Origin of the sequence: Photorhabdus khanii NC19 (genome assembly GCF_000517265.1) — a bacterium.
GTDB classification, from domain to species: Bacteria; Pseudomonadota; Gammaproteobacteria; order Enterobacterales; family Enterobacteriaceae; genus Photorhabdus; species Photorhabdus khanii.
In genome coordinates this window covers 596,080-642,837 of record NZ_AYSJ01000013.1, presented here as the reverse complement: position 1 = coordinate 642,837, position 46,758 = coordinate 596,080, and the positions used below count along the sequence as shown (strand labels likewise).

Here is a 46,758-nt window from a genome sequence, read left to right as displayed (position 1 = left end):
GTGTGGTGTTTTTTTATGGAAATTTTGTCGGTATGATAGGATTTGAACCTATGATCCGACACTCCATGACAATATTTCGATACGGAATATAAGAACCTCTCAGATATAATTATTCAATCAAAGCTTAATGATGGTGCTCTCTATCTTGTATCAGCATTGCGTTGGTAATCTGAAAATATAGTCATCATAAGCTATTCTATTGATTTATTAGTATTTAGGGTGAAATAGACTCGGAGATTATCTCTAAAATTGAGAGCAAGATCACAGCATATACACAGTCTTAGTAAAATACTTACTCATTGAATTTGTTACACTGTACCCTGTTTCATGAAAAATCAAGGGGGGTAATATATGAGATTTGGAAAGAATTTGGTATTTATCTTATCTTTATCAGGTTTATTATACTCTTTTTCCGCAAACGCTGATATTTCGGAATATACAGAGAGAACTGAATGCCATGATAGTCATGATTCTTTTACCATCAAGAAACTTGACCATTCTCGCGATATATATGATTTGGTTTGTTATCAATTGAAAGATATAACTTCTTAGGCTGCCGATGATGGAATGAAAATTACAACATACGTTATCCCGAATACTGCAGAATCAGTTGCTATAATTACATTGGAAGAAGATAAACCAAAAAATAATGAGCCTAAAAGTAGCATTAGAGCAATTTATGCTGACGAGGATGGAGCTATCATTAAAAAAAATATTATCACACAGCGTTACACGAAAGACCCCAAAATGACTTTATTTAATATGAAAATTGTAGATTACGAACACTATAATAAAATTGTCTATTTTGAAGTTCCTGCTTGGAATGAAAATAATGCTATATATGCTTTTTCTATCCCACCTGATAACAATTACGAGAATGTGAGTGAAAAATATATTACAGATGGAAGCTTGACGTTTATAACTATGACTCATTTTTTATACAATAGTAACCGCGACGGTGAGATAATTGTTAAAAGAGGGGTTATCAAAGAGGATGGAGAACTTTTCTACGGTGAGTATCGGGTTTCGTCAAAAGGTAAAACTATTTGTGAATTGAATACAGATGTAGAAGACTGGAAAGTTTATATGCCATGTAAGAGTTAGTGTCTAGCGGTATAAAAATGATTGATACAGCCTCAATATGGAGCTTTCTGATTACCCTAATAATTTACTTTTTTGGATCTGAAACATGAATAACTTGAGTAGGAGCATAATTAAGCAGCGGGAGTTTCAGGAAAGGATGGAAGGAATAAAAGAAAAATAGTTTTCAGATGTTAAATATAAATTTTGTTTGGATATGTTTTCGATTCCAGAATATTGAACTGCTTATTGCTGCAAATTATACAAAAACAGTTAACCTTATAAATAATAAGTATGCCTAATTATTTTTTTCTGAACTAGAATTTGATTGATGAGAATTACAGGGGGATTATTTTTGCAATAATTCAATATATTGATTATAACATCATTTAATTTAAGGAAAGTATATGAGTTACAAGAATGATTTTAAGGCTTTTTCTATTGATAATAATGCTAATGTGGTGAGTCAGGGAATATATGAGGAAGAACAAAGTTTAAAAACTGGGTTTCCCCCAGATAATGTTCCCACTCATGTGTTAAATAAGACACTACGTCAATCATCAATCATATCATCTGTCTTGGCTGATTTCATCTCGACACAATCTGGCGAGGATGTTCTCGATGATGGGGATATAGCTAAACTCACCGCACAATTAAATAGAGCTTTAGAACAAAAAACCACAACAAAAGTTCCAGATGCCTCGTTAACCCAAAAAGGTGTTGTTCAGCTTACCAATGTGATTGGTAATAGCGACACATTGGCGGTTACACAAAAGATTGTTCAGGAAATAATAAATTCATTGCGTGAAGATATTAATAATAGAGTATTTAATAGCCGGAAGGTGAATGGGAAAGCGTTAAGTACAGATATTAGTCTGAATGCAGTGGATATAGGGGCATTGCCTTCCAATGGCACTGCTATAGCAGCTAACAAATTGGTTACAGCCAGAACGATTGCTGGAGTTGCCTTTGATGGTACGGCAAATATTAATATCCCTGCGGGTAATGTAGGTGCATATACCAAGGCAGAAGTTAATAATTTGATTAATACAGTCAATAATATTCCTGTAGGTGTTCCTGTTCCCTGGCCAACTGCCATACCGCCAACTGGATGGCTGCAATGTAACGGTGCGGCCTTTAATAAGTCGAAATTTCCGAAATTAGTGGCAGCATACCCATCAGGCGTATTACCTGATTTGCGCGGTGAGTTTATCCGTGGTTGGGATAGTAGTCGTGGAGCTGATAGTGGGAGAGTATTATTGTCTTGGCAAGAAGGTTCTGCATTAGCGCAATATGTCGAGTACTACACAGGTGGTTTAGGGCACGACATATTATATGGAGACGGCATTGTATATAACGGTCCAAAGACTCGCAGATACAATTCATCAATATTGGGAATCATTGGTCATGGAACCAATTACTTGCGGCTCAGACCTCGCAACATCGCATTTAACTACATAGTGAGAGCGGCATAATGACAGAACAAAAATACTTTTTAGAACATGAAACAGCCGTATTGGGTAAAGATGGTTTATCTACTCAAGCGGGCTGGATAAAGGTTTACCACACTAATCAGGCAACAAGGGAATTCACAGTTTCAGATATCGAATATGTCATGTTGGGTGTCAGTCTATCAGCCGGTGCTTATCCCGATGCGCCTGAGCTGCTGAAGTCTGATGATTTGGCCGTTTGTCGCAGTGAAGACGGTAAGTGTTGGGAAACTGTCCCTGACTATCGCGGAAAAACTGCTTACAACACTCAAACGGGAGCACAACAAGAAGTGACTGAACTGGGTGAATTACCCGATATACTGACATTCAAAAAGCCCGACACGGATTATGACAAGTGGAACGGTAAAGAGTGGGTAGTTGATAAAGACCTTCTGAAGTCTCATCAGATTGATGAAGCCAAGCAGAAGCAAGCAGCACTGTTACAACAAGCAAATGAAACACTCTCATTGCTACAAGATTCTGTTGACTTAGAAGTCGCTACCGACTCAGAGAAAGCCGCATTACTCGAATGGAAGAAGTACAGAGTATTACTCACTCGTGTAGATACTTCACAGGCTCCTGATGTTGAGTGGCCGGAGGTGCCGAAGTAAAGGAAAGGGGCCAGCAATGGCCCTTATTGCTCTTTTCATGAAATGGCCATAGCCGGAAACAGTTATCACTGATTTACAATACGTCACTGTCTACTGTTTATAAGTATTTGCCGGTAAATAAAACGAAACACACTCTCATATTAATTAGATTATTTTATGTTTTTAGGTAAGAAAGGCTAGCTTGTCAGTGTCTATCAATGCCAGATATGGAGTTGGGGTTTTTCCCCCAAGCAAATCCTAGGCATAAAAAAATCAACCATAACTGGTTGGTTTTTCTAGGGAAATTTGGTCGGAATGATAGGATTTGAACCTACGACCCCCGACACCCCATGACGACAGTATTATTTGGCTCAAAGCCTTATGTGGTGCGGATTTGGAGGGTTTTGACTGTACAAGTAAGGCTATGTTCGCAGTCTCCGTTGGCAGGAAAACCGTACACTGTATATACTACTGTATAAGCGTGTTTCTGCACGGAGGTTGTCGTGAAAAAGCAAGACCTTATACAGCTCAAAAATACCCTCTCATCCCTTTCCGTTAATACAAGGCTGGACCTCATCTCCTGGCTGGATAACAGCCTTCAGATGGATGCTGCCTCAGTGATTAACTCCTGCCTGCCTGAGTTATGTTGCCCTCACTGTCACAGTGAGAAGGCGATACGCTGGGGACACGATTCAGACATACAATGATACCGTTGCAAAGACTGCGGAAAGACCTTTAACAGCCTCACTGGGAGTCCGCTGGCCCGACTCCATCACCATGAAAAATGGTTCGATTATCTGCGGTGTATGCAGGACGGGCTGACATTACGTGAATCAGTAAAACGTACAGGAATCGATCTGACAACAGCGTTCAGATGGCGTCATCGCTTTCTGGCGTCAGCCGCTGCGAATAATATCAATATTCCTGAGCGTTCATTTTTGCGTTCTACGTTTAATGAAAACAAAGGCAAGTATGCCAATAAATTAGCGAAAAGTATCAAGTCTGAGTTGAAAAATAACGGTGATCCGCAGCAAGCGCTAGAAAAGCTAGGGGAGATAGTCGCCAGAGATGTCAAAAGGAAAATTCAGGCAGGTATTGATCCCCCATTAAGCCAGGCAACTATCAAGAGGAAGAAATCAAGTAAGCCACTCATTGAGACCGGCCAATTGCTCCAATCTATTACTTATGAGGTACGAGGTGATTGATGATTTTGTTGATGAAATTTTCGATGATGATTTTTTCCGGCAAGAGCTGGAGTTTAAGACATCGGACGGTCAAAGCCGGGTGCTTGTTTGTATCGTTCAGCCAGCCGGAGCGGAAGATCTTCAAATTTTGCCAGAAGGGGATAGGTATAACCCAACAGTCAAAGTGATGACTCAGGAAGAAGTAAAAAAATAAGGACTTGTTCTTCTGGAATGGCTATCGATGGCGCATCATCAGTAATGCACAATGGAATGACTATGGGATACTACGACTCTCTCGCAACTCGATATGAAGGCAGTCAGACAGACGATAGCGACGGTTTTGAAATTACCTGAAACTCAGGTGCTTGATGCTGACGGTGAAACTGATCTATCTGATATTGCATCGTTTATTACTGTGAATCGGGTAACATCGGAATTAATGGGCGAAGAATATAAATTCAACGCTAAGAAAGAAGTCGAAATTATCACTCTCACGCGCGAGACACTTATCTCTGTCAATGCCTTTGGCAAAAACTCATATCTGATAATCGAAAAACTGGCTAGCGTTCTGAGCACCAGTTACGCGCAATCCCTGCTAACACGTATCGGTGCAGGGCTGGTCAGAAAGTCCCAAATCCGTAACCTGCCGACTGCTATTGCTGGTGGTAAGGAGCAACGGGCACAAATTGATTTAACTCTCTCTCATATTCATCGTATTGAAACGCCGTTGTATCAGGCGAAAACGGTTGATATTACTGTACATAAGGATTAGCAAATGAGCTTATCTATTAATCAGGTAGTCAATGCTCAGATCATGCCGCAGGCTGTGGCTGCGCAGCGTCGTGATTTGAGTATGATAACGGCAATACTGTTTTACTACAGAAGCCAGACACGTTTAATCAGCATTTTAATACTTATCCAATGATTTTATCTATCAACTCATTGCTGATGAAGACTGCTGGAAGTACTAACCCCCAAGCCAAGGATGGCAAATTTAAAATATACCCACATGATATATAATGCTTTATATGCGCCATTGACTTATGCCGCCAAAGCGTATATTATCACCTAAAATATACACCAGTGGCGCACTGAGACATGATATTTATTGAGACCCATATTTTCACTGAAGATTGTAAAGAGTTGTTAAGTGACGATGAATATCGTGAGTTTCAGCAATATCTTGCAGACAACCCTATTGCTGGTGATGTTATCCAACACACCAGTGGCTTACGTAAAGTCAGGTGGGCATCTAGGGGTAAAGGCAAGCGTGGCGGTGTGCGCATTATTTATTACTATAAAGTAGATGTCTCACATATCAGGCTGTTGTTGATTTACAAAAAAGGTATCAAGGACGACCTGAGTGAATCAGAAAAGAAAGTCCTGAGAGCGCTAAATGAGGGGTGGTAACAATGGATAGTAAATTATTTTCCAGGCTAACTGAAAGCATGACACAGATGAACGAAATTATTAATGGCGAACGTGCTGCCTCTCGTGAAACTCACGTTGAAGCAGTAAAAGTAAAGAATATTCGTCAGGCAACCGGTTTAAGTCAGACCGGTTTTGCTAAGTTAATTTCTGTTAATGTTGGAACCCTGCGGAACTGGGAACAGGGACGGCGTGAACCGACCGGACCTGCAAAAGCCTTGTTGAAAGCAATAGAGAAAGACCCGGTTCATGTTTTAAAGGCGTTATCTATGTAAGTAAAACGCATAAAAATTCCTAAGCCTCGTTTCTGCGAGGCTTTTCTTTTACTTAAAACCTTCTTATGCCGCTTAACTGCGGTTTTTTTTCGTTGTAGAGAAAAGTTATGGACATAATCAGCGATTTCTTAACTGCCAGAGCCTCTATTATCACTCGTTCAATCGGTGAGTTTCAGTTAGATGCCGTAACTGTTGAAAGCCACTCATCTATGCTCAGATTGACAGAAAACCCGATTGAATCGGGTGCAGCAATAGCAGATTACGCCATTCTGGAACCTAAAGAGATTACAGTAATTGGGATTATGGTTGGTTATGGAAAGCATAAAAATCTGTGGGGCAATTATGTGAGAGCAAGAAGCGGTAGTCTTGCAAATCACGTTCTGATGAAGTGCTGACCGGATAACCAATAGCTCTACTCGCTCAGATTCCCTGATAAGTATGACTTTATATCCAACTAAATAAAGTGCCCCACACTTTTTTATGCTCTCAAACCAGTACCATAGGCAAATACTGTTAAAATTTTACGTCGATCTTCGTCTTGTAACTTTCCTTGATGCCCACTCAACGGGCCAAAATGTTTACCCCACCCAATCCATTGCATGGTATCGGTCAGTACATCCAGAAGTGAAAGGCCCAAGTTATCGAGCTTACGTCGCAATGCGTCGTCGAACTGCTTAAATCCAGGCGGTTTTTCTTTTTTATCTTGGCGACTCAACTTTGGTCTGCCATCAATGATCTTGAAATAAGGATTATCCAAGTAGGATTTGTCCGTTTGCTGCGCTACCCCTGTCAACATGGCGCGAATATGCTTGATAAATTCAACACTCTCGACCGGCAAGCCCACTTTTTCGCCGTAGTCGGAGCGTGTATGTTCACATTCGCTCATGGGCACCAGTTCGTCCCTGTAGTCTGAATAGTCATCGCTACCCATCGCACAGAGGTCGCCGGACTTCAATTCCCGAACCATTTGCAAACATACACATGCTTCGAATTGGCGGTGGTTGATTCGGGTTAGAGCAATATCGCGCTTGGCTTCTCCTGTGACCAGTTTCCACCATTTTTCAGGGATCCAGACTAGATCGTCTGAAGTTAATATTGTTTCGCCTTTGCCCTTGAGTGTCATCCACTCGCCTTGTCGTTGACTGTTTTCCAGCATAAAATCTAGCGATCGCTCAAAACTAACATCCTGACTGGTAGATTTGAGCGTTAACTTCCTCAAAATCCGCAGCATCTCTGATCGTCGTGGTTTGAAGAATTTCAAAATAAAACGACACTCGTTTTTACCACCATATTCTACATGCAAGCGAGAGAACTCGCATAAATCTGGGCGTGCCGTGACAGTTTGGCGTACTCCCTTTAACTGTTCGTCTGCTGACTGACTCGATTTTAAGAGTGCCTCCAGCGCCGCGAAACGGCGCAAGATTTCATCTGTTTTTTCTTGATTGTCTGACAGATATTTTTCCAGAGCTTCTTCTGCGCTCCGTAAAGTTCGGCCCATCTGCTTGCAAAAGATGTTACAGAGATCATCGGTCACAATTGCCAAGCGTTGTCGAATCAAGGCTAAAGTAACTGAGTAGCGTTTGGGCGCGGCCATATCGACCATGCTGGCGGCATCAAGGCTGTTACCTTCGAGTGCCCATTGTTTAATTTTGACGACGGGTAGGGGTTTTAGCAAATGAGTATGATAGGCCAACTCGGTTAGTTGGTCATAACGCTCAAGTAAAATACGCATGCCATTTACTGTCGGCTTGGCAGTATCCTGCTTAACATCGTTCCAAGGACTTACGCGTCGGGGATCGTCACCAACGATAAATAGCTTGTCGAGAAATAGTCGACCTGTATCGCCAAGCGCATCATGAATAGACATATGTAGCGCCAGATTAGCGGCAACACGTTCAGCACGTGCTCCGCGTACCAAGGTGTCAAACGCCGGTAATTCGTAACGATGGCGTACCAACGTTTCAATGCCGATATTGATAATGTCGATGACATCTTCCCTGATCAATGCCGCTTCAGCAAAAGTTTGCCGCATCAAAACTTTACCATCATCTCCGAATGGCTTGACCTCAAGAAATTGTCGCACCACCGATAAGTGCTTACGTCTGGCTTGCGAAACGTCATACTGCTGTAAATTTTCTCGATCATGGGTTTCGCCGATACTGATGGCAACATGTTCGACAATGGCATTGGGTACTTGCTCTGAAGTGACGAAATAGCCCAACCGTTGGTAGGTTTTTAACAGCAAAGCAAATCCTAAGCGCGTGGTACTTGAACGAGTTGTACTGTCGCAACAGCCTCGTTCAGCATCAGTCACCGTGTAAAAATGCTCCAATTCTGTTTGGGCCAATCGGCTTTTGAATCGGGGATAAGCTGTATCATTTGGTTGCAATTTGGAAAACCAAAACGGAATATGGCACAAGAAAAACGACCGTTTATCTTGTATTCAAGAAAACGCCCAAATAAAGTAAAAAAATCACAAGAAAACTCATTGAGAAAATCAACGCAAGGTTACACCCTATCATTATTCTTTTCTTACTCTACAGATTGCTTTGATTTCGGTTTTGATGCAAGATATCATCAAAATATGAATCACATGAGGTAATGCTATGCGAACTACGGTCACGATTGATGATGTGTTGTATGCACAGGCGCTGGAAATGGCCGAGCCTGGCATGGATAAGGCTGATATCTTCCGGGAAGCGATAAAAACGTTCGTTCGGGTTCAGGCAGCAAAAAGACTGGCCTCGCTCGGCGGTTCATCGCCTGAAATGCAGATGATCCCCCGCCGCCATGAGGAGCCATCCGCATAATGACTATTCTGGTTGATACGTCCGTCTGGATTGACCATTTCAAAAACAGGAATGACGGGTTGATCCAGCTGTTGAGTCGGGATCTGATCCTGACTCATCCGATGATACTGGCAGAGATAGCCTGCGGTACCCCTCCGGCACCAAGACTGCGAACGCTTGGAGATCTGGGGCTGTTACCACAGAGTCATCAGGCCACTATCATCGAGGTGATGGCATTCATTGAAAACGAAAAGCTGTACGGCCTCGGATGTGGTCTGGTTGATATTACATTGCTGGCATCGACCCTGATAACACCGGGGGCAAGACTTTGGACACTGGATAAGCGACTTGAGAAGCTGGCTAAACGTCTTAATGTGAGTTATCAGCCGATTCATTGACAGAATTTAAACTGCTCTGTAAGCCACCAGAAAACCGGCCGGTTTTCTGGTGGCTTACTCATTCTCAGGGAAGGTGCGCGGAAGAATCAGTAATGTGGTTTCATTCTCACGCAATGTGGTTTGAAAAGGGGCATTTATTGCGCGTCACTACAACTATCGGAAAAAATGTCCAATCCCGGAATATGGTGATCGGATTTATTATGATCGGACACCTTCGGGCTTTACGTCATAATAAGCTACCACTACCTGATACTGCTGACGGTGTTGAAATGGCCGTATGTTTTTCAGGCGATGGAGATTAAAAAATTGGGTGACTTACCCCGCGAACTTTTACAGATTTCACGTAGCGACGCCAGTTTTTTAGCCTTTTCAGGTGGTCTATCGCTAGGTGCTGCTCGCGCTATGCGCGATTATGGGGGGTCTACTCAACCCAAACCCCTATTTCCTCCATCTTTGTTCCCCACACGCGATCATGATAACCACCCCTGCATTTTTTGGCCGGGGTGTAGTGTTGCCAAACATGCACCATCTCATGAACCAGCGTGGATAACGTATCAGCAAGAGAACGGCCACCGAAATAATCCGGGTTCACAACATATTTTATATAATATTATATAGCATTGTGCGCTACGTTTGATTTGAGAAGAGGGAAGGGCAGAAAAGGGAGCGGAAATTTATTAAAGAGAGCGGGGGGTTAGCCCGCCCTCTTAGTTACGTTTTCACCGGCATCAATCGATAAACTGGCGAATCAGTTCCAGCAGCGCGACAAGCGCCTTTAGAACGATGAGAACTTTATCTAAAAAAGCTTTCACCCGTTTCTCCCGTATGGGAGTGAGGCCACCGTTGCTTACTCTTACACTACCTGTCACAACGGCTTGCTCTCGGTTTGTTAGCTGAGTGCTGTCTCACTCCGATCAGAGCACCAGAACCAGCACCACCTGTGATCCGGCCAGGACTTGAAATGTTCATCCCGCGCTGCGGAAAAGTAGAGTGAGACAGACAACCAAACTAACCCGTTGATTATACCTGCTATATGGCGGTTTGAACATACCGCCATTCTGGCGTATACTGTCTTTGTTAGCTGAGTGCTGTCTCATCCGGTCAGAGCTACCAACTCAGTACCGGAACGTAAAGAACCCGATCACCAGTCGGGTTTTTTTACATCCTTAGATGGGGTCCCAGTGGAGGAACCCACGAAAATGACGAGTGCCCATAACGAAGAAAATCCATAACGTAATCAACATTATGATTTTATTATACTTATTAAGTATATGTCATCGTTGTACCAATTTTAACAATCGAACATATTTCAGAGAGCAGCCACATTCTGAAAGTGCAAAAAGTATGCTTTCTTCACCCGTGTGATTTTGATGAGAACAGCGCGATAAACGGTTTTTTTAAGTGCAAAAATCGTTGCCATAATCATGGTGCATTTATTATGCAATCTGTATGGTTTTTGCGCTTCCCGCGGACAACTCGTCATTTTCGTGGGTTCCTCCACTGGACCCCTAAGTGCAATTGCCAGGGAATTCAGAACCACACGGCAAACAATTCTGAGAGTTAAAGCAAAACAGCAAATACCTACTGTTTAAAAAACGGTCTTAACGTGGGATATTTTGTGCGCCGTGCAAAGGCACGGTCTTCCAGCGGGTGCGAATCCCGCCCGGCAACTTTCGTTCCAGCCGGAAGTAATCAGAGCAGTCGTGGCGGTAACAAAGCGGCTGAAGCCTCTGGTGTATAGGATCATTTTAGTGATTCAGCGAGTATGCAGGCCGTAACGTGAGTGAACGCTGAGCAGGCCTCGAAAAACGCAATGTGGAGGCTGACCCACCAAATTATTGGGGAAAGCTGCCAGTTACAGGGGAAGTGAACGAAAAGCGCACCCTGCAACCTCCACCGGGGTAGTAGCGACAGCATGTATACAAGAGGAAGACCGGGGCAACACGGGAAGTCCTGCGTGTGGTGAACGCTAACACCAACCGGAAGCCGGTGACGGCCAGACCGGGCACGACAGGATGACGGAGAGGCTCGTAGTACCGGGGAAGCCGGGTAATGCCGGTGGAGGAAAGGAGCCTTGGTTCAGAAACAACGCCGAAAGTGATGAGGAACTGGAGATTGGGAAACCTAAGAACTCCGAAATACGTTCAGGAATTACAGACGACGTTACATGCGAAAGCGAAGGAAAGATCCGAGCTTCGATTCCATGCGTTGTACGACAAAATATACCACCGCAGTGTGCTGACTCATGCGTACCAGTGCTGTCGCCGGAATAAAGGTGCAGCGGGGACGGATGGGCAAACCTTCGATGATATTGAGTCATATGGTGTGGAGCAATGGCTCGGAGAACTGGCGCAACAGCTTCGGGAAGGCACATATGTTCCGAAGCCGGTCAGGCGGGTACATATCCCTAAGCCAAACGGGAAAACCCGACCGCTGGGCATCGCGTGTCTGAGGGACAGAGTTTGCCAGATAGCAGCAATGTTGGTGCTCGAACCTATATTCGAAGCCGATCTTCCCCCAGAACAGCATGCCTACCGGCGAAACCAAAATGCAAAAAGCGCGGTACAGGAAGTACACAGTCTACTGACCAGCGGATATAGAGATATTGTAGATGCGGATCTGTCAGGCTACTTCGACACCATACCCCATCCTGAATTGATGAAGTCAGTTGCACGCCGGATCGTGGACGGTAACGTTCTGCGCTTGATTAAGCAGTGGCTGGCAGCACCAGTAGAAGAAAAGATGCGGGACGGGAAAGTACTGCGAACAACCGCAAACCGGGATAACCAGTGCGGAATACCACAGGGTTCTCCAATATCCCCACTCTTATCTAATCTGTACATGAGACGTTTCATTATGGGCTGGAAAAGTCTGAGGATCGAACAGCGCCTGGGTGCGCGTATTGTTAACTATGCTGACGATCTGGTGATCTGCTGTAAAGGCAGTAACGCCAGCCATGCAATGGCAGCAATGCGCGGACTGATGGCAAAGCTGAAGCTAACGGTAAATGAAGAAAAGACCCGCTTATGTCGAATGCCGGAAGGTGAATTTGACTTTCTGGGATACACGTTTAAGCGCTTATATTCAGCCCGGACGAGGAAACCGTATAGAGGAACTCGCCCCTCGAAGAAAAGCATTAAGCGAATGATTGAGTCCGTGAGGCTCCAGACCAGCAGGAACATGGAGTGGATGGATGCCGGTGAGATGGTCATGCGGTTGAACCAGAAACTGGGTGGCTGGACTAACTACTTCAGGTTAGGCCCTGTCACGCAGTCGTACCGGTTTATAGATCGCTACACCACAACCCGGCTGCGTCGGTGGCTCTGCAAGAAACATAAGCAACGAAGCAAAGGGTTAAAGCGATACCCTGATGAATACTTCTACAATCAGTTAGGACTCATCCAGTTGCCGAAACTCCCGCAGAGGCTTCCGTGGGCGAAGGCATGATTCTGTCCGAGAGCCGGATGCGTTAGAAGCGCACGTCCGGTTCGATGAGCGGGGTGTGGAAACGGGATTTATGGTCAGAACAGTAAGGCGCCGTCAATCGAAAGAGGCGGAAACAGATATGCCTGACCTACAGAAATTACCGCGCCACATCTCGACTCTACCCGTTTTCCAAGCGGACCCCAATAAAGGCGAATACCGACATAAGTTGCCTCGATGGATTTTTTTTGCAAACCAGGGCGAATTCACGACTGGTGATTACGAAGAGATCATGAATAAGGCCAGCGTCCTGAGTCTGGTATCCAATGCAATCCTGTACTGGAACACATCAAGAATAAGCAACATTGTTAAAGGGTTACGTGAAAATGGTGAAGTTATAGATGATGATGTATTAGCCCATATATCTTTACTACCCTATAAACACGTATTACCCCATGGCACTTATTTTGTTGATGGGGAACCTTACGGTACAGAGCCTACCGACAGGGCAAAACCGTAAGTTTCTGTTCAAATGTCCCCGCTGGTCCACGAAGTCACTTTAAGGTTGCTTAGAGACGACAAAAATTCTTTTATATTTCCAAATAAATTGCCATCACCATTGAAGCATTCTATGCATAGGGAATGGGTTAAGGAAAATTTAGGCGTTCCGATTAAGTCAATACCACCAAGGCAAATTTTAAAACGGCAGTTTGGTTGGAAAGACTTATATTGTTTCACAGACGAAATTAGTATGCAGATTTCTTATAATTTACGTGAACAGGTTAGCTCAGTGACTTTTTTGCCCACATCAGAAGTGCGTTGGTAGTTATATAGAAAGGAGGGAGTTTTCTTTAAAAGCTTTTTTCCAGTTTTCTACTTTCATTGGATAGTGGCTAGCAAACCACTATCCATGTTTAGCATGTTTTTTCACTGTATGGCATATCTTGAGTATGAATAATGATAGTTAATGTAGAAGCACTAATAAATAGTTTGGGGAAGTCCTATCAAGAAATTTTTGATGAAAGGTTGATTCCTTATAAGAGCAAACCAAGTGGTTTTTCCGGTGATATGGTTATATGTCTGGATATGGCTAAAGAAGGCGTTTTCCTGTCTTTTTATAGGGAAGAAAAGCGTTTGAAAGAAATTATACTGATCCTGCTCGATGAGAAGAAATCTTTATATAAGTTTCCTAATGAATTGCCTTCACCATTAATTCCATTGATGTTCCGGCAATGAGTTCATGAGCAATTTGGCAAACCAGAAAAGTTTCTTCCACCAAGGAAAAGACTAAAAAGAGATATTGGTTGGACTGAGCTATATACACTATTGGGTTTTCGTATTCCAGTTAGCATGAAGTTTGATTACGATTTGTTGGAGCGTGTGAAATCAATTACCTTTTTACCTACATCGGAAGTGCGTTGGTAGTTGAATAATAAATTGTTAGGTTATTTATTTGTGCTGATTATATAAAAATAGTTACTCTTCTAAGTCATAAGAGTATTTCATTATTATTGCCTAGGGCTAGACTGTGATTGACGTAAGTTTCGGGGGATTATTTTTACAATAATTCAATATATTGATTATAAAATAGTATTATTTAATTTGAGGAAAGTATATGAGTCTCAAGAATGATTTTAAAGCTTTTTCTATGAGTAATAATGCTAATGTAGTGAGTCAAGAAAGATATGAAGAAAGCCCGTTTTTAAAAACGGGTTTTCCACCAGAAAATATTACCACTCATTTGCTCAATAAGGTGTTACGTCAGTCGTCAACGATATCATCTGTACTGGCTAATTTTATTGCTACCCAGTGTGGCGATGATGTTCTGGATGATGGGGACGTAGCCAAGCTCATCACACAATTAAACCGAGCTTTAGAACAAAAAATCATAACAACAGTTCCAAATGCCTCATTAACCCAAAAAGGAATAGTTCAACTCACAGATAAAACAGGCGATAGTTATTCACTTGCAGCAACTCAGAAACTTGTTTCTGATATCAATAATAATGCTAATAATAGATTAGCAAAAAACCAAAATGGTGCAGATATTGCTGATAAAAATGCGTTTGTGAAAAATCTCGGTTTGTCAGAAACAGTCAATTTGGCTAAAGATGCAGTGCCGAACAGCAGGAAAATTAATGGGAAGTTGTTGAACGGAGATGTCGTTCTGAATGCCGGGGATATAAGAGCATTTAGGCTCGGATTGACAGGAAAATATTCTGTTGATAATCAAGTCCCTTGGAACGCAGATACAGGGTTATATGATTTGTTGAACCCTGGGGTAGATTCTGCACATGTTGCTCATTTCAATAATGGCGTTGGAAGCTGCCCAGCTTTTCAGCTGAAAGTGCAGTACAAAAATAGAGGGATTGCTTATCGTTCAGCCCGTGATGGTTATGGCTTTGAGGAGGGGTGGGTTGATATTTATACAACAAAAAATAAACCGACTGCGGCGGATATTGGTGTATATGCAAAATCCGAAGGATCTGAATTTATCCAGGCAAAGTATGTTACTCAAGCAAATATAAGTGATTTTACCGCCTGGATAAGATTATTGCCGCAGGGCGGTCATGCATTCAGATTTAGTGAAAATCATGGTGGTATTGGATATCCATGGTCAGGCGGCTATGTAACAAGAATGCATGATATATGGGCTGGATTTATCGCACATTATGACAATGCGGGTATCAGCTTTATCCACGGAAATGATGGGGGTGGAGATACAAAAGTTAGCCGACTTTGGACAGATAAAAATGCGCGTCCTGATGCTAATGGTAATCTTAGAGTATCCAGCCCGGTTGTAGATATTCATCCAGACGGAACTTATGAGCTAACTAGCGAAGCTGAAGGTGTTACTGTTAAACGCGTAGATACAGGAAAATATCGTATCAGTGGCTGCAATGGTTTTGCTAAAGATGGTGCGTGGGGAATTCGCCGAGGTACTATCGTTCCGGCAGACAGCAACGGGTTAAATCTTATTTGGGTTTATGAATCGGTGAACACATCCAGCGGTGATATAACAATTGAATGTTACCATCGTCAAAATGCAGAGGCTCCGAAATTTGCTCAAAATAAGCGTGTCAAAAGCGTAACGGCAATAGGGGAAGCAGTTTATTACAATGATGGTGACCCATGCGATATTCCAGACGGAAGAGTAATCAATGTTCGCGTGCAACTATCTGAAAAAGAATAATAAATAATGTAATCAGGGCTATGTAGCCCTGTATTACTACAACTCGTTATGAATAATGGTAACTGATGTTAAAGTGCTAATTATAATAGCTTGTTTATCACAGGGAGTTTGATACTAAAATCTGCGAAAAAATATACATTTGGATATTTAAATGTTAACTATTACGATGAATCTAATATACGCTTAGTAAAACACGATGGTTTATACATTATGAATGATATTTGTTGATGTGAAATTATTTTAGAAAATTTACATTCATCTCCTTAGCTAATTAGATTAATTAAATAAAGCAGAGAAAAAAATACATAATGATAAAATCGATTGTTTATAATAAAAAGTGACTTGTAGGTTGAAAATATCTTGATGGAATATATATATCATAGCCATTTTCTTTGCAAAATAATCTTAATTCAATTGATGATCCGATTGATAGTTTATCATAGATACTTTCAAAATATTTTTCCACGGTATGGCATGAGATTCTCATTTCATCAGCAATACATTTATTGCTGATGCCGCGACAGAATAAAAATATTATTATCCATTCTTTCTGCGTTAATATATTGTTAGGTGGTCTAAATCTAATGGATATAGATGTATTATTCATTATGTAATGAGATACTGCGAAATGATCTATTTCTTTGGCGTGAGAAATGATGCCAATACATTGATTATTTTCATCCATTAATGGATATTTATTACAAAAATAGGATTTAGGCTGTTGACCATTGCCTTGAGGGTAAGTGCCTATAGATGATATTCGTTGCATACATTCTAAGACCTTGCGGTCATGTTCTTCAAAAAGGTCAGCAAAATGATTGAATGGTGTAGGTAATTCTTTATCAGTATATCCAATAATATTAAAGTTTTTAGGTAACTTATTGGCTTTAATAGAAGCTGTATTTGCATAAATAAAATGGAATTCCTTATCTTTTACGAACCATGATTCTGTGCTTCTATCCCATGTATTTGTTAACTGGGTGGTAATGAAAGGAACTTTTTTACATCCAAATTTTTTCATAAATAACCTTTAAAAAATTATTGAATATAATTATGATATTTGCAAATAAAAATATATTTCAGAAAAATTGGCTATTTTTTCCATTAATTATGGACAAGGGCAGCATATAGAAACCGGTAGTAAATACGTAATTTAAGATAATAAAAATCTTTCCGGTATATAGTGATTAAAGTTATTAACCTGACAATATTCTTCCAGTTGTTGACTGGAGTGAATACCTATTTTTTTATATATCCGGGTCATATAAGATTCAACAGTACGGTAGGCAATATTCAATATCCGTCCAATTTGTCTTCTGGTATTTCTTTGTAGAAAGAGGAAAATGATATCCCATTCACGTTGAGTAAAAAGATCAATTGGTGGTTGGAGCATAATGGAGGCGGGGAGTTTATTATGATATTGATGCAGATGAGTTAATGAATAACTTTGGGCTTCCCAACCATGATATATAACGCCTATGCAACTTTCATCTTCATGATAAAAAGGAAATTTTTCGAAAAAGTAAGAGGACAGAACTTTTTCTCTGCCAAACATATGTGTTTCAACTGAGCATATTCTTTGCTGTTTTTCTATCACTTTTTTATCATTTTTAATAAATTCTTCTGCAAATTTAGCACTATCCCAAGGAAGTTCATTCTCATAAAACCCCTCAAATTCAAATGAATTTGAAAAATTCTGAAGAGATTTTAATGCCGGATTGCCGTAAATAAAGCATGAATTTTTATCTTTGATTCCCCAAGGTTCATTACTTGCTGCGAGTGTGTTGATAATTTGAGGTGATATTGTGATGTGATGAGTCATATCATAATTCCTTTTTCCACAGTTTTCGGACATCAATCTTGGTATGTTTGAGTTGTGTTAGTCAGTTTAATACTTTATTACCAGCAAAGACAAATTTTTTGAGAAAATAATAATTATGGCTATCTTTGTTACGAGAATTGTTTAATTATATATGCCATTGTAGATTGGATTTATATTAAAATTAGTTTCTGAGTGATATTTTTTTGGTCTTTTTTTATATTCCATATAGTAAATCCTCGGTTATTACTTAAGTCATTATCTAAATGATTTATTTAATACATAAACTTTAAATGAAAATCAATATAACTATCATCATCAACCCTTTACAACCGTTCACTGCCGCACAGGTAGTCATTTTACGTCCAATACATAGGATCGAGTCAGTACCCTCAGATAAACAGCGTAGGGAAACTAGCGAGCCGGAGATGTTTACCGAATTTACGTATATTGACAAATGTTACATAAAGCGCTTACATTGATTACATAAATATAACAATAGTTTCACAGGTTAACTAAAACGCTTACGTTTAAGTCAGATTATCCTGAGAAAGGTTAATCTCGTGGTTAACTGTTTTTCCATGCCATGCAGCATGGATGTTTATTTTGCACTGGTTTGTGGCGGAGCCAAATCGACTTGGCGTCTCAAGATGGATCCTGAAAAAGGAAATTTTTTCATAAACGGTTTCCAGGCTGGTTTTGTAAAGAAAAGATCAATGAAATTAAGCTCACAGAGGAAAGTAAGTAATGGACGTATCCGCGCGTAACAAGTTAGTGTCTGAATACCTGTGCAAACTTGCTGGTAAGCAGGATTTAGACGATTCAGTCAACATCTTCGAAACCGGCTTGGTTAACTCCCTGGCCGCTATTCAGTTAATCTCCTTTCTTGAAAAAAACTTTAAAATTAAGGTTGAAATCGATGACCTTGATAATGCCAATTTTTCCAGCATTCAGGCGGTCTGCAACTTCTTAGACAGAAAGGTGGCAGTAAATGCTTAATCGCTTTTTGTCACCTTCGCAAAATGCATGGTTACAGGCATTTGAGCAATTTTCAGTTACTGAAGTCGCTCCTTATGCCGATGAATGGGATTTGGAGGAAGCGACGCCAGTAACTGTTGTGCAAAAACTTGCGCATAACGGTTGGCTGGGTGGTTTAGCGAAAACTGAGAGCGGCGGTCTGGGGTTTGACGTCACGACTTTTGGATTGCTGAACATGGCCATCGGTGCTGGGAGTGGCTCGCTCACCGGTTTGCTGAATGTTCACTCAATGGTGCTGAAAACCATTGAGGATTGGGGTTCTCAAGATCAGAAACAGCGCTTTCTGGTGCCGCTGGTGAAGGGCGAAATCATTGGCGCATTTGCACAAACTGAAGTTTCCGCTGGTGGAGACTCTAAAAATCTGTCGACAAAGTTTGAAGAAGACGGGAATTATCTGAGCGTTAATGGGCAAAAAACCTGGATTACTTTCGCCCAGATCGCGGATCTGTTTCTGGTATTCGGTAAATATCAGGGGTTGGATACCGCGGTGTTGGTCCCCAAAAATACCCCAGGATTAAAAGTGACCGCCAAGAAAAATATGCTGGGCTTCAAGAGCGCATATCTGGCTGTGTTGGATTTCACCGATTGCCGGGTTCCTAAGACGAATATCGTAGGAAAGCCTGGATTTGGACAAAATCTTATCTCTAACAACGCGTTGGACTATGGCCGCATCAGCGTGGCCTGGGCGGCACTGGGAATACAACAGGCGGCATTGGCAGCATCCGCACGCAGGGCCAACTCCCGCGCCACCTTTGGTTCGTTACTTGCGGACCAAGGCATCATTCGCGGTTACCTGGCGGAAATGTCCGGTAGTCTGCTAGCCTCTCAACTCGTTTGTTTATCAGCGACAAAAGCGAAAGAAGCAAGGGAGGAAGAGGCTCTTGAGCAGATTCTTCAAGCCAAGCTTTTCGCCTCGCAGGAAGCCGGCGTTGCCGCAGCGAAAGCCGTGCAGATTCACGGTGGTCACGGTTGCGATGAGAGCAATGGCGTCAGCCGGCTCTATCGGGATGCGAAAATATTGCAAGTTGTCGAAGGTAGCAATGAGCTGCAAAAAATGTTGATCGGCAAGGAGGTATGTAATCGGTACAACTGCAACCTTGCACAGACTATCTCATAAACCGCGCCTTAAATTTATGCACCCTGAAAAGACAGACTACTTAGTCTGGCTGACGGGTTTCTATTTCCTGGCGTTCGTCTGTAACGCCGGATTGTAATGAAGTTTGGGAGCAACAAAGCCAGCAATCAGAGGACTTAGGCATCATGGAAACTGGTCAACTTATTACTGATTATTTCGAAAACACGGCGAGAGATAACCAGAACCCGGCGATACGGTGGGGAAAAGGCAACTCTTTATCCTGGAGCGAGTTATACGAAAGAGCGCAACGGCTGGCGCATTATCTGGTTAATGATCGCGGCGTATGCCAGGGCGATTGCGTCGCCATTGGTCTTGAGCGTAGCCCGGAATTTCTGGTGGCGGCATATGCGGTACTGCTTGCTGGCGGCGTTTATTTTCCTGTTGATGTAAAAACCCCTGTTGCCCGGTTGGCATCCATGCTTGCGACGGCTCGATGTCGTATCGCTTTTTGCAATGTGGCGCAGGAGAGTCTGTTTATTGAGGCTAATTCCGAATTGGAGTTGATCAGGCGTGAACTTCTGACAGAAATATCCACTTTTCATCGTTTAGAAAGCGCGGGCAAAAAAGTACCTCAACTGCGGGCCACCGATCCCGCCTACTTAATCTTTACTTCCGGTACGACTGGCACGCCAAAAGGCGTTCTGGTAAATCATAGCGCTTTCATAAACCGGCTGGAGTGGCATCAGGCTCATAGTGAAATGACGGATTCGGACATTATCCTACAGAGAACTGCGCTGACTTTTGACGTCTCTTTATGGGAGCTATTTTTACCCGCCTTGAACGGTGCGAGCAATTATCTGCTGCAACCGGGATTGGAGTCATTTCCCAGAGGCATAGTGGCTGCGCTGGAAAACGAGAATATTACCGTTGTCCACTTTGTTCCCAGTTTGTTGAAACCGGTTCTGCTAGAGCTTCAGGAAGGCAATGTGGATACCTTGCCGTTGCCGGCGCTGCGCAGGGTATATGTGAGCGGGGAGTCGCTGTCTGCCTCTCTGGTTGATCAATTTCAGAAAGTGTTTGCTTCGCGCTGCCTGTTGACTAATTTATACGGCCCCACGGAAGCGGCCATTGATGTCAGTTTTTATGATTGTGTGGAAACCTTGTCGGGCGTTATCCCCATTGGGCAGGCTCTCACCGGGTGTCAGTTGTACGTACTGAACCCGGATAATCTGGCGTTAAAAGCAGACTCAGAAGAAGGTGAGATAGCCATTGGCGGGATATGTCTGGCCGAAGGTTACTACAACCGGCAGGATTTAACTGATAAAGCATTTATCTTCCATCCGGAACTTCAACAACGGATATACCTGACCGGTGATCTTGGATGGTATGAGGAAGGAAGCGGCTTTTTCTGCCAGGGCCGGAAGGATACGCAAGTTAAGCTACGCGGACTGCGCATTGAGCTGGGGGAGATAGAGCATCACCTGCTCAATCATCCTGCTATTACCGAGGCCGTCGTCTGTATGGTTGAGGACGAAGAGCAGGAACAATGGCTTGTCGCGGCGATCGCGGTAGGGGAAGAGGAGTTTGACTCGCAGGATATTCGTCAATTTCTTTCTGCGCAAGTGCCGGCCTACATGTTGCCCACCCGTTATTGGCAGACCCTAAGTTTGCCGAGGTCCAGCTCAGGGAAACTTGATAGAAAAGCGATTGCTAGGAATATACGGGATCTGTTTTTCACCAAAGTGGTAGCTTAAGCCATGAATCAGTCGACTTTTGAGCTATCCCGGTCACAACAGACCGTTTTTAAAATGGAAGCGTTTCATCTGTCCGGCCATCGGTTTTATCTGGGTGGCGTTGCACGCCTGAGTGGAGACATTTCTCTGGATCGGCTTGCGCGGGCGGCTGAAATTGTCCGGGATTCTCAGGATGTATTCCATATTGGATTTGTCACCGATCATTTAGAAACCGGACAGTTGGAAATACAGTGGCGTGGAGTCCGGCGCGATGCACCTCAGGTTGAAGTGGAGAAGGTGGATTTCAGCAGGCATCCGGAGCCTGGGCAGGCTTTCGAGAGCTGGGCAGAGCGTCAACTGTTGGTGGAGGAGGCGTTGTCACTCACGCCGATACGAATTTTCGCTGTGCGTTTCCGACAAGAACAGTCGGGATGGTTTGTGAAGGCGCATCATGCAGCGGCAGACAGTGCAGCGTTGGCGATACTGATGGAACATTTGGCGGAGGCGTTGGAGCAGGAAGCGCCGGCCATGGGAAAGATGGCGTCCCCCTTGTTTTCTGTTATTGCCGAGGGAGAGCGGGACTACGATGGCTCCCGGCGTATGGAAAGGGACGCTGCGTATTGGCGGAGTGTCTTTGGCGACACGGAGTCAGCAAGTGCCACCAAAATATCCTGTCGCTATCCGATTGGCGACTATCGCGGATTGGAGCCTCGCTCTGTGCGTGTACGGGTCACTTTGAGCGAAGTGCAAAACGACATGCTACGCAGATTCAAGAGCGGCGGCGGTTCTGTTTTCAGGCTGTTTTTCGCCGCTGTTGCGTACACGCAAATGGTGATTGAAGACGGCAATGGTGCTTTATTGCAGGCGCCTATGCTGAATCGCTGGAGCGAGGATGAAAAGCGATCAGTTGTTATGGCGGTGGCACCAGTCTTGGTTCCGGTGTTTCGTGAGGCGGGGGAGACGGTGGCGGATTGTTACCGCATCCTTAAAAACCGTCTGCAAAAAGCTATTGTGCATTCACGCTATGCCCCAGGCGCCCGTTGGGGGGATTTTGTATCGCAAGACTGGAAGCGGATTATTCCGGCCTTCGGCGTTTCCTATCAAACAGGGGTGTTTCAGCATACTGTCTCAGGCGCTGAAGTAGAGATTAATCACATTCAGGCGGTGGAGGCGCTGTTTGCCACTGTTCATATTCACGACCGCTTCGAGGGCGGCTGCTTCAAGCTTGAAGCGGACTTTCGCAAGGTGTGGTCATCCGACCAATGTCGTGCGTTCCTGCAAACTGTCATTGACTATGCAATGGAAGCGGCCGCTGAAGTTATGGGGCAAACAGAAGAAGTCAACGCTCGTTTAGATTGTTGCGCAGAACCGATAGGTGTTCATTTACGCGACGCTTTTGAACGCTATACCGACAATGTGTTGTTCAGACAAGGTACGGACGTAGCGTTGGGCGACCTGACTTACCGGCAGGGCTTGCAATGGGTTAGCAAGTTCAGCGTGCAGTTGCGGGGCCAGCATTTCGGGCGCAGTCCGGTGTTGATCCTGGGAAGACGCTCCCCTGAAACGATACTCGCCTATCTGACCTGTCTTATTGAGAATGTGACGGTGGTTCCTGTTTGTCCCACTACGCCTTTGGTCAGGTTATCGACTATTGTCCGTAACTCGGGGGCTTCTCTTTGCATTTACACAGTTGCTGATCAGGACCTGGCGGAGGCGTTGGATTTGCCACGGTTGCGCGTTTCGCTGGATAAGACGTTATGTGACGCAATGTCGCATCCAGAAGAACGACCGGGAGCAACGTGGTCAAAACAGGCAGACAGCAACCCTGCTTATATCCTGTATACCTCCGGGTCGACCGGAGAGCCTAAAGGCGTTGCGATTTCTTCCATTGCGCTGGCGAACTATGCGCTGGCGGCCAAAGAGGCTTACGCTGCCGGGGTGCCGTTTAATACGCCTTTGTTCACCTCCTTTGGATTCGATTTGACGCAGACTGCTATTTTGGTCCCTGTTTTATCGGGCGGTTTTATACAAGCTTACGAACAGGACATTCGTGATAATCCGGCACTGTTGCGGACTCTTCTCGCCGATGAGTCATTGACGGGCGTTAAATGTACGCCGTCCCATTTTTCATTACTGATTGAACATAGCCCCAAAAGACGCAATCCGTTGACTTTTGTCGTCGGTGGAGAAAATTTGCCCGCTGCGTTAGTGAACAAAGCGTTTGATTTCTATCCTCCGGGCAGCAAGGTAATCAATGAATATGGGCCGACGGAGGCTACAGTAGGGTGTTGCATCTATTCGGTGAGCGGGTTTGATGGGAACAGCAAGACGAACGCCGCGATTACGACGCCTATCGGCAAAGCGCTAGGCAAAGCAGAAATATCGATAAGAGATGCTTGGGGCCAAAATATGCCCCGTGGATTTAGAGGCGAAATATGGATCGGCGGTCCGGTGCTGGCGGATGGGTATCTTAACAACAGCACTCAGACGGAAGCAAAATTTGTGCATAGTGTTGACGGGCGACGCCGTTGGTATCGCACGGGCGATCTGGGCTTGCAGGATGAACAGGGGATATTTCATTGTTTCGGTCGCATCGACGATGAATTTAAAGTGCGTGGTCACCGGATTCATCCTGCGGAAATTGAAAAAGCTGTGAAAGACGCACTGGCGTACCTTGGGCGAGACGACGATCACCATTGGCAGTTGAAGGCGCTGAAACTGATTGTTGATGATGTTGATGGAATTGATAGATATGAAACGGTCGTTTTGTGCAGCAGTAAGCCTGTCCCGTATGACAGCCATGACTTCCAGAGAAGCCTGAAAGACAAAATTCCTGACACTTGGCTGCCGGGGCTGTATTGCACAGTGCAGCCCTGGCCGGTTAATGCCAATGGCAAGGTCGATATGGCGGCGCTCACCGCCGAAGCCAGACGGGTGGCGGCAGATTCTTCTCATATCTGTTTAGTTGATGAGAAAGGCCTGAGAGCACCGAAAGCTTACAAACTCCCTTCATGGCTGGATGTAGAATTTTTAAGGCCGATTTGGCCGCAAACAGTGGACCTGACGGCCCCCTTTTTGGCGCAGGGTGGTGACTCGATCAAAGCGATCCGGCTTGTCGCGTTGTTAGCCAGAGAAGGCGTTCGGATCGGCGCAAGTGAGCTATTAACTTCGACAGCTTTAGGCTCTGTGCTTGAAAAAGCTTGTGCGGAGAAGCCGGAGGACACTGTAACCGATGCGGCCGTATTGGAAGCATTCGAAGCAAACTGGGTGAAGTATTTACCAAGCGTGCGTTGGTTCCGTGAGCACCGCTTTAAACACGGTAATCGACTACAACAGGGCGTGGTGCTTGAACTGCCGCGGTCTATTTCCGCCGGGCGTATAAACGTTGGTGTCGCAACGGTAAAAGTAAGGCATAAAATCTTCTCCCTGAGAGCGAATCGGGATTTGAACGAGTTCTATTTTTCGTCTTCAGAGCCGGAACGGCATGGCGGCCATGTGTTGGAGCAAAGAGAGGCGTTGGCGCAAGGAGAGCACCTTGAAGACAGACTGAATAAATTGCAAGGCGAGGTCTGTCTGGAGAATCAACCCAGCGTTCATGAAGTGGTGTTCGATCCGGTTTCGAACAAAAACTATCTGATTTGGGTTTGCCATCACCTTATTTGCGATGTGCACTCATGGATTTTCTTGTTGGATGAGCTGGATCAGGCGCTGAATGAATCGGTGGCTCAGGCCAACGCTGATGTGGAGCAGGGGGCGTTCCTTTGGGGGAAATGGTTGTGGGATCACGCCTCTTATGCGGAACCTGCGTTACATGACGACGCTTTTTATCAGCCGGCGATTGCTCCCGTCACTTTGGCGCTGTCAATTTCCGGCGATAGCTTAGGGTTTATGGCGCAATGCTGCAAAGCTGAACGTTCGCAATTGATCGCGGCCGCTTTGATGGAGGTTATGCAGGATAACGGAATGCTGCCGGAGCGGCCCGCTGTGCTGTTTGAAAATCACGGACGCTTATTCTCCGAGGCGGAAATGCCCGCTGTCTGGAATGTGGCAATGGCGAACGCTGTGGGTTGGTTTACCGGCTTCAATCAACTGAATCTTCATGTTTCCTTAGGTCGTCCGAGGAACTTTTTGCGTGTTTTAAAGTCGCGCTTGTATGAAAGCAGTCTGAACTGGCAAGACCAACTGGGGCTGAATGGCACGGGTGTGCGGCCACTAATCTGCGTCAACGACATTGGTTTAGGACTGGGTAGCCGCGGAACATGGGGTCATTTCAATCTGGTCTACTCCCTATCAGGCGGTTTTCGACATCCCGACGAAAAGAGCGTGGCCGATTTTGACATGCTTATTCGTGACTGTCGCGAGTCTGGTTCTGTTTTCGTTGAGTTGAGATTAGGTATTCCCGGCGCTGACGGCAATGATGCCCGGCGCTACCTGACGCAATTGAATGAAAGGTTATCGGCCTGGAACGATGTCTGGAACAAGGCATTTCATGACGGACAGTATGACGGACAGGCTGATCATCGTCCGGAACGGGCGTTGATCCCTTCGGATTTTCCTCTTTGTCAGCTCTCGCAATCGGAGCTCGATCTCATTATTAATGGAGCCTCAGCATGAGAACTGCTATCGACTCAGCGAAGACAGTATTTTTATTTCCCGGTGTGGGGGCGCAGAAACCGGACATGTTTGCCGAATTCAGAAAGTATCCCGAGTATCGGGCCTGTCTGGAAGAAGTGTCGGAGCTGTCTCAGGTCGATCTATACGATGTTATCCACGGCGACCAGCGCGATACCTTAAAACAAGTGCGTATCGCCCAACTGGCACTCACGGCGACGACGGTCGCCATTGCCGACATATTACGAAAGTATTGCGGACTGGTTCCCGAATTTGTGATGGGACACAGTCTGGGGCAGTATCCAGCACTGTGCTCCGCCGGATATCTTGATCTGGCGACGCTGACCAAAGTGGTGAACATCCGTTCGGAAGTGGTGGAGACCTGCGCCCGCAATTACGATCAGGGCGAAATGTGTTGGGTATTGCACATCCCTGCCGAAGTTGTAGTTCAGGAAGTTGAGAAAGCCAGAAAAGACGACGGCGTGGCGGTGTACATATCCGCCATCGATGCGTTTGATCAGGCGACAGTTTCCGGTGTGATGGCTGACATTAGACGCTTTGCGCCTCGTATGGAGGCGTTGGGAGGGTTGCTTTATCCGTTGAAAATCGGTGGCCCGTTTCATTCGCCTTTAATGGCGGAGGCGAAAGCGGAATTAGAGGCGCTGCTTGACTTTTTGCCTGATACAGGCAAGCCAGATGCGCGTATTTCCAGACTTGTTTGCAACGTCAGTGGCGCTGAATTGTCTGCGGAGAACCTGAAATCATCAATTTTGCAGCACCTGACTTCCCCGGTGCAATGGCTGCAAAGTTTGCAGTATGTCGCGCAGAACGGCGTCACCCGCTATTTGGAAATTTCACCGAAAACCGTATTGAGTTATCTGTCTGAACGCGCCGGATTGCCTATGCTGCCTCTGTGTGAACCGGATGAAATTTTCACTTTTGCCGAGAAATTAAGCTCCACGGAGAGTCGGTTAGAGCAGTTTTTCAGGTGTTGCTATTTCCATCTTTACAGCTCAAAACTGCCTGACATAGCGGATTTGGTGGCGATAGAACGACTGCGTCGAATCAGGGATGAGGTAAAACAAAGGATAAAAGGAATATATCTGAACCCTGAGGAATGCGACTTTCTTCACCAGCGCACACAGCAGTGGTTGGGGATTATTGAACAGAGTGGAGATCTCCCTTTGTCTATGGAGAAGATGAAGTTGCAAAGCCTGTTTGATGCGGTGGGGCGTTGAGTATGATGCGGTCCAGCTATACCAACTATATTGAAGAATTGCTGCAAATGACGCCGCAAGCGAACGGGTTGCTGTTTCATGCATTAAAAGATGGAAATAGCGCCTATCACATCGGCGTGGCATTCAGCCTGAAAGCTGACGCCGGTGAAGAAGAGGTTCTCGATGTATGGCGTCAGATACAGCAGTCACAGCCTGCTCTGCGGTCGGTTTTTGTCTGGAAAGGAATTCGTGTTCCCCATCAGGTCATATACGCATTGCCGCGGATCTCGCTTGAATATGTCCGCGTGGATCCGGCTGACCCGCAGCCGTCGATAAAGCAACGCTGCCTCGATTGGCTGGCGCAGTCGAGAGCGACGCCGTTTGAGTTGGACACTGCGGTATTCCGGATCGTTTGTTTCCACGATGTTCATGCGGGAACCTTAAGCATCACCTTCTCCTTTCACCATATTCTGATGGATGGCTGGAGTAGTTCGCTGCTGATTTCCCTTTGGCTACAGGGATTGCGTAAACAAAAGATCGTCTCTCTAACCTCACGACTGTATGCGCAACAACTCTGGAAAGGGTTAAGTAAAGAAGATCTGGGGCTCAGTCGCGAACACTGGCGAAGCGTTTTCCAACGCCTGCCTGACGGAGAAGCCTCTGCGACGACAAAACTGCTGGTTGAGCCACTGTTCCGTTCCTCCGATCATTCCGCGACCAAGCGAAAAACAGGCGAAAAAGTGGTGGTGAACAGCATGTGGGACGAAGAGCGTAAAGCAGCGATAGAGTTGCTTTGTCGCCACGCTGGCGTTACTCCGGCAAGCTTCGTTTATTTGTGTTGGGCGTTGGTGCTGACCAAGTTTACCTTCCAAAAAACAGTCGCTTTCGGCTGCACATTTTCCGGAAGGGGAGCGGCTTTAACGCAAAACGCCGACTGCCAACCTCTGGGGCTGTTCATTAATACTGTGCCGCTGATTCTTACGCTCGACGGCAAATGGAACCTGGATACGGCGTTGCGTGCCGTTTTTCAGGCACTGCAACAGGCGCAGAAACATGAAAAAACACCGCCCCTGGCGATAAGAGAAGAGTCGGGGATACGTGACGAACTCTATGACTCTATCGTCGTCTTCGATAACTATCCCATCGATGCCACGTTGCAGGACGCCGGTTATGGTGCGTTTCTGACGGATTTACATAGCGAAGAGACGACGCATTTTGGCCTAACTCTGACGGTTTCCGGTGTGGATCGATGGCAAGTCGGGTTAAGCACGGGGGAGGCTTTTGAAGGTGATCCTGCCGCGATAAAAACGGCGTTTAACGCTTTTGAATCTTTGGCGGCGGATTTGGTTAAGCGTTCCTCGGATGTGTTGGTTGAAGATCTGGCTTTAAAACTCAGTCCGAACGGCGCAGAGGCGCGCGCTCTGGTGATGGGGGAGCAAAATGCGCAAACGCTGGATATCAATGCATTGCTGCTAGGTATTTATCAGCGCCTTAGTGAGTCTCCCCAAGAGATAAGTTTGATCGACGGACAGCATCGTATCAGCAATCGCGAGCTGTTGCGGGGCGTTTGTGCCTTGCAGGAACGGCTACGGGTGTCGGGTTTCGTCCCTGGCGACAGAGTGGCCGTCCACCTTGAAAAGGGGCTGTTATCCACCCAGGCGATACTGGCGATATTGTTCAGTGGCGGTAGTTACTTCTACGTAAATCCGAAAGATCCGCTGCAACGTAAAAAAAACATGTTAGCTTTGGCGAATTGCAGCATTGTCTTATGTGGCGCTTCTCTGAACAGGGAGATCGGTGCCGATATTGGGCATCACTTGTTGTTAGATGTTGAGTCGGAAATGACGTCGTCGCCGTCCTCTGACGAACCGACGCTATGGCGCAACCGGCGGCCTGAAGGCGAGTTTTACTTCATTTTCACCTCAGGAACCACCGGCACGCCTAAAGGCATCTCCATCCGTAATGAATCGGTGGCGAACTTGCTGGACTGGTTTGTCAGGGAAACCGGCCTTGCGCCTGCTGACCGGGTGCTCGGGCTAACCGATTTGAATTTTGACCCCAGCGTGGAAGATCTGTTTGCCAGCTTCGTCGTTGGCGCCACGCTGATATATCCATCGCCCAATGTATTGCTGGAGCGACAGATGTTCATCGATCTGCTGCGGGATGAATCAATCACGCTAATCAACTTTATTCCAGGGGCTATCGCGCAGCTCATTCACGGTGCGCCATTCTTCCCTGCCATGCGATTGTGGATATTCGGGGGCGAAGAGTTACCTAAACGGCTTAGGGATGACCTGTTGAAACAGGGCTACGCCGTCAGCAACCACTATGGTCCCAGTGAGACGACTGTGGATTGCCTCAGCGCCAAACAATCTCTTACCACGGAAATATCCTTAGGCTGGCCAATTCAAAACGTCACTGCCTACTGCGCGGACGTATTCGGCAAGCCGCTGCCCGCAGGTGTCCGCGGTGAGCTTTGGGTGGGAGGCACGGCGGTTGCTCACGGCTACGCTACCAATCCGCTTGAATCCGATAAATATTTCATCAAATACAATGAGCAATCTTTTTATCGCACTGGTGACGCGGTCACTTTTTCTCGTGAGTCAGGTTTTAAGTACTTGGGACGGATTGACGATCAGGTGAAAGTGAACGGCGTTCGCATTGAACCCCGTGAACTGGAGCGCACCGTTGAAGTGTTAGAGGCGGTTAAAGCCTGTTGTTTGCTGCCGGCGACGATACGGGAAGGGAAGCGACAATGGCATCTTTTCGTCGATAGCGGCGAACAGCCTGCGATGCTGGAATTCCGTGTGCGAGAACACATCCGCCAGCATTTTCCGGAGTCGTGGATACCCGCGCTCATTGTGGTTGCAGACGGTTTTGAACGCACCATTACCGGCAAGGTCGATCGTAAACGACTACAGGAGTACGCGGTTCAACGACTGCAAACGCAGGCCTCCGTGAATCATGTGCCGTTGACAGATGCGGTAGAAGCGAAAGTGCAGGCTATCTGGAGCGCGGTTCTGGAAAACCAGGTCGTTGCTGCAAACATTAATTTCTTCGATGCAGGCGGCGACTCGATAAAGATAATCGCGCTGCAATCTCAGATGCAGCAGGCGTTCAAGCAGGAAATCGGCGTTGCCGTCTTATTTGAATACCCGACCATTGCCTCCTTCGCAGACTGGATCAAGCAGAGCAATTTGTCTGCCGAAAATGCGGACGACGAAGTCGTTCGATCAGATTCCGGCAAGCAGCTATCCCAAGAATATACTCTCTCGTCGGCCCGGTCAGGTAAAAGCAGACTGGCGGACAGGCGGCGTAAAGTAAAAGGAAGTTTAGTATCATGAAGCGTGAATATACCGGTAATGAAGTCGCTATTATTGGCATTGCTTGCAGATTTCCCAAAAGTCCAGACTGGCGAAGCTTTTGGAACAATCTGTTGGCGGGGCGGGAATTGGTGTCGTTTTTCTCTCGGGAAGAACTTTTGGCTGTTGGCGCGCCGCCTGAGAGCATCGACCTTCCCAATTACGTCCCTGCGAAAGCTTCCCTTGAGGACGCAGAATGTTTTGATTATGAATTTTTCGGCTACTCGCAACGGGAAGCGCGGAAAATGGACCCGCAACTCCGGGTGCTGCACGAAGTCAGTTTCAACGCCTTTCTTGACGCGGGATTGTCCCCTGGTGAGTTGATGTTAAACGCCGGCGTTTTTATCGGCTCTACGTTGAATCTGGAGCGGCTGGGTCAATTCGCGGGAGCCAGTCAGGATATCTCGGAAATGTTTGATGTCGGTAACTATAACGACCCGGCTGCGTTCGCGGCACAAATTGCTTATCGCATGAAATTGAACGGGCCTGCGGTGCATGTGCAGACTGCCTGCTCGACCTCATTGTCAGCGGTGCATCTGGCCTGCAAAGCGCTTCTGGCCGGCGAGTGCGAAATGGCGCTGGCTGGTGGGGCATGCATCACTGACCCGGTGGCGGGAGGCTATTTGTATCAGGATGGTATGATCCTATCGCCTGACGGGCACTGTAAGACGTTCGCCTATGATGGTAAAGGTACGGTGAATGGCAACGGTGTGGGGATAGTGCTGTTAAAGCTTTTGGAAGACGCACTCGCGGACGGCGACCCTATTCATGCCGTTATCGTCGAATCCGGCATGAACAATGACGGTGATAGAAAAGTGAGCTTTGAGGCTCCCAGCATTCAGGGACAGGCGGAGGTCATCTCGCAGGTATATCGGGTGGCGGACATGCCATTTTCGAGCCTGGGCATGATCGAGGCGCACGGTACCGCCACCGTACTTGGCGACCCTATCGAAATTCAGGCGCTGAATAAGGTCGCCCGGGAACTGCTCTCTCCAGACGAACTCAGTCAATTCCGCTGCGCGGTGGGCAGTGTCAAGTCCAACATGGGGCATTTGGATTCTGCCGCCGGTATCGCCGGACTGATAAAGGCGGCCTTGAGTGTCCGTTTTGGTAAAATGCCGCCTTCGTTGCACTTCAATAAACCGAATCCGCATTTGGCGCTGGACAAGACGCCGTTTTGGGTGCCGACTCAAGCCGCCGACTGGCCGGCGCAGCAGGCGATTCGGCGCGCTGGCGTCAGCTCATTCGGCATAGGTGGAACTAATGTTCATATGTTGCTTGAACAGCCGCCGGAAACAGCCGGTAAAGACAAAGTTCTTTACTCGGAAAGCAATACTGGCTCTGTAGAGAGTAAGGAACCCGCGCAAATACTGCCGCTCTCGGCCAAATCTCCTTGGGCGCTGGCGCGATTGGTGGAGGCTTATTCGACTCACCTTAGCGTAGTCAAAGAGGGATCTTCAAACCTTGAAGTCATTGCCCGGCAGTTGCAGGAAAACCGGACCGAATACCCAAGGCGTGCCGCCTTTGTCGCTAACAATAACGACGATTGGAAACGACAGCTTGATAACTGGGCTCTAATGGATGGTGCTTATAAAGCAATGGAAGGGCTCGTTTGGCTGTTTCCAGGGCAGGGTTCGCAATCGCCGGAAATGGGCTTGCGCCTTGCGGCAGAATATCCGGCGTTCGGTGAAATCTATCTGGAGCTGTTGGATAAAGCCGCGGCACTATTATCTGTTGATAAAGAAACCTTAATCGAATGCGTTAAGCGGCCTGAACAACTATCAACCTATTACCTCCAGCCCATTTTATATGCGGCTCAGGTGTCGTTGGGCGTTTGGTTACAGAGGCTTGGCTGCAAGCCCACAGCTTTGTCCGGGTTTAGCCTGGGAGAATTCGCGGCGGCGGCTATTGCCGGCGTATTCAGCCCTGAAAAGGGGATGGAGTTGGTGGTTGCCCGGGCGGGGCTGATGGATTCCATGCCAAAAGGTGCCGTCTTTGCCGTTAGCTGTAAGAAAGGTTTTGACGGCGATTTTCCGGCGACGCTTTGGCGCATATCGGAACTCAGCCCGGGAACTTGGACGTTGGCTACGGAAGAGAGAATGGCCGCAGACGCGGAGAATTGGTTAACGCAGCAAGGCATGACTTTTAAGAGGGTGGCGGTATCCCACGCCTTCCATACACCTTTGATTGAACCGGCGGCGAAAGCGTTTGGCGACTTGCTGAAAAACTATAATCTGCAACCGGCACAGTGTGCTGTCTATTCAACCGCTTTGGGCCGGAAAATCGAAGCGGACGAGATGTGTGACTCGCAATATTGGGTCAATCAAATGCTGGCCCCTGTGCAATGGGGAGCTGCTTTAAAGCAAATGGAGCAGGATCATCCTGTGTCACTCTTCGCTCAAATAGGGGCCGGTATGGATCTGTTGCAGCACGCGCGTAAATGGTTGCGCCTGGATGTGGAAAGGTTGGTTCCGACCTTAGGCACCGGCGGAGCGGATCACGAGGTGAATGCGACGTTACAGTTTATTGCCAAAGTCTGGACGCATGGTGGCGGCATTGAGTGGGCCAGGATTCACCCGCACGCATCTGCCGAATGTTCCATAACCCTCCCCATAAAGAAAATGCACTTGCCCGGCCATGCTTTTGAACGCCATATCTGTTTCCAGCAAGAGCGCACTCCGCAACCGGGCGTGAAGGCCGCTCAGACCATCTCATCCCTGTTTTTCGGCTCGCATTATTACGGATTGGAGTGGGAAAAGGTTAATGCAGCCGTTCCGGAGGGAGCAGCCAAGTCGGAGGACGTGCCGACAACCTGGATAATTTGCCAACAGATTACGGAAAGAGAACGCAGTCTGTCTGGGGCTCTGGGACTGAATAACGGTGAACTGAAATTTATCGAGTGTGCATCTTGGCGGGGCGATTTCGCCAACATCTACGCAGAGTTGGAAGACTGGTTATCGCAACAAGGATTACAGGCGTCTGCCGCTATGGACGTCATTATCACCGGATTACTGGATGATCTAGACGCACGGCAGGCGCAGTTCTGGGCGTTCTGGCTGCCCACCGTCCTGGCGAGATGGAGCGCAGCCCAAAACCCTGCACCGAAAATGCGGCTGTTTTTCCCCGCGACGGAAATGGCGGCATGGAGTGGCGCGCAGACGCTGAATGCAGAAAAAAACCAGCTTCTTGGCCCGCTGCTGATCCTGCCGGAAGAGTATCCCAACATGACTGTCCTCTGCGTGGATCTGGCGAATTCGGAAGCGGAGAACGTTGCACGTGGATTACAACCCTGGATAGGTCAGGATTGGTGCGGCGGCCAGTTTTACTGTTACCGCCGGGATGGCTTTTGGCAGCGGCGAGTCACTGCGCGCGTGCAAAAACAGGCTTTGACACATGCGCTACCGGATATCAGTCGCAACAGTTGGGTGCTTATCACCGGTGCCAATGGTGGTATGGGCGTGGCTATCGCTGAATATTTAGCGCAGGTTTATCACTGTAATCTCTTACTGTTGGTGCGCAAGTCTCTGCCGAAAAGACGGGATTGGATGGCGGAGATTGAAAGCAATGGCCCCCACGCGGGGCTGCTGCAATGGGCTCTGAGTCTTGAAGACAGGGGAAGCCGGGTAGAGTTGTTGCATGCGGATCTGGGCGACGATGAATCGCTGGCGAAGGCTTTTGCGCCGGTATTCCAATTGGTGGCGCAAGGCGTGGGAATTGATTACGTGTTCCATACTGCTGGCCGGGGAGAGGGAGCGATGTTGCAGATGCGCTCTGAGGCAGAATCTGTTGCAACATTGGCACCCAAGGTGACAGGAACCCGTTTCCTCTGCGATAACCTGAATAGACTTGGCAACCCGGCACTGTTGTTGTTCTCCAGTTTGGGCAATTTACTGCCTAAGGAAAAGGTCGGGCAGATCGCCTATGTTGCAGCCAACGCCTGTCTGGAAGCTTATGCGGATCAGGTCCGTGCCAAAGGCGGCAAAGCGCTGGCTATTGCCTGGGATGACTGGTCGGAATCAGGCATGGCGACACGCTCCGCGCAACAATGGGATCGTGCGCTCAAGAATCCGGCAAAGGCTGTGACGTCCGGTACCTCAATCTGGCGACAACCGTTGCGTGCCAGGGATGATTGGTGGCTGGACGAGCATCGTATTGATGCGTCAACTGCCGTGATGCCGGCGATGGGAATGGTGGTTCTGGCCCATCGTGCATTGACCGAATTGCGAACTCCGGTAGTGGAAGCGTTCTCATTAGAGGAATTTGTCATTGAGAGGCCGTTGGTGGTAGCTGACGACGCGGAGCTTGATATTGCCGTGGTCTTTGCGGACGACTTGGGCACCGTTGAGATATTCTCGGGCAACGGCGAGTTCTCCCATGAGACCTGGCTTAAACATGCTGGCGGTAAAATTAAACCCCGCAGCGGTCATGTTTCGCTTTCCTATGAAACCATCTCTTCCCAGTCTGTCTTGAACTTGTTTAGCACCAGTGACAACGTCGGCGTTAGTCCAAAAGGCGTGCTGACATTCGGCCCCCGCTGGCGAAACGTGATCTCGGTTGACCAGACTGCAACCAATGAAGTGGTGAATCTGTTACAGCTTCCAACCGCATATCAGGGCGAAGCAGAGGCATCTGGTCTTCATGTTGCACTGTTAGATACCGCGACGTTGATCGCTTCTCCGGAGGATGAAGATGTGCAGTTTGCGCCCGTCTCAATCGGCGCTTTCACCCAATTCGCTCCCATGTGTGACAGAGTGAAAAGCCGTGTCCAGATGCAGAGTCTGGGCACCAATAAGTTGTTGCAGGTGAATATTTATTCGGAAGAGAACGCGCTGCTGGTGGCGATTAGCGATCTGCTATTGGTTAACGTTTCCGCTGCGTTACAGGATGACAAGACAGCGCCGGTTCAAGTTGCTGATGATGATCGCGCGGACGCAGCACAGCACACCGTCATGCGCCTGTGTGGAGGCGAAGAAGGAGGAGTGGGTTTTTCTTTTACCTCGCAACTTGAAGCACGTAAAGAACCTGGTCCACTGGACGTGGAAATTCAGGTTAAGGCGGTGGGACTTAACTTTAAGGACGTGTTGATCGCTCTCGGCGTGTTGCCGGCTCCCGCCGACCCGACAATGACCTTTGGTCAGGAGGCTGCGGGTGTTATCACCCGTGTCGGGCGGGAAGTTAAAGGCATTCGCGTCGGTGATCGCGTGATGTGTGCGGGACATAGCTGTCTGGCTGAACATGTTGTTATGCCGCAGAGCGTTGTCGCGCCTATTCCACAGATGCTTGGTTTTCAACAAGCCGCAGGGGTTCCGGTCGCTTTTACCACCGCCTGGATCGCCTTAAAGCACGCCGCTAATGTGAAAAAGGGCGAACGCATCTTGATCCATTCCGCTGCTAGCGGTGTTGGCATGGCAGCAATGCAGATCGCTCTGTATTTGGGGGCAGAGGTTTGGGTGACTGCGGGCAGCGAAGAAAAGCGCTGGTTGCTCAAAGACATGGGTGCTCAAGGGGCGGCGAACTCCAGAACACGGGAGTTCGGAGAAGCCTTCCGCAGCGAGCTGGGCGACCGGCCTTTCGATGTGATTCTCAACGCTTTGGCGGGGGAAATGCTGGAAGAAAGTATCTCTTTATTGGCACCACAGGGCCGATTCCTGGAGCTTGGCTTACGGGACATTCTGCAAAACTGGAAATTGGGACTGTCGATTTTTGCGGAGGGCGGCAGTTTCCACGCTGTGCAGGCGGGCGCTGAGCATCCCGCCTATCAGGAAGCCTGGGCTGAGGTGGCGGTGCTGTTGGAAGACGAAACACTTAAGCCTTTGCCGACAAAAGCTTATCCCGCCAAAGAGATTGCCGACGCATTTCAGTTTATGGCTCAGGGGCGACATATCGGCAAGATTGTTATCGCGATGGAAGAGCGCAACAAAGCGGTCAGCTTTGTTGAAAAATTGCAGGAGGAAGGATTATCTAACCTGGAAGGAACGCAAATAGCCATGGCTATGGCAGCGCTTGTTCATCAAACCAGGTTGCCCTATATCGCTGTTTCTAAACTTCCCATCGGCTCCGTTTTGGAAAAGCAACGGCATACCCAGCAGATGCTGTTTAGTTCTGCCTCAACTCTGGATGTACAGGGAACCGTCGGTGTATCTGCTTGCGAGTCACTTAAAGGCGCGAATGCGGACGACTTACTACCGGCGATGCGCACCATGTTGGAAGGATTTCTGGGAATCGACGGTCTGGACGTGGATGCCAGCTTCTTCACTCTGGGTGCTACCTCACTGGACCTTATCCAGTTCGCCAAAAGACTGGAGCAACGACTGGAGCGGGAGATACCGGTGACATTGCTGTTTAAGGCTGCCTCCTTGCGGGAGTTGAGTAAAGAGCTGGCGCCGTCGCAATCCGAGGAAGGAGAGCCACAGACGCCGCAACAAGGGTCGGGAGATAAACGCCGCACATTGCAGGCCCGCCGCAAATTGCGCGGTGCAGCGTCCAGGCAGGAGAGCGAAGTCAATGAGTAACGCTGGATTGATCCGCTTAGGCGTTTTTTTAGTTGCAATCTACCTCGCGCTGGTGGGGCGTGTTTTCGCTGATACCACCAACCCGAAGCAAAGCGCTGACCTGGAGCAGATAGTCGGCGAACTGAGTCGTCGTTGGGACGTCGATCAGGTTCCCACGGGGGGGATGAGCGTCGTAGTCGGCGATAAAGTGCGTACGCTGCGACTGGGCAAAGCAGAAACCGGCGCGTTCGAACTTGCCTCCTGCTCCAAAGCCTTTACCGGCCTGTTGATTGCGGTGCTGGAACAGGAAGGCGTGCTCAACCCGCAGGACGTTATTACGCAGTGGATACCGGAATTTGCGGAGCGTCCGGAAATGGGGTACTCCGCAATTCAGATTAAAAACCTGTTGTTCCATACCAGCGGTATCGCAGGAAATACGCTCGATCTCCTGCAACCTAACAGTGCTCCCGATGCTTTATCGCAACTGCCGGCATCGCTGAAAGAAATCCCGCTGGCTTATCCGGTTGGTGCCAGGGAAGAGTACGCCACGCTGAATTACAGTCTGTTGGGTTTGGTGGCTGAACGGGCTACGGGGAAATCGTTTGCGACGTTGTTGCGGGAAAAGATCTTTCTGCCTTTGGGAATGAAGGATACGACGGTGGAGGGAGCCGCTGCTGCGTCTACGCGTGTTCCGGGGTATAAAATCAGCTTTACCGCTGCCCAGCCGTATGACGCGCCCCGTTATTGGCAAAATACGCCGGCGGGTTATGTGCTCAGTACTCCGCAGGATATGGCTATTTGGTTACAGTTCTTGCTGCACCGGCTGCCGTTGATTAACGGCGATGGTGATAGCGATAAAAAGTTGTCTGCGTTATACGCGGCGTTGGAACAGGCGAAGCGTCCTTATGGCGGTGAGGGTGACGCGGGGTATGCCTATGGCTGGGATGTGGAAACCGACGCAACCACCAACTGGAGCCACTTGGGGCAGAATCCCAATGCCACAGCTTATATCGCATTTGACCCGAAGGCCGGCGTGGGCGTTTCCTTATTAGGTAATAGCAACAGCCCCCAAGTGATCCAACTGGGGCAGGCGATATTCGAACACCTGCGCAGTGTCTTGCCGGAAAGCTTGCCGGCGAGCTTCTCCGCTGACATGGGAGACAGGGCTTCCACGGTAGCGGCAGGTATTTTCTGGCTGGGTGGAACGCTGATTTTACTGGCGGTAATGTATAAAAGAGGGAAAAAGGATAAAGGCGGGAGTGATGAGACTGACGCCGACAACGCAAGTGTCCTCGCGAGCCGTGTGGAGAGCGCGATAATACAGGAAAGCTTCGTGCAGTCCGCTGAAAACAGAGGTTGGCGATCTTTCCTCTGCCGGCTCATCGTGCAGAACATGGCTCTTGTGTCCGTGCTTGCGATTACCCCTCCGCTGTTGTTGGGATTGGGCTGGTCAAATCTGCTTGTTTGGGGGCCCTTAAGTTTGCCTGTTGCTGCCATAGGGCTGATCTTCTTCGTCAACGCTGTCATGCTGTTCTTTTTCCTGGTGGCGCAATCCAGCGATGGATACACAAGCAAGACATTTTCCTCTCTGATGATCGCTAAAGTTGTTGGTCTGACAGTCATTTCCGGACTGCTCAATTCCGCGCTGGTCTTATGCATCATTCAGGCTATCGAAAGTCCGTCGGCGAATTTGTTGTACAGCGCCGTCCTGCTGTTCAACTGCATCTACTTCTATATTTCCGCACGTCGAGCCGCAGAACAACAGATTATGCGCTTTGGGCATTCCTTCGTGCAGGGCTGGAGAATGGAGATCATTCGAAAATTGCTGGCGTCGGATTATAAAAACATTGAGCGGTTATCGCCGGGGAAAATACAGTCTGTCATCGGGGAGGATTCGCAAGAGCTGGCTAAAAGCGTCCTGGCTTTCGTTCCTTTCTTCGCCAATTTGTTAACCATCGTCTTTTTGTTCTCTTATCTGATGGTGTTCAAGTCGCCCCTGGCTACCTCTGTGCTATTGGCCTGCGCATTGCCCATGATCGGGCTCTATTACTACGTTTCCGAACGCGCCAATCGCATCATGCCTCAGGCGTTAAGCACCCGTAGCGAGTTTATGGACACCGTGGAGGATTTGCAGAAAGGCTACAAAGGACTGCGGCGTGCAGCGGTAAAACGCAGTTTCTATCGTCATGCACAGGTCGTGTCGGATCGTTTTAAGGCTTTGAGAATTCAGTACGACCGCGGCTTTTTAAATGCGTTCTTTATCGGCGAGTCATTGCTCACGGCGTTACTGGTTGCGGTGGCTTTGGTGTTTCCGCTGCTGATCCCCCGTTTTGACGGCGACGCGTCGAAAGAGTACCTGATCATTCTGCTATACCTCATTGGGCCGCTTAACGCGGTGATGGCAGCCATGCCGGAGCTGATCAGGCTGAAGAGTCTCATGAATAATATGGTGGCGTTCAGTCAGTCGATGCAGGCAGATTCCCCATCGGGGACGCCGCCGCAGATTCAGGATGTGAAGACGCTTGAACTGTCTGCTGTATGTTTTCACTACCCGGCCACAGCAGGAGAAGGAGAGTGCTTTGGCGTAGGGCCCGTCTCATTGAAAGCGGAAAGGGGGAAAAGCTATTTTCTGACCGGCGGCAATGGCTCCGGCAAGAGTACGCTGGCTATGATTCTGGCGGGCTTGTACGCGCCTGTGCAAGGGGCGGTAAAGATAAATGGTGAAGCCGTTTCCCAATGTCAATTGCTGGAGCAGACGCGGGTAATCTTTAGCGATAATTGGTTACTCAAACGGGTTTATGACCCTGCGTTATTGCAGTCGCGGGAGGTCATCAACCGGAACATCGCGTTGTTGGGACTCGCCCAAAAAGCGACTCTTTTGTGTGACGGTGCCTTCGACAACATCAAGTTGTCAACGGGTCAGCGCAAGCGTCTTTCTTTGGCCATGCTGTTGGCCGATCCTAGCCCTCTGGTGGTCCTGGACGAATGGGCAGCTGATCAAGATCCCCGCGCCAAAGCCAGATTTTATAGAGAATGGCTTCCTATGTTGAAAGCCCAGGGGCGCATCGTTTTTGTCGTGACCCATGATGACGAATATTTTTCGGAGGCTGACACCCTGATCACCATGAAAAACGGTCAACTTATTGAGTTAAAGGAAGAGAGTTATGCTTACTAAGCCGTTGTTGCAGTCGCTGTCTGATGAAGATCTTGGACGGATGGATTTTCAAGTCAAAATTGAACCGCCGAAAAATAAGTTGGAGCAAACCTTGGTTGAGGTATGGAGTGAGCTGCTCGGCGTTAAAAATGTCGGCAGAAATTCACACTTCTTTAACCTAGGCGGCCACTCGTTGCTTACCGTGAAAATGATGCTGGCTCTGCGTCGCCGTGGATTCATTGTGGATGCGCACACTTTGTATCAGCATCCTGTCTTATCCGAGCTGGCGACGCAGTTGCGGGCGTACGACCCACTAGGGACTGGTGCAGAAATAGCGGGGCGCTCTACGGAGGAAGCGTCTCTCTGGGCGCAGATCGACCAAACGGAAATCGACGCTCTGGCTGCCGTCATTCCCGGCGGTCTTGCCAATATTAAAGATATTTGTCCCCTGGGGCCGTTGCAGCAGGGAATGATCTATCACTATCTGACGAATTTGGCGGGAGATCCCTATGTGCTCTGGCAAGTCGCCCGTTTCCGCAACGCAGACTTATTGCACGCTTACATCGACGCCTTGCGCTGCACGATTGCCCGTTATGACGCGTTTCGCGTCAGCATCCATTACGAAGGGCTTTCTCAGCCGGTTCAGGTGGTTTGGCGGGAAGCTGAATTAACCGCGGAAGAGCTGAAACCCGCGACGGATTGCGACGATCCGCTGACCGCATTGAAACAGTACTGCAAGCCCGCCATGCAGCGTTTCGATATTGCCAAGGCCCCTTTGCAACGTTGTCTTTATTGCTATGACGCAAAACGGGACGAGTGGGTGTTGCTGCACTTGCTCCACCATATGACAGTGGATCATGTGACTGTAGAAAAAATGCTACAGGAAATAGCAGCGCAACTGCTTTCAAAACCGCTTGAGCCGACTTCACCCATCTCGTTCAGTCAGGAGAGGGAGGGGCTTTTCAGCACAATGGGTGCGGAAGAGCAAAAAGCATTCTTCGACACCATGTTGCGGGATTATGAGCCGGCTCCATCGCCTTTTGGCGCAGATGAATATTTGGGAGGCGACGCTGTGGTGGTGGAAGCCTGGCGGCCGTTACAGGACTATTTGTGCGATCAAATACGTCAACAGGCTAAAGTGCACGGCGTCAGCGTCGCCGCGGTTTTTCACCTGGCCTGGGCCAGGGTAATCGCCTGCCTGACCGGGTGTGACGACGTTGTCTTCGGCACGGTCTTGCTGGGGCGCATGTTTGCGGGCGTGGGTTCCGAAAATACAATGGGGCAGTTTATCAACACGCTGCCGATTCGGGTGAATTTGCATAACCTTCCTGTATTTGAGTGTCTCTGGGCTGTGCAGAATACCCTGATGCAGTTGGTCAAACATGAACAAGCGCCATTGGCGCTGGCGCAGAAATCGGCACAAACGAAGGGAACGACGCCTTTGTTCACCTCATTGCTGAATTATCGCCACAGTGAGGTGCGGAACGTCCCTTCGAAAGACCCATTTCAGGCTGCGAATCCTTCCTCTGTGGATGGACTCAGTTATTCCGGAATTATGGAGCGGACCAGTTATCCGATTTCTATCAATGTCGATGATTTCGCCAAAGACTTTGTCGTCAATGCACAGGTTGAACAGGGCCTTGATCCTGAGCTGGTTTGTGACTACTTCCAGACGACGTTGCAGGAAATCGTCGCTGTGCTGGAAAGTGCGCCGGAAAGAATAATCGGTCGGATTAACCCGTTGCCGGCACAGGAAAAAGACAAACTGGTGCGGCAATGGAACCAGACTGAATCTGACTTTCCGCAACAGGCTTGTCTTCATACCTTGATTGAAGAGCAGGTGCAACGGACGCCGGATGCTATTGCTGTTGTGTTTGAAAATGAGGCGTTGAGCTATGCGCAATTGAACCAAAAAGCGAACCAACTGGCCCGGTTTCTAAGAGCGGATCTGGACGTTGGCCCGGATACGCTGGTGGGAGTCTGCATGGAGCGCAGCATGGAAATGGTGGTTGCGTTGCTGGCGGTGCTGAAAGCCGGGGGAGCTTATGTGCCTCTTGACCCTCATTATCCCGGCGAAAGGCTTGATTACATGCTGCGTGATGCCGCTCCACGGGCTTTGCTGTCTCATGGTGAGGTGCCGGCTGTGGTGCGTGCTCTGCTGGCTAAATACGCCACGGGCACCGGTGCTAACGTAATTGACCTGAATGAGGATGAATCGAAATGGTCCGGGCAAGACGTCGGCAATTTGCTTCTGGCGGAGAAAGGGCTTACTTCTTCCCATCTGGCGTATGTGATCTATACCTCCGGATCAACAGGGCAGCCGAAGGGGGTTATGAATGAGCATCGCGGCGTCGTCAATCGTTTGGTGTGGATGCAAAAGGCGTATCGACTGAGTGCGGATGACGCTGTTGTGCAAAAAACGCCTTTCAGTTTCGATGTGTCCGTTTGGGAATTTTTCTGGCCGCTGATGTACGGTTCCCGTTTGGTAGTGGCGAAGCCCGAAGGACATAAAGACCCCGCCTATTTGAGTGCCCTGATCCGAGAGCGCCGGATAACCACCCTGCATTTCGTGCCGTCGATGCTGTCCGCCTTTTTGGATCAGGCTTCTCCAGAAGTTGGCGATTGCCTGCAACGGGTGTTTTGCAGTGGCGAGGCGTTGCCAGCGCGCAGCGTGTATCGGTTTCGGGAGCAATTCGCTAATGTTAAATTACATAACCTGTATGGGCCGACCGAGGCGGCGATTGACGTAACCGCCTGGAATTGCAGTCTTGTCGAGACAGGAGGTGTGATCCCGATAGGCCGGCCTATTGATAACATCCAGCTCTATATTCTCGACGCTTACGGCCAGCCTTGCCCGGTCGGCGTGGCGGGCGAGCTTCATATCGCCGGGGTGGGTGTGGCGCGCGGGTATCTGAATCAACCTGAATTGACAGCGGAAAAGTTCATCAAAGATCCCTTTAATCCAGCGTTAGGACACGTTATGTACCGAACCGGCGATCTGGCCCGGTATCTGCCTGCTGGCGACATTGAATATCTGGGGCGTAATGATTTCCAGGTCAAGTTGCGCGGCTTCCGCATTGAGTTGGGCGAAGTAGAAGCGGCGTTGTTATCGCACGACAGTGTGAAAGAGTGTGTGGCGCTGGTGCGTGAGGATACTCCGGGGGATGCCCGTTTGGTCGCCTATGTAACACCTGCCTCCGGCTATGCTGATAGGGATCAGGAGGCGTGGAATCACGCGCTGAGGGAGCATTTACAGGTGTGTTTGCCCATGTTTATGACACCGTCCAACATCCTTTGGCTGGAAGCGTTTCCTCTTACCGCTAACGGCAAACTGGATCGTAAAGCGTTACCATCTCCCGCCGATGCGTCAATGGTGCAAACGACGACAGCGCAGCCTCCCCGGAACGGAACAGAAGCTGAATTGGCTAAATTGTGGGCAGAGTTGCTCAATACGAATGCGATTGGGCGTCAATCCCACTTTTTCGAAGCGGGCGGGCATTCATTGCTGGCTGTCGCGCTAATGACGCGGATACAGCAGACGTTCAGCGTATCATTGTCTCTGAGCGCGATCGTAAGGCATTTGGATCTGGCGTCGCAAGCCGGGCTCATCGACGCTGAAATAGCAAGGGGAAACGAGGAACGGAAGCCGGAGTTTGCGCACTCAACAGAGCAAACCGGGACGGTGCCTGTGGACTGGATTCGGGCGCTACCGGCGCAGAAAGCCATATACAAAGCGGTAAAACTCAATCCCCAGGACTTGAATAACAACAGCTTTATTGCTTTGTCGTTCGACGGCGACGCTGAACCTGATCTTAAACAGCTGCGCAACCTGATGCAGTCGGTACTTTCCCGTCATGAAAGCCTCAGTGCGCAATTCATTCTTTCCGGCGGCGAACTCTATTTGCGGCCTGCCAGGCGTTTTGTATTCCGGCTGGAGAAACGCCAAAGTCTGGGTTCTTTGGAAGAGGACCTGCGCGATTTTATCCGCCCATTTTCGCTGGAGGACGGCATGAATGTCCGCGGCCGGTGGGTGGTCGATGAATGGCGTTCACTTTTGCTGTTGGATTTTTCCCACGCCTGTATTGATGGTTCTGGTTTGATGCAAATATTCAGCGAGTTGGCCGCTGAAAACAGCCAAGCTCCCTCAGGTGCCAGTTTGGCGACCTATTCTGAGCTTTTCTATAGCAATGGATTTGCGACTCTGCGACAAGAACACGCAGACTTCTGGCGAGAGCGGTTGCAGGGTTGGTCACTTCCTGTTCATGTGGAAGGCACCCAACGGGTCACGCGCACTTGGCTCATTACTTTGGACGCCGGACGTAAAGTGCAGATTGAAACGCTCACGTCACGATTGAAGATCACGGTTCCCGAATTCTTCATGGCGGTATTTTTGCTGTTTAAAGCTCGTTTGGACAATCAACCCGATCAACTTACCTCCATGATATTTCATGGCCGGGACAGGTTGGAGCAGCAGGCGGTTATCGCTCCGCTGATGGCGGTTTTGCCCGTGCGGGTAAGGTTGCGGAGCGAGGTGGGGCAGCAGGAAGCACTGTGCGATATAAATAACTTAGAGACAGTAAGCGCAGCGGTGCGTGAAGCCTGCCGAAATTACCTGTTTGACGCTGAAGAATTAGCGGCGTTATATCCGGGGCTTTCCAAACAGGCGCTGTCGCCCATGGCCTTTTTCGGTTACTTCCAAAAAGAGGGTTTTGACGGTTATATCGCTGGCGCGTCCTGCCAGCAGTTGGAACTCCCCAACGTTTCAGGCGAACAATCGCACTGGAACCTGACATGTGAAGTTGCCGAGCACGCCGCTGGTTTTGATGTACATCTGGAAGCCCTCTCGTTCAATGTGGGAAGCGACGTAAGGGATTGGGAAGTGCTGTTTAACTCGATTTTGCAAAGTGCGCTAAGTGTTGGGTGATATGAAAACTTTGGATGTTATAAAAAGTAAAGTAGGAAGGCGCGGAAATGCTCGCTAATGATCCCATTGCAATGAATGCAAGAAAACAAGCACTAAAAGATTATGCTCGTCAACAGCTGGATGCGGAATATCAGGGGTGTCCCTTTTTTGTGATGGCACCACCGGCGTCGGAGATGGACACACAGGTAGTCACTGCGTCATTCGCACTGGCGGAAAAACTGAACAACAGAATCTTCTCTATGGCGGCGGCGTCTTCGCTGCATCGTTTGTCGTTGTTTTCCGCCTGCATCAAGTATCTCGCATTTCTACACTGTCGTGAGCCAGAGGGGAGCTTGACTTGGGCCATCGGGGTGGAAGACATGACGGGGAACATAACATCGGCGGCTTTATCCGCAGGCTGTCCCGCCGACGTTTATCTCGTTCCCGCCAAATGGTGCCTGACGGAGGCGGAGTTGGCGCAACCGGTGAAACGTCTGCTTGGTGATGAGCTTGCACAATGGAAGCAAGTTGCTGTGTTGACATCCGGTATGTCGCCGCAATCAGTGTCTTCTGTCATGTCACAATTGCCGCAAGTTCTGGTGGGTTACTCTGAAACGCAGGTGTCCTTTGAGAACATGGATACGACGAGCTATTCACTGAGCATCTGGATTCAAGCCCGCCCCGAGGAGACCTGTCTGCACATGCGATTCGACCCGGGGAGAGTGGACGCAGAACTGATGTCGCTTTTGATGGATCGCTTGGCCTTGTTGTTGAGTGGCATGGTGTTTGAGCCAGGTGCTCTGCTCGCATCAATGCTCTGGACGCCTCAGCAAGAGCAAGAACGAGTTGCCGCTCTGTCCGCGCCAGTGCCGGCGCAGCCACTGATGTACCAAAATGTAGCGCAGGCCATCACGGCTTCGATCCGCGACAAAGCTGAAACCCTGTTTCTGGAAAGTGATGGTCAGACTGTTAACTTTAAGCAGTTAGGGCAGTATACGGAGGATTTATTAACAGATCCCCATTTGCCCCAGTGGGAATCATTAGGCGATTGCGTGCTTATCGTTGGAGCCAAGGGCGTGGAAATCACGCTCGCTGCAATGGCATGCATGCGCATCGGTAAGCCGTTTTGTCTGCAATCGCACAGTGCTCCGGAAAGGCAGTTATCGGACATCGTCGAGTTGCATAACACCAAGACGGTTCTGTTGCAGGAAAATTTCTGCGAGATGGAAGAGTTCTTCCACACTCGGGGCTGTCAGGTCGTCATGCTGCCTCACTATGATCCGGCTTCTCTGGCCGGTCTGGCGTATATAGCGGATGCGTCAGCCTTGGCGGCATTGTTGCACAAAGGTGAGGCGGTCAACCCTGATGATGCATTGTGCGTGTTGATGACCTCCGGTAGCGAGGGCAAACCGAAAGGCAGTGTCAATACTCACAGAGCATTACTCAATCTCAGTTATGAAAAGCAAACCCTGTATCGCACAGCTGACGCCAGAGTCGCCTCCATG

Annotated in this window: 32 protein-coding genes and 6 pseudogenes (1 of these 38 only partly in view); 33 read left to right on the top strand and 5 right to left on the bottom strand. The window is 48.2% G+C overall.

Translation table 11 applies throughout. The features are described from left to right. Nucleotides 1–567: 567 nt before the first annotated feature. The 13 genes and pseudogenes from PTE_RS14980 (at nucleotide 568) to PTE_RS14940 (ending at nucleotide 6,442) form a co-directional block, all read left to right on the top strand. A complete protein-coding gene (locus tag PTE_RS14980) occupies nucleotides 568–1,104 on the top strand; it encodes a hypothetical protein (RefSeq protein WP_036847990.1) in 537 nt (178 codons plus the stop codon). 383 nt (nucleotides 1,105–1,487) lie between these two features. Next, entirely contained in the window at nucleotides 1,488–2,555 is a 1,068-nt protein-coding gene (locus PTE_RS14975) for a tail fiber protein (protein WP_036847988.1), read from the top strand. Continuing rightward, complete coding sequence (locus PTE_RS14970) at nucleotides 2,555–3,181, top strand: tail fiber assembly protein (protein ID WP_036847986.1); 627 nt, start codon at nucleotides 2,555–2,557, stop codon at nucleotides 3,179–3,181. Before PTE_RS14975 ends, PTE_RS14970 begins: the two co-directional genes overlap by 1 nt. A gap of 50 nt (nucleotides 3,182–3,231) precedes the next feature. Further along, nucleotides 3,232–3,351, top strand: a pseudogene (locus PTE_RS27035) (hypothetical protein); the annotation flags it as partial. A 312-nt stretch (nucleotides 3,352–3,663) separates the two neighbouring features. After that, nucleotides 3,664–3,867 carry a hypothetical protein gene (locus PTE_RS25475; RefSeq protein WP_131601513.1) on the top strand — a complete coding sequence of 68 codons (204 nt, stop codon included), beginning with the start codon at nucleotides 3,664–3,666 and terminating at the stop codon, nucleotides 3,865–3,867. A gap of 99 nt (nucleotides 3,868–3,966) precedes the next feature. Beyond that, nucleotides 3,967–4,365: a phage virion morphogenesis protein gene (locus tag PTE_RS14965; RefSeq protein WP_198539149.1), complete on the top strand. Its 399-nt coding sequence runs from the start codon at nucleotides 3,967–3,969 to the stop codon at nucleotides 4,363–4,365. Next, on the top strand, nucleotides 4,358–4,558 hold the full coding sequence (locus PTE_RS26590) for a hypothetical protein (protein WP_051477418.1): 201 nt from the start codon (nucleotides 4,358–4,360) through the stop codon (nucleotides 4,556–4,558). The genes PTE_RS14965 and PTE_RS26590 overlap by 8 nt, the downstream gene beginning before the upstream one ends. Before the next feature lie 93 nt (nucleotides 4,559–4,651). After that, nucleotides 4,652–5,116 (top strand): phage neck terminator protein, encoded by a 465-nt coding sequence (locus tag PTE_RS14955; protein WP_036847983.1) that lies wholly within the window; start codon nucleotides 4,652–4,654, stop codon nucleotides 5,114–5,116. Between the two features lie 3 nt (nucleotides 5,117–5,119). Further along, on the top strand, nucleotides 5,120–5,269 hold the full coding sequence (locus PTE_RS25805; protein WP_157890148.1) for a hypothetical protein: 150 nt from the start codon (nucleotides 5,120–5,122) through the stop codon (nucleotides 5,267–5,269). Next, nucleotides 5,230–5,364 (top strand): annotated as a pseudogene (locus PTE_RS27320) (hypothetical protein); the annotation flags it as partial. The gene PTE_RS25805 and the pseudogene PTE_RS27320, both read left to right, overlap by 40 nt. A 78-nt stretch (nucleotides 5,365–5,442) precedes the next feature. Further along, nucleotides 5,443–5,754, top strand: a complete 312-nt coding sequence (locus PTE_RS14950) for a type II toxin-antitoxin system RelE/ParE family toxin (RefSeq protein ID WP_036847981.1) — start codon at nucleotides 5,443–5,445, stop codon at nucleotides 5,752–5,754. A 2-nt stretch (nucleotides 5,755–5,756) separates the two neighbouring features. Next, a complete protein-coding gene (nadS, locus tag PTE_RS14945; protein ID WP_036777552.1) occupies nucleotides 5,757–6,047 on the top strand; it encodes a NadS family protein in 291 nt (96 codons plus the stop codon). A 107-nt stretch (nucleotides 6,048–6,154) separates the two neighbouring features. Continuing rightward, on the top strand, nucleotides 6,155–6,442 hold the full coding sequence (locus PTE_RS14940) for a phage baseplate protein (RefSeq protein WP_036847978.1): 288 nt from the start codon (nucleotides 6,155–6,157) through the stop codon (nucleotides 6,440–6,442). Nucleotides 6,443–6,525: 83 nt separating this feature from the next. Here PTE_RS14940 and PTE_RS14935 read toward each other — a convergent pair whose 3' ends face one another. After that, nucleotides 6,526–8,436, bottom strand: coding sequence for a DUF4158 domain-containing protein (locus PTE_RS14935; protein WP_157890147.1), 1,911 nt, complete (start codon nucleotides 8,434–8,436; stop codon nucleotides 6,526–6,528). Nucleotides 8,437–8,457: 21 nt separating this feature from the next. On the opposite strand from PTE_RS14935, the gene PTE_RS26030 reads away from it, so the two are divergent. The 3 genes from PTE_RS26030 to PTE_RS14925 are packed head-to-tail and all read left to right on the top strand — an operon-like array spanning nucleotide 8,458 to nucleotide 9,234. Then, nucleotides 8,458–8,649 carry a hypothetical protein gene (locus PTE_RS26030; protein WP_209435500.1) on the top strand — a complete coding sequence of 64 codons (192 nt, stop codon included), beginning with the start codon at nucleotides 8,458–8,460 and terminating at the stop codon, nucleotides 8,647–8,649. Between the two features lie 4 nt (nucleotides 8,650–8,653). Next, nucleotides 8,654–8,857 carry a type II toxin-antitoxin system VapB family antitoxin gene (locus tag PTE_RS14930; RefSeq protein WP_036847976.1) on the top strand — a complete coding sequence of 68 codons (204 nt, stop codon included), beginning with the start codon at nucleotides 8,654–8,656 and terminating at the stop codon, nucleotides 8,855–8,857. Next, nucleotides 8,857–9,234 carry a type II toxin-antitoxin system VapC family toxin gene (locus tag PTE_RS14925; protein WP_036847974.1) on the top strand — a complete coding sequence of 126 codons (378 nt, stop codon included), beginning with the start codon at nucleotides 8,857–8,859 and terminating at the stop codon, nucleotides 9,232–9,234. Before PTE_RS14930 ends, PTE_RS14925 begins: the two co-directional genes overlap by 1 nt. A 433-nt stretch (nucleotides 9,235–9,667) precedes the next feature. On the opposite strand, the pseudogene PTE_RS26585 reads toward PTE_RS14925, so the two are convergent. Together PTE_RS26585 and dinQ are read right to left on the bottom strand one after the other, a co-directional pair. Further along, a pseudogene (locus tag PTE_RS26585) lies at nucleotides 9,668–9,826 on the bottom strand (SprT-like domain-containing protein); the annotation flags it as partial. A 136-nt stretch (nucleotides 9,827–9,962) separates the two neighbouring features. Next, nucleotides 9,963–10,046 carry a damage-inducible type I toxin DinQ gene (gene dinQ / locus PTE_RS27315; protein ID WP_394347014.1) on the bottom strand — a complete coding sequence of 28 codons (84 nt, stop codon included), beginning with the start codon at nucleotides 10,044–10,046 and terminating at the stop codon, nucleotides 9,963–9,965. A gap of 693 nt (nucleotides 10,047–10,739) precedes the next feature. Between dinQ and PTE_RS26580 the strand changes: the two are divergent. From PTE_RS26580 to PTE_RS14895, 7 genes and pseudogenes are all read left to right on the top strand, one after another. Further along, a pseudogene (locus PTE_RS26580) lies at nucleotides 10,740–10,826 on the top strand (recombinase family protein); the annotation flags it as partial. A gap of 26 nt (nucleotides 10,827–10,852) precedes the next feature. After that, nucleotides 10,853–10,975, top strand: a complete 123-nt coding sequence (locus PTE_RS26865; protein ID WP_274534091.1) for a hypothetical protein — start codon at nucleotides 10,853–10,855, stop codon at nucleotides 10,973–10,975. A 311-nt stretch (nucleotides 10,976–11,286) separates the two neighbouring features. Then, entirely contained in the window at nucleotides 11,287–12,681 is a 1,395-nt protein-coding gene (gene ltrA / locus PTE_RS14910; RefSeq protein ID WP_051477417.1) for a group II intron reverse transcriptase/maturase, read from the top strand. Between the two features lie 169 nt (nucleotides 12,682–12,850). After that, nucleotides 12,851–13,177, top strand: a pseudogene (locus tag PTE_RS14905) (Tn3 family transposase); the annotation flags it as partial. A 12-nt stretch (nucleotides 13,178–13,189) separates the two neighbouring features. Beyond that, entirely contained in the window at nucleotides 13,190–13,483 is a 294-nt protein-coding gene (locus tag PTE_RS26575) for a DUF6392 family protein (protein ID WP_241826075.1), read from the top strand. A 131-nt stretch (nucleotides 13,484–13,614) separates the two neighbouring features. Beyond that, nucleotides 13,615–14,082 (top strand): annotated as a pseudogene (locus PTE_RS14900) (DUF6392 family protein). A gap of 190 nt (nucleotides 14,083–14,272) precedes the next feature. Beyond that, on the top strand, nucleotides 14,273–15,850 hold the full coding sequence (locus PTE_RS14895; protein ID WP_036847966.1) for a phage tail protein: 1,578 nt from the start codon (nucleotides 14,273–14,275) through the stop codon (nucleotides 15,848–15,850). A 325-nt stretch (nucleotides 15,851–16,175) separates the two neighbouring features. Here PTE_RS14895 and PTE_RS14890 read toward each other — a convergent pair whose 3' ends face one another. Then, a complete protein-coding gene (locus PTE_RS14890; RefSeq protein WP_036847963.1) occupies nucleotides 16,176–16,871 on the bottom strand; it encodes a helix-turn-helix transcriptional regulator in 696 nt (231 codons plus the stop codon). A 132-nt stretch (nucleotides 16,872–17,003) separates the two neighbouring features. Beyond that, entirely contained in the window at nucleotides 17,004–17,672 is a 669-nt protein-coding gene (locus PTE_RS14885; RefSeq protein WP_036847960.1) for a LuxR C-terminal-related transcriptional regulator, read from the bottom strand. Between the two features lie 744 nt (nucleotides 17,673–18,416). On the opposite strand from PTE_RS14885, the gene PTE_RS14880 reads away from it, so the two are divergent. The 10 genes from PTE_RS14880 to PTE_RS14835 form a co-directional block, all read left to right on the top strand. After that, nucleotides 18,417–18,668 (top strand): acyl carrier protein, encoded by a 252-nt coding sequence (locus PTE_RS14880; RefSeq protein ID WP_036847957.1) that lies wholly within the window; start codon nucleotides 18,417–18,419, stop codon nucleotides 18,666–18,668. Further along, nucleotides 18,661–19,824: an acyl-CoA dehydrogenase family protein gene (locus PTE_RS14875; protein WP_036847955.1), complete on the top strand. Its 1,164-nt coding sequence runs from the start codon at nucleotides 18,661–18,663 to the stop codon at nucleotides 19,822–19,824. The genes PTE_RS14880 and PTE_RS14875 overlap by 8 nt, the downstream gene beginning before the upstream one ends. Before the next feature lie 143 nt (nucleotides 19,825–19,967). Next, the gene (locus PTE_RS14870; protein WP_036847953.1) at nucleotides 19,968–21,536 is read left to right on the top strand and encodes an amino acid adenylation domain-containing protein; all 1,569 of its coding nucleotides are present in this window, start codon (nucleotides 19,968–19,970) and stop codon (nucleotides 21,534–21,536) included. Nucleotides 21,537–21,539: 3 nt separating this feature from the next. Continuing rightward, on the top strand, nucleotides 21,540–26,129 hold the full coding sequence (locus PTE_RS14865; protein ID WP_036847950.1) for an AMP-binding protein: 4,590 nt from the start codon (nucleotides 21,540–21,542) through the stop codon (nucleotides 26,127–26,129). After that, a complete protein-coding gene (locus PTE_RS14860; protein WP_036847948.1) occupies nucleotides 26,126–27,364 on the top strand; it encodes an ACP S-malonyltransferase in 1,239 nt (412 codons plus the stop codon). Before PTE_RS14865 ends, PTE_RS14860 begins: the two co-directional genes overlap by 4 nt. 2 nt (nucleotides 27,365–27,366) lie before the next feature. Continuing rightward, nucleotides 27,367–30,687, top strand: a complete 3,321-nt coding sequence (locus tag PTE_RS14855) for an AMP-binding protein (RefSeq protein WP_198539146.1) — start codon at nucleotides 27,367–27,369, stop codon at nucleotides 30,685–30,687. Next, nucleotides 30,684–37,217: a type I polyketide synthase gene (locus tag PTE_RS14850; RefSeq protein ID WP_036847945.1), complete on the top strand. Its 6,534-nt coding sequence runs from the start codon at nucleotides 30,684–30,686 to the stop codon at nucleotides 37,215–37,217. Before PTE_RS14855 ends, PTE_RS14850 begins: the two co-directional genes overlap by 4 nt. Beyond that, nucleotides 37,210–40,371, top strand: a complete 3,162-nt coding sequence (locus tag PTE_RS14845; protein ID WP_036847943.1) for a serine hydrolase — start codon at nucleotides 37,210–37,212, stop codon at nucleotides 40,369–40,371. The genes PTE_RS14850 and PTE_RS14845 overlap by 8 nt, the downstream gene beginning before the upstream one ends. Further along, nucleotides 40,361–45,274, top strand: coding sequence for a non-ribosomal peptide synthetase (locus PTE_RS14840; RefSeq protein ID WP_081738236.1), 4,914 nt, complete (start codon nucleotides 40,361–40,363; stop codon nucleotides 45,272–45,274). Before PTE_RS14845 ends, PTE_RS14840 begins: the two co-directional genes overlap by 11 nt. A 47-nt stretch (nucleotides 45,275–45,321) precedes the next feature. Continuing rightward, nucleotides 45,322–46,758 carry the 5' portion of an AMP-binding protein gene (locus tag PTE_RS14835; protein WP_036847942.1) on the top strand. Its footprint extends 5,025 nt past the window's final position, so the window shows 1,437 of its 6,462 coding nt (coding positions 1–1,437); it begins with the start codon at nucleotides 45,322–45,324; the stop codon falls past the right edge of the window.

Bases quoted from the DNA above. Each gene is read 5' to 3' on its own strand.
- PTE_RS14965 (WP_198539149.1), top strand. From the start codon at position 3,967: ATGCAGGACGGGCTGACATTACGTGAATCAGTAAAACGTACAGGAATC.
- PTE_RS14955 (WP_036847983.1), top strand. From the start codon at position 4,652: ATGAAGGCAGTCAGACAGACGATAGCGACGGTTTTGAAATTACCTGAA.
- PTE_RS25805 (WP_157890148.1), top strand. From the start codon at position 5,120: ATGAGCTTATCTATTAATCAGGTAGTCAATGCTCAGATCATGCCGCAG.
- PTE_RS14980 (WP_036847990.1), top strand. From the start codon at position 568: ATGAAAATTACAACATACGTTATCCCGAATACTGCAGAATCAGTTGCT.
- PTE_RS14930 (WP_036847976.1), top strand. From the start codon at position 8,654: ATGCGAACTACGGTCACGATTGATGATGTGTTGTATGCACAGGCGCTG.
- PTE_RS14970 (WP_036847986.1), top strand. From the start codon at position 2,555: ATGACAGAACAAAAATACTTTTTAGAACATGAAACAGCCGTATTGGGT.
- PTE_RS14855 (WP_198539146.1), top strand. From the start codon at position 27,367: ATGATGCGGTCCAGCTATACCAACTATATTGAAGAATTGCTGCAAATG.
- PTE_RS14860 (WP_036847948.1), top strand. From the start codon at position 26,126: ATGAGAACTGCTATCGACTCAGCGAAGACAGTATTTTTATTTCCCGGT.
- PTE_RS14940 (WP_036847978.1), top strand. From the start codon at position 6,155: ATGGACATAATCAGCGATTTCTTAACTGCCAGAGCCTCTATTATCACT.
- PTE_RS14880 (WP_036847957.1), top strand. From the start codon at position 18,417: ATGGACGTATCCGCGCGTAACAAGTTAGTGTCTGAATACCTGTGCAAA.
- nadS (WP_036777552.1), top strand. From the start codon at position 5,757: ATGGATAGTAAATTATTTTCCAGGCTAACTGAAAGCATGACACAGATG.
- PTE_RS14875 (WP_036847955.1), top strand. From the start codon at position 18,661: ATGCTTAATCGCTTTTTGTCACCTTCGCAAAATGCATGGTTACAGGCA.
- PTE_RS26030 (WP_209435500.1), top strand. From the start codon at position 8,458: ATGGCACAAGAAAAACGACCGTTTATCTTGTATTCAAGAAAACGCCCA.
- PTE_RS14840 (WP_081738236.1), top strand. From the start codon at position 40,361: ATGCTTACTAAGCCGTTGTTGCAGTCGCTGTCTGATGAAGATCTTGGA.
- PTE_RS14865 (WP_036847950.1), top strand. From the start codon at position 21,540: ATGAATCAGTCGACTTTTGAGCTATCCCGGTCACAACAGACCGTTTTT.
- PTE_RS26575 (WP_241826075.1), top strand. From the start codon at position 13,190: ATGTCCCCGCTGGTCCACGAAGTCACTTTAAGGTTGCTTAGAGACGAC.
- PTE_RS14895 (WP_036847966.1), top strand. From the start codon at position 14,273: ATGAGTCTCAAGAATGATTTTAAAGCTTTTTCTATGAGTAATAATGCT.
- PTE_RS14890 (WP_036847963.1), bottom strand. From the start codon at position 16,871: ATGAAAAAATTTGGATGTAAAAAAGTTCCTTTCATTACCACCCAGTTA.
- ltrA (WP_051477417.1), top strand. From the start codon at position 11,287: ATGCCGGTGGAGGAAAGGAGCCTTGGTTCAGAAACAACGCCGAAAGTG.
- PTE_RS14850 (WP_036847945.1), top strand. From the start codon at position 30,684: ATGAAGCGTGAATATACCGGTAATGAAGTCGCTATTATTGGCATTGCT.
- PTE_RS14885 (WP_036847960.1), bottom strand. From the start codon at position 17,672: ATGACTCATCACATCACAATATCACCTCAAATTATCAACACACTCGCA.
- PTE_RS14950 (WP_036847981.1), top strand. From the start codon at position 5,443: ATGATATTTATTGAGACCCATATTTTCACTGAAGATTGTAAAGAGTTG.
- PTE_RS14925 (WP_036847974.1), top strand. From the start codon at position 8,857: ATGACTATTCTGGTTGATACGTCCGTCTGGATTGACCATTTCAAAAAC.
- PTE_RS14845 (WP_036847943.1), top strand. From the start codon at position 37,210: ATGAGTAACGCTGGATTGATCCGCTTAGGCGTTTTTTTAGTTGCAATC.
- PTE_RS14870 (WP_036847953.1), top strand. From the start codon at position 19,968: ATGGAAACTGGTCAACTTATTACTGATTATTTCGAAAACACGGCGAGA.
- PTE_RS14975 (WP_036847988.1), top strand. From the start codon at position 1,488: ATGAGTTACAAGAATGATTTTAAGGCTTTTTCTATTGATAATAATGCT.